Source organism: Finegoldia magna ATCC 53516 (genome assembly GCF_000159695.1).
Taxonomy (GTDB): domain Bacteria; phylum Bacillota; class Clostridia; order Tissierellales; family Peptoniphilaceae; genus Finegoldia; species Finegoldia magna_F.
Genome location: NZ_CM000955.1, coordinates 322,672 through 380,342 on the forward strand (window position 1 = coordinate 322,672; position 57,671 = coordinate 380,342).

The 57,671-nt window shown below is 31.3% G+C and carries 47 protein-coding genes, 1 tRNA gene, 1 pseudogene and 1 riboswitch (2 of these 50 only partly in view); of the genes and pseudogenes, 7 read left to right on the forward strand and 42 right to left on the reverse strand.

Going from position 1 to position 57,671, the window contains the following annotated elements; translation table 11 throughout:
* The 4 genes from HMPREF0391_RS01455 to HMPREF0391_RS01470 form a co-directional block, all read right to left on the reverse strand.
* On the reverse strand, nt 1–3,268 hold the 5' portion of the coding sequence (locus tag HMPREF0391_RS01455) for an acyl-CoA dehydratase activase-related protein (RefSeq protein WP_002835049.1). The gene continues 938 nt to the left of window position 1, outside the view; 3,268 of the gene's 4,206 nt are visible here — the first part of the coding sequence; it begins with the start codon at nt 3,266–3,268; its stop codon lies beyond the left edge, outside the window.
* Nucleotides 3,269–3,339: 71 nt separating this feature from the next.
* Entirely contained in the window at nt 3,340–4,221 is an 882-nt protein-coding gene (locus HMPREF0391_RS01460) for a TIGR01212 family radical SAM protein (RefSeq protein WP_002835050.1), read from the reverse strand.
* Nucleotides 4,199–4,666 (reverse strand): tRNA adenosine(34) deaminase TadA, encoded by a 468-nt coding sequence (gene tadA, locus HMPREF0391_RS01465; RefSeq protein WP_002835051.1) that lies wholly within the window; start codon nt 4,664–4,666, stop codon nt 4,199–4,201. The genes HMPREF0391_RS01460 and tadA overlap by 23 nt, the downstream gene beginning before the upstream one ends.
* Nucleotides 4,667–4,888: 222 nt before the next feature.
* Nucleotides 4,889–6,064 (reverse strand): IS110 family transposase, encoded by a 1,176-nt coding sequence (locus HMPREF0391_RS01470; protein ID WP_002835052.1) that lies wholly within the window; start codon nt 6,062–6,064, stop codon nt 4,889–4,891.
* A 272-nt stretch (nt 6,065–6,336) separates the two neighbouring features.
* Between HMPREF0391_RS01470 and HMPREF0391_RS01475 the strand changes: the two genes are divergently transcribed.
* A complete protein-coding gene (locus HMPREF0391_RS01475) occupies nt 6,337–7,443 on the forward strand; it encodes a ribose-phosphate pyrophosphokinase (protein WP_002835053.1) in 1,107 nt (368 codons plus the stop codon).
* 10 nt (nt 7,444–7,453) lie between these two features.
* The gene (locus tag HMPREF0391_RS01480; protein WP_002835054.1) at nt 7,454–8,530 is read left to right on the forward strand and encodes a pyridoxal phosphate-dependent aminotransferase; all 1,077 of its coding nucleotides are present in this window, start codon (nt 7,454–7,456) and stop codon (nt 8,528–8,530) included.
* A gap of 148 nt (nt 8,531–8,678) precedes the next feature.
* Here the strand turns inward: HMPREF0391_RS01480 and fdhF are convergent.
* From fdhF to HMPREF0391_RS01510, 5 genes and pseudogenes are all read right to left on the reverse strand, one after another.
* Nucleotides 8,679–11,369 (reverse strand): annotated as a pseudogene (gene fdhF, locus HMPREF0391_RS09270) (formate dehydrogenase subunit alpha); the annotation flags it as partial.
* A 7-nt stretch (nt 11,370–11,376) separates the two neighbouring features.
* Entirely contained in the window at nt 11,377–11,832 is a 456-nt protein-coding gene (locus tag HMPREF0391_RS01495) for a ferritin-like domain-containing protein (protein ID WP_002835060.1), read from the reverse strand.
* 32 nt (nt 11,833–11,864) lie between these two features.
* Nucleotides 11,865–12,788: a 2Fe-2S iron-sulfur cluster-binding protein gene (locus HMPREF0391_RS01500; RefSeq protein WP_002835061.1), complete on the reverse strand. Its 924-nt coding sequence runs from the start codon at nt 12,786–12,788 to the stop codon at nt 11,865–11,867.
* 5 nt (nt 12,789–12,793) lie between these two features.
* Nucleotides 12,794–14,674 (reverse strand): NADH-quinone oxidoreductase subunit NuoF, encoded by a 1,881-nt coding sequence (locus HMPREF0391_RS01505; RefSeq protein ID WP_002835063.1) that lies wholly within the window; start codon nt 14,672–14,674, stop codon nt 12,794–12,796.
* A gap of 17 nt (nt 14,675–14,691) precedes the next feature.
* Entirely contained in the window at nt 14,692–15,177 is a 486-nt protein-coding gene (locus HMPREF0391_RS01510) for a complex I 24 kDa subunit family protein (protein ID WP_002835065.1), read from the reverse strand.
* Between the two features lie 366 nt (nt 15,178–15,543).
* On the opposite strand from HMPREF0391_RS01510, the gene selB reads away from it, so the two are divergent.
* Together selB and HMPREF0391_RS09400 are read left to right on the forward strand one after the other, a co-directional pair.
* A complete protein-coding gene (gene selB / locus HMPREF0391_RS01515; protein ID WP_002835067.1) occupies nt 15,544–17,421 on the forward strand; it encodes a selenocysteine-specific translation elongation factor in 1,878 nt (625 codons plus the stop codon).
* 117 nt (nt 17,422–17,538) lie between these two features.
* Nucleotides 17,539–17,635: transfer RNA gene (locus HMPREF0391_RS09400), tRNA-Sec, on the forward strand.
* A gap of 111 nt (nt 17,636–17,746) precedes the next feature.
* Here HMPREF0391_RS09400 and metK read toward each other — a convergent pair.
* The 18 genes from metK to HMPREF0391_RS01605 all read right to left on the reverse strand — a co-directional run bounded on the left by metK (nt 17,747) and on the right by HMPREF0391_RS01605 (nt 35,416).
* Nucleotides 17,747–18,925: a methionine adenosyltransferase gene (gene metK / locus HMPREF0391_RS01520; RefSeq protein ID WP_002835069.1), complete on the reverse strand. Its 1,179-nt coding sequence runs from the start codon at nt 18,923–18,925 to the stop codon at nt 17,747–17,749.
* Between the two features lie 46 nt (nt 18,926–18,971).
* Nucleotides 18,972–19,067, reverse strand: a riboswitch (SAM riboswitch).
* A gap of 57 nt (nt 19,068–19,124) precedes the next feature.
* Nucleotides 19,125–20,333 carry an ABC transporter permease gene (locus HMPREF0391_RS01525; protein WP_002835071.1) on the reverse strand — a complete coding sequence of 403 codons (1,209 nt, stop codon included), beginning with the start codon at nt 20,331–20,333 and terminating at the stop codon, nt 19,125–19,127.
* Nucleotides 20,333–21,247, reverse strand: a complete 915-nt coding sequence (locus HMPREF0391_RS01530) for an ABC transporter ATP-binding protein (protein ID WP_002835073.1) — start codon at nt 21,245–21,247, stop codon at nt 20,333–20,335. Before HMPREF0391_RS01530 ends, HMPREF0391_RS01525 begins: the two co-directional genes overlap by 1 nt.
* Nucleotide 21,248: 1 nt before the next feature.
* Entirely contained in the window at nt 21,249–21,620 is a 372-nt protein-coding gene (locus HMPREF0391_RS01535) for a VOC family protein (protein WP_002835075.1), read from the reverse strand.
* A gap of 11 nt (nt 21,621–21,631) precedes the next feature.
* A complete protein-coding gene (gene pepF, locus HMPREF0391_RS01540) occupies nt 21,632–23,368 on the reverse strand; it encodes an oligoendopeptidase F (RefSeq protein WP_035109087.1) in 1,737 nt (578 codons plus the stop codon).
* 81 nt (nt 23,369–23,449) lie between these two features.
* Complete coding sequence (locus HMPREF0391_RS01545; RefSeq protein WP_035109088.1) at nt 23,450–23,803, reverse strand: hypothetical protein; 354 nt, start codon at nt 23,801–23,803, stop codon at nt 23,450–23,452.
* Nucleotides 23,804–23,889: 86 nt separating this feature from the next.
* Nucleotides 23,890–24,507: a V-type ATP synthase subunit D gene (locus HMPREF0391_RS01550; protein ID WP_002835078.1), complete on the reverse strand. Its 618-nt coding sequence runs from the start codon at nt 24,505–24,507 to the stop codon at nt 23,890–23,892.
* 4 nt (nt 24,508–24,511) lie between these two features.
* Nucleotides 24,512–25,888 carry a V-type ATP synthase subunit B gene (locus HMPREF0391_RS01555; protein ID WP_002835079.1) on the reverse strand — a complete coding sequence of 459 codons (1,377 nt, stop codon included), beginning with the start codon at nt 25,886–25,888 and terminating at the stop codon, nt 24,512–24,514.
* 8 nt (nt 25,889–25,896) lie between these two features.
* Nucleotides 25,897–27,663 (reverse strand): V-type ATP synthase subunit A, encoded by a 1,767-nt coding sequence (locus HMPREF0391_RS01560; protein WP_002835081.1) that lies wholly within the window; start codon nt 27,661–27,663, stop codon nt 25,897–25,899.
* Nucleotides 27,656–28,264 carry a V-type ATP synthase subunit E gene (locus HMPREF0391_RS01565; RefSeq protein ID WP_002835082.1) on the reverse strand — a complete coding sequence of 203 codons (609 nt, stop codon included), beginning with the start codon at nt 28,262–28,264 and terminating at the stop codon, nt 27,656–27,658. The genes HMPREF0391_RS01560 and HMPREF0391_RS01565 overlap by 8 nt, the downstream gene beginning before the upstream one ends.
* Before the next feature lie 8 nt (nt 28,265–28,272).
* A complete protein-coding gene (locus HMPREF0391_RS01570; RefSeq protein ID WP_002835083.1) occupies nt 28,273–28,581 on the reverse strand; it encodes a V-type ATP synthase subunit F in 309 nt (102 codons plus the stop codon).
* A 2-nt stretch (nt 28,582–28,583) separates the two neighbouring features.
* The gene (locus HMPREF0391_RS01575; RefSeq protein ID WP_002835084.1) at nt 28,584–29,003 is read right to left on the reverse strand and encodes an ATP synthase subunit C; all 420 of its coding nucleotides are present in this window, start codon (nt 29,001–29,003) and stop codon (nt 28,584–28,586) included.
* A 13-nt stretch (nt 29,004–29,016) separates the two neighbouring features.
* Nucleotides 29,017–30,948 carry a V-type ATP synthase subunit I gene (locus HMPREF0391_RS01580; RefSeq protein WP_002835085.1) on the reverse strand — a complete coding sequence of 644 codons (1,932 nt, stop codon included), beginning with the start codon at nt 30,946–30,948 and terminating at the stop codon, nt 29,017–29,019.
* A gap of 12 nt (nt 30,949–30,960) precedes the next feature.
* Nucleotides 30,961–31,977: a V-type ATPase subunit gene (locus tag HMPREF0391_RS01585; protein ID WP_002835086.1), complete on the reverse strand. Its 1,017-nt coding sequence runs from the start codon at nt 31,975–31,977 to the stop codon at nt 30,961–30,963.
* Nucleotides 31,978–31,979: 2 nt separating this feature from the next.
* A complete protein-coding gene (locus tag HMPREF0391_RS01590; protein ID WP_002835087.1) occupies nt 31,980–32,288 on the reverse strand; it encodes a hypothetical protein in 309 nt (102 codons plus the stop codon).
* 274 nt (nt 32,289–32,562) lie between these two features.
* Complete coding sequence (locus HMPREF0391_RS01595; protein ID WP_002835088.1) at nt 32,563–33,549, reverse strand: IS30 family transposase; 987 nt, start codon at nt 33,547–33,549, stop codon at nt 32,563–32,565.
* Between the two features lie 148 nt (nt 33,550–33,697).
* Nucleotides 33,698–34,408 carry a hypothetical protein gene (locus HMPREF0391_RS01600; RefSeq protein ID WP_002835089.1) on the reverse strand — a complete coding sequence of 237 codons (711 nt, stop codon included), beginning with the start codon at nt 34,406–34,408 and terminating at the stop codon, nt 33,698–33,700.
* A gap of 195 nt (nt 34,409–34,603) precedes the next feature.
* Complete coding sequence (locus HMPREF0391_RS01605; RefSeq protein ID WP_002835090.1) at nt 34,604–35,416, reverse strand: J domain-containing protein; 813 nt, start codon at nt 35,414–35,416, stop codon at nt 34,604–34,606.
* Nucleotides 35,417–35,496: 80 nt separating this feature from the next.
* Between HMPREF0391_RS01605 and HMPREF0391_RS01610 the strand changes: the two genes are divergently transcribed.
* Together HMPREF0391_RS01610 and HMPREF0391_RS01615 are read left to right on the forward strand one after the other, a co-directional pair.
* Complete coding sequence (locus HMPREF0391_RS01610; RefSeq protein ID WP_002835091.1) at nt 35,497–36,405, forward strand: AAA family ATPase; 909 nt, start codon at nt 35,497–35,499, stop codon at nt 36,403–36,405.
* A gap of 53 nt (nt 36,406–36,458) precedes the next feature.
* Nucleotides 36,459–38,090 carry a hypothetical protein gene (locus HMPREF0391_RS01615; protein WP_230454529.1) on the forward strand — a complete coding sequence of 544 codons (1,632 nt, stop codon included), beginning with the start codon at nt 36,459–36,461 and terminating at the stop codon, nt 38,088–38,090.
* Nucleotides 38,091–38,138: 48 nt separating this feature from the next.
* Here HMPREF0391_RS01615 and nrdG read toward each other — a convergent pair whose 3' ends face one another.
* The 9 genes from nrdG to ftsE all read right to left on the reverse strand — a co-directional run bounded on the left by nrdG (nt 38,139) and on the right by ftsE (nt 49,164).
* Nucleotides 38,139–38,639 (reverse strand): anaerobic ribonucleoside-triphosphate reductase activating protein, encoded by a 501-nt coding sequence (gene nrdG / locus HMPREF0391_RS01620; RefSeq protein ID WP_002835093.1) that lies wholly within the window; start codon nt 38,637–38,639, stop codon nt 38,139–38,141.
* The gene (nrdD, locus tag HMPREF0391_RS01625; protein ID WP_002835094.1) at nt 38,639–40,762 is read right to left on the reverse strand and encodes an anaerobic ribonucleoside-triphosphate reductase; all 2,124 of its coding nucleotides are present in this window, start codon (nt 40,760–40,762) and stop codon (nt 38,639–38,641) included. Before nrdD ends, nrdG begins: the two co-directional genes overlap by 1 nt.
* Before the next feature lie 237 nt (nt 40,763–40,999).
* Nucleotides 41,000–41,959, reverse strand: a complete 960-nt coding sequence (locus HMPREF0391_RS01630; protein ID WP_002835095.1) for a polysaccharide deacetylase family protein — start codon at nt 41,957–41,959, stop codon at nt 41,000–41,002.
* A gap of 8 nt (nt 41,960–41,967) precedes the next feature.
* Entirely contained in the window at nt 41,968–43,143 is a 1,176-nt protein-coding gene (locus HMPREF0391_RS01635) for a S41 family peptidase (RefSeq protein WP_002835096.1), read from the reverse strand.
* A 143-nt stretch (nt 43,144–43,286) separates the two neighbouring features.
* Nucleotides 43,287–44,738, reverse strand: a complete 1,452-nt coding sequence (locus HMPREF0391_RS01640) for a hypothetical protein (RefSeq protein WP_002835098.1) — start codon at nt 44,736–44,738, stop codon at nt 43,287–43,289.
* A gap of 18 nt (nt 44,739–44,756) precedes the next feature.
* Nucleotides 44,757–46,211: a hypothetical protein gene (locus tag HMPREF0391_RS01645; protein ID WP_002835099.1), complete on the reverse strand. Its 1,455-nt coding sequence runs from the start codon at nt 46,209–46,211 to the stop codon at nt 44,757–44,759.
* Nucleotides 46,212–46,366: 155 nt separating this feature from the next.
* Entirely contained in the window at nt 46,367–47,590 is a 1,224-nt protein-coding gene (locus HMPREF0391_RS01650) for a murein hydrolase activator EnvC family protein (RefSeq protein ID WP_002835100.1), read from the reverse strand.
* Between the two features lie 10 nt (nt 47,591–47,600).
* Nucleotides 47,601–48,494, reverse strand: coding sequence for a permease-like cell division protein FtsX (gene ftsX, locus HMPREF0391_RS01655; protein WP_002835101.1), 894 nt, complete (start codon nt 48,492–48,494; stop codon nt 47,601–47,603).
* Nucleotides 48,481–49,164 carry a cell division ATP-binding protein FtsE gene (gene ftsE / locus HMPREF0391_RS01660; protein ID WP_002835102.1) on the reverse strand — a complete coding sequence of 228 codons (684 nt, stop codon included), beginning with the start codon at nt 49,162–49,164 and terminating at the stop codon, nt 48,481–48,483. The genes ftsX and ftsE overlap by 14 nt, the downstream gene beginning before the upstream one ends.
* Before the next feature lie 99 nt (nt 49,165–49,263).
* Here ftsE and HMPREF0391_RS01665 point away from each other — a divergent pair, with 99 nt between their 5' ends.
* The gene (locus HMPREF0391_RS01665) at nt 49,264–49,797 is read left to right on the forward strand and encodes a 5-formyltetrahydrofolate cyclo-ligase (RefSeq protein WP_050760755.1); all 534 of its coding nucleotides are present in this window, start codon (nt 49,264–49,266) and stop codon (nt 49,795–49,797) included.
* Between the two features lie 327 nt (nt 49,798–50,124).
* On the opposite strand, the gene HMPREF0391_RS01670 is transcribed toward HMPREF0391_RS01665, so the two are convergent.
* The 6 genes from HMPREF0391_RS01670 to HMPREF0391_RS01690 all read right to left on the reverse strand — a co-directional run.
* A complete protein-coding gene (locus tag HMPREF0391_RS01670; protein ID WP_196218489.1) occupies nt 50,125–51,294 on the reverse strand; it encodes an IS256 family transposase in 1,170 nt (389 codons plus the stop codon).
* 161 nt (nt 51,295–51,455) lie between these two features.
* Complete coding sequence (locus tag HMPREF0391_RS01675) at nt 51,456–52,946, reverse strand: peptidase S41 (RefSeq protein ID WP_035109091.1); 1,491 nt, start codon at nt 52,944–52,946, stop codon at nt 51,456–51,458.
* Nucleotides 52,936–53,097: a hypothetical protein gene (locus HMPREF0391_RS09405; protein WP_155105096.1), complete on the reverse strand. Its 162-nt coding sequence runs from the start codon at nt 53,095–53,097 to the stop codon at nt 52,936–52,938. The genes HMPREF0391_RS01675 and HMPREF0391_RS09405 overlap by 11 nt, the downstream gene beginning before the upstream one ends.
* Before the next feature lie 28 nt (nt 53,098–53,125).
* Nucleotides 53,126–54,619, reverse strand: coding sequence for a hypothetical protein (locus HMPREF0391_RS01680; RefSeq protein ID WP_002835105.1), 1,494 nt, complete (start codon nt 54,617–54,619; stop codon nt 53,126–53,128).
* 86 nt (nt 54,620–54,705) lie between these two features.
* Nucleotides 54,706–56,055, reverse strand: coding sequence for a S41 family peptidase (locus tag HMPREF0391_RS01685; RefSeq protein WP_155105097.1), 1,350 nt, complete (start codon nt 56,053–56,055; stop codon nt 54,706–54,708).
* A gap of 157 nt (nt 56,056–56,212) precedes the next feature.
* Nucleotides 56,213–57,671 carry the 3' portion of a S41 family peptidase gene (locus tag HMPREF0391_RS01690; RefSeq protein WP_002835107.1) on the reverse strand. 44 nt of this gene lie beyond the right edge of the window, so the window shows 1,459 of its 1,503 coding nt (coding positions 45–1,503); the start codon falls outside the window, past its right edge; its stop codon occupies nt 56,213–56,215.

The following is a 57,671-nucleotide window of genomic DNA, read 5'->3' on the forward strand; positions in this document are numbered from 1 at the left end:
ACGCTCCACCAGTTTGACTCATTAATAAAGCTAGTTTGTCAGTGTCATATCTACCAGAATTTATAGCTTCCATCATTTGTCCAACAACAGTTATAGATGGATAACAAGCGTCGTTATTTACATATTTTAATCCTTCGTCGATTACTTTTGAATTAACATCTTTCAAAAATTCTACCTTGTAGCCATTATCTTTGAATAATGATTCCATTATTTCAAAGTGATCTGGCGCCATTTGTGGTGCTAGAATCGTGTATTCTTCTTTCATTTTCTTAGTGAATTCAACTTTTTCGACGTGATATGATTTTTTCACATTTGGAACGAAGTTTTTCTTTTCAAGCGCTTGTATCAATGATCTTATTCTGATTTTAACAGCGCCTAAGTTACTAATTTCATCGATTTTTAAAACAGTATATATTTTTCCTTTCGCAGACAAAATTTCATTAACTTGGTCTGTAGTTACAGCATCAATTCCGCAACCAAATGAATTTAGTTGAACCATTTCCAAATCTTCACTGTTTCCAACAATTTCAGCTGCTCTGTAAAGTCTTGAGTGATATACCCATTGATCCAATACTCTCAAATCGCTATCTACATCGTCATCGTAATCAATTATAGAATCTTCTGACAAAACTCCAAGACCTAATGAAGTAATAAGCTCAGGGATTCCGTGGTTGATTTCCGAATCGACATGATACGGCCTACCAGCTAACACAATTGCTTTTTTGCCCATTTCACGAATTTTGGACAAAGCTTTCTTTCCTTCAACCTTTACATCTTTTCTGTATTTTTCAAGTTCATCCCATGCTCTATCAACGCTGTTAGAAATATCCTTATCAGAAAGTCCTAGCTCTTTTAATTCGTCGATAAGTCTTGTCTTTAATTTATTTTTATCTTGGAATGATATGAATGGGTTGAAATACTTCGTATTTTTCAATCCATCTACATTATTTTTTATAACTTCCGGATATCCAGTAACTACCGGACAGTTAATGTGATTATTCGCCTTATCATATTCTTGTTTTTCAAAAAATACCGAAGGATAGAATATCATATCGACATTTTTTTCTAATAAATCTTCAATGTGACCGTGAACTAATTTTGCAGGATAACAACATGTTTCACTTGTAATCGAAGAAATTCCTTTTTCATAAATTTCTCTTGATGATTTTGAGGACAATACAACTCTGTATCCTAAATTCGTGAAGAATGTATGCCAGAAAGGATAATTTTCGTACATATTCAACACTCTAGGAATTCCTACAGTCGCTCTTGCTTTATCTTCTGGAATGCTCTTATATCCAAATAATCTTTTGTTTTTATAATCGTACATATTTGGAAGCTTGTCCTTTTTATCCAGACTAATTCCAGCTCCTCTTTCACATCTATTTCCAGTTACAAACTTTTTGCCATTTGCAAATTTGTTGATAGTCAATTTGCAATGGTTAGAACAGTATTTACATTCTGCTTGTTCTTGAGTGTATTCAAATTTTTCAAGTTCGTCTTCAGATAAAATCGTAGAATATCCTGTTGATTTTTCTTTTGCAATCAACGCCATTCCCATAGCTCCCATAAGACCTGAAATATTTGGTCTTGTAGGAACCTTACCTGTGATTTTTTCGAAAGCTCTTAAAATAGCATCACCGTAGAATGTACCACCTTGAACTACAATGTGTTCTCCTAATTTTGATGGATCTCTAAGTTTAATAACTTTTTGGATTGCGTTTTTGATAACTGAATAACACAAACCTGCTGCAATATCGCTTACACTAGCGCCTTCTTTTTGTGCTTGTTTTACTTTTGAATTCATAAAAACTGTACATCTTGAACCTAAATCTACAGGATTTTCTGATTCAAGTGCTTTTTGTTGAAATTCTTGTACAGATAAATTCAAACTGTGAGCAAATGTTTCAATAAATGACCCACAACCAGACGAACATGCTTCGTTTAATTGAATAGAATCAATTATTCCATCATTTACATGCATAGCTTTCATGTCTTGACCGCCAATATCCAAAACAAAATCAACATCTGGATCAAAGTATCTAGCAGCAGTCAAATGTGCTATTGTCTCTACTTCGCCAAAATCTACCGATAAAGCCTGTTTTATAAAATCTTCACCATAACCTGTTATACCACTACTTGCAATTTTTTGATTATCATTTAGTTTAGAATAAATTACAGATAATTGTTCCTTAACTAAATCAAGTGGATTGCCTTGGTTATTTGCATAAAAATCGTAAACAATGTTGCAATCTTCATCAATTACTACAATTTTACTAGTAGTTGAACCCGCATCAATTCCCAAATACAAGTTTCCTTCTACTTCGTCAAGATTTTTGAATTTTACGTTAGATTTTTTGTGGTTTTCGTAAAATTTTTCTTTTTCATTCTCATTTTTAAATAGTGGCTCAAGTATTAATTCATCATCAATTTCTTGCTTTTTGTCATAAGATCTGTTTAACAAATCTTCATACTTCACAACTTCTTCATCCATTGATGCAATAGCCGCTCCCAATGCTACAAATACTTGCGCATTTTCAGGGCTGTAGAATGTATTCACACCGTCATCTAATGTCGTGATGAATCTATTTCTTAATTCTGATAAGAAATAAAGTGGTCCACCCAAAAATACGATGTTCCCTTCAATAGGTCTTCCACAAGCAAGATTTGATATTGTTTGATTGACAACAGATTGGAATACACTCACTGCCATATCTTCTTTTGTTGCGCCTTGGTTAATCAAAGCTTGAATGTCAGTTTTTGCATATACACCGCATCTACTTGCAATCGAAAATATTTTCTTGTAATTTTTGGCTAATTCGTTAAGACCAGAAGCATCTGTCTTTAACAAAGCTGCCATTTGGTCTATAAATGCTCCAGTTCCACCTGCGCAGATGGAGTTCATTCTTTGTTCTACGTTTCCTTTTAAATAAGTTATCTTACTGTCTTCTCCCCCAAGCTCAATGCATACATCGGCATTAGGGATATATTTTTTTATAGCTGTAGTTCCAGCTACAACTTCTTGTATAAATTCGATATTCAAATTATCTTCAACATACATTCCGCCACTTCCAGTGACCATGATTGTACAATCGCTGTTTTTGAACTCTGGATGTGAATCGTATGCTTGTTTAAGAACATTTTTGGTAGTTTCTTCTATGTCAGAACGATGTCTAGTGTATTCTTGAAATAAAATTTCGTAGTTTTCATTTATAATGACAAGTTTGACAGTTGTTGAACCTACATCTAAACCCATGTGGATTTTCATTGTGTTAATCCCTCCATATTCCTATACTAAGTAAGTATATTTCAAAAGCACAAAAACTTCAATAAATTTTTTTATGTATTGTATGTTTTAATTTTACTATTTATCTCAGAAATTACCTTTAATTTATCACAAGACCATTTAGGCAGATAAAGTTTTGGCTTGTATGCATCTCCAGTCATTCTATGCACAACAGTATCCTCATTTAGAATTTTGAAACTATCTACCACCCAATCAGTGTATTCATCCATCGTCAAAATTTTGAATTTGTTTTGTTGATAATAATCGTACAATCTTGAATCTGTTTGTATATATAATGAATGAATTTTGATTCCCCAAATATCGTGTTTTTGTGTTTGGTACACACTTTCCAAGAAATCATCTTCACTTTCATAAGGAAGTCCAGCAATTACATGTGATATTACTTTTATTCCATTATCCATTAATTTTTTTGCCATATCAAAATAAACTTCATTGCTATAAGCACGATTGATTAAATCTATTGTTGAATTTTTTGTAGATTGAAGCCCCATTTCAACCCAAACATCAACCTTTTTGTTGATTTCGCTCAATAATTTTATCTTCTCATCATCCAAGCAGTCTCCTCTTGTTGCGATATCAAGTACCAGCACATTTTTGTTTTCTATAGCATCTGAGTAAATTTTCCTAAGTTCATTTACAGGCTTATAAGTATTGGTGAACGATTGAAAATACGCAATAAATTTGTCAGCTTTTTTCTTTTCGGATAATCTTTTAATTTGCAATTCAACTTGATCTTTGATTGAATACTCATTAAAAGTAAATTCACCAGAACCACTTTCAGAACAAAAAATACAACCGTTAGAATTTTTTCTATTAGGACAACTGAATCCACCATCTAACGGTAGTTTATAAACTTTCGTGCCGTATGTTTTTTTCAAATAATCACTTAATCTATTTATTTCTATTTTTTTCACGAATCCTCCTGAAAAAACTCTGCATCAATTCAACACACTCTTTTTCCATAATACTTTTTACTTCTATTTTATGATTGAGTCCTTCGTAATCATTTAATGAAATCAAAGACCCACAAGCTCCTCTTTTTTTATCAAAAGCTCCGAACACAACTTTTGGTATTCTTGAATACACCAAAGCTCCCGTGCACATCACACAAGGCTCCAGTGTCACATACATTATACAATCGTCAAGCCTAAAATTTCCGATAAATTCTGTCGCTTGATTGATAGCTTTTAGTTCTGCATGCATTGTCGCATTTTTGTCTTTTTCCACACTGTTATAAGCCTGAGCAATTATTTCTCCATCTTTAACAATGACACAACCTACAGGAACTTCATCCATATCATAAGCAATTTTAGCTTGTTCTATAGCTTTCATCATGAATTTTTCATCATTATTTTCCATAAATTATAAAACACCTTTCCTATCCGATTATATCAAATAGTTTGTATTATTTAAATTTGAATACGTAAATTGTTTGTGATATTCTTTATATATAATGTAGTATTTAAGACCAGCTATCAAATGTCAAGAGAAAATAAAAAATAATTTATCTTGAAATTTAAGGCATGTCAAACAAGCCTAAAAAATTAGGCTTAGAAAAATTTAATAAGAATTACACAACAACTAAATATTAGGTATGTAAGCTTTGTTATCCCTCAAAACAGCAAAAATAATGTTAGTAAGTTTTCTAGCAACAGCACCAATAGCTGTACCATGAGCTTTACCTCTTTGTCTAAGTTTTTGATAATACACAGACAAAGCAGGATCTTTAAAAGCAGCAACACAAGCAGCAAGCCAAATAGCACGTCTAAGATAAGGAGAACCACGTTTAGAAATCTTAGTATCAGTAGCATTAAAATTACCAGATTGCTTAACAGCAACATCTAAACCAGCATAAGCAACCAACTGATTAGCTCTCTCAAATCGTGAAATATCACCGATTTCTGAGAAAATAGCAGCACCTAAGACATCACCAATACCGGTAATAGAAGTAATAACAGGGCATAAAGAATTAATCATAGAAGAAATTTCATCTTCAATCTCAAAAATCTGATCTTCAAGAAAAGAAATTTGAGCAATAATTTGTTTGATTTGAAAAGAAAAAGACTTCAAAGCAAACTTAACACCAAAGGAATTAGAAGCTTTCTCTTGGATTTCTTTAGCCTTATCAATACCAAAGCGACCCTTACTACACTTAGACAACATCTTAGCAAGCTCATCAGCAGGAATAGAAATCATATCCTCAGGCAAAGGATACTTACTCAAAAGCTCCTTAGAAGCCACACCATAAATATTAGAAAAAAGCGAAGAATACTCAGGGAAAACCTGATCTAAAATACAAACAAGCTTTCTCTTCCAATCAGAAGCTTCATCAACAAGAGCAAACCTGAACCTAGAAAGATTTCTTAAAGCAAAAGTATCCTCATCAGAAAAATGAGAAACAGAAAACTCGCCAAACCTAAGAATTTGAGCGATAACAAAAGAATCCACAGAATCATTTTTAGTCTGTCTAATATACATCTTTCTAAAAGCATCAGACTGAATAGGATTAATAACAATACAAGAAAATCCTAAATCAATCAAGAAAGAATAAAGAGACAGCCAATAATGACCTGTAGCTTCCATACCAATAATACAATTGTTAAAATCAATCGAAAAAGAGGAAATAAATTTCTGAAACTTCTCTAATCCTCTAATAGAATTAGAAAAAGAAAAAGACTCAGAAACAAGTTTACCATTAGAATCAATTATTGAGGCTTCGTGGTTATTCTTTGCAATATCAACACCAATGTAAAACATAAAATCACCTAGCTTTAATATAAATTTAGATAGAGAAAGAACCCTCAAGAACTTTACGACAATCAAACCTCGTTAGACATACAGCAACGAAATGTGCTATCCAGCTCATACTGATAAGGACGTAAAGTAGAGGCGTAACCCTTAAATAGGAAGACTAGCTTCAAGGAGGGAGACTACGACCTCTATCTATACAATTATTATCCCATAAGAAAGTGGGATTGAGAATAAAATGTAGTATTTATTACTACAACTATATTATACGAGGAGGACTTATGTCAGAATCAAAATTTGAAGAGTTTCCATATGGAGAACTTGGAATCATAGCAATGAAGAACATTGAAGGTTTGGCAAAAGAAGTTGACGAACTTTTAGTGAAAAAAAACGGTGCAACAGAAAGTTATTTATTAAAGATAACAGAATCCAGATTTAGTAACGGTGAAGGAAAAGTTACAATCGATGAATCAGTTAGAGGTCGTGATATTTTAATCATCTCAGACGTTGGAAATTATGGATTAAAGTACAATATGTTCGGTGAACAAACTATAATCGGTCCAGATGAACACTTCCAAGATATCAAAAGAGTTATCTCCGCAATTAATGGAAAGGCTTCACGTATCAATGTAATGATGCCTCTTTTATATGCATCACGTCAACACAGACGTAAATCCAGAGAATCACTTGACTGTGCAATGGCACTTCAAGAATTAGAAGACATGGGAGTAGATGGAATTTACACATTTGATGTACACGATCCAAACGTACAAAACGCAATCCCATTGATGACATTTGAAAACATCTATCCTACAGCAGAAATAGTTACTCACTTCTTAGAAAAAGAAAATATAACTACTGATGAATTAGACAAGAAAAATATGATCATTATTTCACCAGATACTGGTGCAATGGATAGAGCAATTTACTACTCAAATATTTTAAAACAAGACATAGGATTATTCTACAAAAGACGTGATTACACTAAAGTAGTCGACGGTAAGAATCCTATTATTGAACACAAATACATCGGACGTGAAGTAGAAGGCAAAGACATATTAATCGTAGACGATATGATTGCTTCAGGCGGATCTGTTATCGATATTGCAAAACAATTGAAAAAACAAAATGCAAACAGAATATTCTGCGCAGTAAGTTTTGCTTTGTTTACTGAAGGTCCTGATAAATTCGACCAAATGAATAAAGAAGGCTACATCGACGGAGTTTATTCAACAAACTTAACATATGTACCAGAATCAATCAAAAACAAAGAATGGTTCCACGCTGTAGATATGAGCGAATTGATGAGTGAATTTATTCACCACTTCAACAGAGAAGAATCCATCTCAATTTTGTTAGATAAAACAAGAGGTATTAATATTTTATAAGGAGAAAATAATGAAATCATCTCATGGAGCAAATCTTTTTGAAATTCAAAAAGAATACGGATTTAATATAGATGAAATCAAGGATTTCAGTTCAAACGTCAATCCTTTAGGTCCAAGTCCTAAAGCGATGACTAAGCTTGAAAAAAACCTTAATAAAGTCGGAGTGTACCCTGATCCAAATTACGATCATTTACTATCATCTATTGAAAAATACACCAATGTATCAAGAGACAAAATCTTGCTTACATCTGGTAGCACTAATTTGATTTCATCATTTATATCTCTAATCAATCCAAAAAACGCAATAATATTCAACCCTAGTTATTCGGAGTATGAAAGAGAACTCAACAAAATCAACTCCAATATAATTTCTTACGATTTGGACAAATCAAATGATTTTGCGATAGATTGTGAGAAATTATCGAGAATGATAAAAGAAAACGAAGTAAGTCTTGTAATATTAACCAATCCTAATAATCCAACAGGATATGCTATCGAAAACAGAAAACTTGAAGAACTTATCAAATCAAGCAATTGCTATTTTATGATAGATGAAACTTATGTTGAGTTTTCAGATGTAGACATGTATTCTGCAGTTAATTTAACTGAAACATGTGATAACCTACTTGTTATACGATCTACATCAAAGTTTTTCGCAGCTGCCGGAATAAGATTGGGTTACGGAATAACTGGAAATAAAAAACTTTACGATGATATAAATAAACACACTAATTTGTGGAACATAAATATTTTTGCCGACATTCTTGGAGGCGAGATGTTCACAGATATCGAATACCACACAAAAGTGTTCAAATTTATCAATCGTGAAAAAGAAAAAATGATATCTACTTTAGAAAAAATTGATTGCTTGAAAGTTTATCCTTCAAAATCGAATTTCGTATTATGCGAAATATTGGATAAAAAAATAACTGCACACGAATTAAGAGAAAAATTAATTCCTCATGCTCTTATCATAAGAGACTGTGCATCGTTTAATAATTTGAATGAATACTTTTTTAGATTTTGTATTTTGGATGAGCAATCAAACGACAAATTGTTAAAATTGATTGAAGATATTTTAAAATAATCGCAATTTAAAAGATCCCAGATTTTAAAATCTGAGATCTTTTTTTGTTTGTTTATATTACTTTTTTATCTTTTTTGTGTTCATCTGATAATAAAGTTGCCATGTTAACAAATCTTTGAATTGTATCCTCATGATCTGGATGCAAATCAACTTTTTCAACATGAATTGCACACACTTTATACTCACCAGTTCCTGTGATTGGATCATAATGATTTGATGTCACTTCGTTTACTGGAGATTCTCTGTAGTGGAATGTCATGAATATCATATTAGGTAATACTCTGTCAGTTACTACAACACGAGTTACGATACTTCCCCTTCTGGATGTAACTCTGATAGTATCCAAATCTTTTACTCCCAATCTTTCTGCATCCACTGGATTGATTTCTGCAAGTTCGTAAGGACTTACTCCATCCAAATCTTTTGAGTATCTTGTAGTTATATTGTAATGATACAACATTCTTCCTGTACTTAGAATCATTGGATAATCATCATCTGGCAATTCTTCTGATGGTCTGTATTCTATTTCCATCATTTGACCTTGACCTCTTGCAAATATTCCTTTGTGCAAGTATTTTGTACCAGGATGAGATGTTGTAGGACATGGCCATTGTAAACCAACATCGTCGATTCTTTCATAAGTCATTCCTCTGTAACTTGGCATAGTTACTCTCATTTCTTCAAATACATCTTCACTTGTTTCATAACCAAAGAATACATTTGGATTGATGATTTTACTTACATCACACAAAATTGACCAGTCATTTCTAGCTTGTCCCGGAGGAGCTACAGCTTTTCTAACTCTTTGAACTCTTCTTTCAGTATTTGTAAATGTTCCGTCCTTTTCTGCGTAGCAAGTTGCTGGGAATACCACATCTGCAAGCTTTGCTGTGTCAGACATAAAGATATCTTGAACTACTAACAAATCTAAATTATTCAAAGCTCTCTTAACGTGATTTGCATCTGGATCTGATAAAACAGGATCTTCACCCATTATATACATTGCTTTAAGATTTCCCTTAACTGCTTGATTAAACATTTCGGGAATTTGGTATCCAAGATTTGGACTCAATGGAGTCTTCCATACGCTTTCGAAAAATTCACGAGCTTTTGGATCTGTAACTTTTGCATAAGCAGGATATGTGTTAGGCAAAGCACCTAAGTCACAAGCTCCTTGTACGTTGTTTTGACCTCTGATAGGGTTTATTCCTCCAGATTCAATACCAACATGACCAGTTAACATTCCTAGATTTGCCAAGCTCATTACATTTTCCGTTCCATGAGTGTGTTCTGTAATACCAAGTGTATAGAATATACCAGCTTTTTCAGTCTTTGCATACAACAAAGCTGCTTGTCTGATTAATTCTTTGTCCACACCTGTAACTTTTTCAGCTTCTTCCAAATCGTATTTCATAACTGTTTTCTTCAAGCCTTCAAAGTTTTCAACACGTGATTCAATATAATCTTTGGCTTCTAATCCTTCTTCTATGATAACTTTCATCATAGCATTTAATAAGAATACATCCGTACCCGGATTTAATCTCAACCAAATATCCGCTTCTTCTGCCAAGCCAGTTTTTCTTGGATCTACAACGATAAGTTTAGTTCCTTTTTTAACAGCTTGTTTCATCTTATTACCAATAATAGGATGAGCTTCTGTAGCATTAGAACCTATAACAAACAACAATTCTGCACCCAGAATTTCTTCTATAGAGTTTGTCATAGCTCCACTTCCTAATGTAGCTGCAAGACCTGCAACTGTTGGAGCGTGTCAGGTTCTCGCGCAGTGATCGACGTTGTTTGTTCCAATCGCTGCTCTCATCATTTTTTGGAATACAAAGTTATCTTCGTTAGTACATCTAGCAGAACTTAGACCAGCTATTGAATCTGGACCAAATTCCATCTTGATATCTCTTAACTTATTTCCAACATAACCTATGGCTTCATCCCAGCTACATTCAACCAATTCTCCATTTTTTCTAATCAATGGAGTAGTCAATCTTTCGTCTGAGTGAATCATATCTGTATGGAAACGCCCTTTGATACAAAGTGCGTTTTGATTTACATAACCATCACATGGTTCAACACCTTGAACTTTTCCATTTTTTACAATTAAGTTGAATTGACATCCTGTTCCACAGAAAGGACAAGTTGTCTTAACTTTTTCAACTTCCCAAGGTCTTGTATCTTTTAATTGTTTATTGATTAATGCACCTGTTGGACACACGCTTATGCATTGTCCACACATACGGCAGTTTTCCTTGGACAAAGGAAGATCAAAAGCTGTAGAAATATAAGAGTCAAATCCTCTATTCTTAAAATCTATTGTATGTGTACATTGAACTTCTTCACAAACTCTGACGCATTTTCCGCACAAAATACATTTGTTTTGATCTCTGAAAATCAATGGATTGCTATCGTCAACTTCGTGATTTTGAACTTCTATGTCATAATTACCATATTTGCCTAATACTTCTGGGTTTTTAACACCATATCTGTAGCACAAATCTTGTAATCTACAATTACCAACTTTTGAACAAGTCAAGCAATCTTTAGGGTGATTCATCATCAAAAGTTTAAGTATATTTTGTCTAGTTTTTACTAAACGATCAGTTTCTGTCTTAACTACCATACCGTCTTTGACCATAGTAGAACATGATGTTTGAAGTTTTCTTGATCCTTCAATCTCAACTAAACACATTCTACAACCGCCAAATTCGCTCAGATATTTATCGTGGCACAATGTCGGGATATCAATCCCAACTTTATGCGCAGCTTCTAATACAGTGGTATTTTCTTCAACTTGAACATCAATACCATCAATATTTATATTTAACATATTACACCTACCAAACTTCGTTAAATCCTACATTCAAAAATATTTCTTCTAGTTCAGTTTTATGCAATTTTTCCATTTTAGATAATCCAGCAAAAATATCTTGTTCAGCTTTATCTAAGCAAGAATTTGCAATATCAGCGTACAATTGCATAGCTTCTTCTTCTCTTTTGATAGCTAATTTGATAGCATCTCTAAAGTCCATTTCTGTAGTCATTCTTGGTCTATCAATGTCTTGTGATAAATTATAATCTTCGCTATCATCAATTTTGATAGTTTCAGCCTTAGTTTCTAAGAATTTTTGTAAGTAATCTTTGTGTTTCAATTCTTCTTTGCTGAGTCTTTCGAAAATACTTTTAGTTTGTGGATCTTCGGCTTTTTCAGCTGCATCTTTGTAAAATGTATATGAATCGTCTTCTCTATTTACAGCATCATCAATAATTGATATTAATTGTTCTCTATTCATTATTTCACCTATTCATTCTCTATATTTATATATTAATTATCTATTTTTTCGATTTTGTCTAAAATCTTGTCCAAACCTAATACATTATTCCAGCTAGCTTCGACAAATTCTCCACCAATCTTTTTGTAAGGTTGTTTTGGATTATCCACATTCAACAATTCTGTAGTTAATCTACCCTTTAAGCAAAGTGGTCTTCCATTTTCTGGACTTAATGCTCTCAATGCAATATTCTTGCCATTTTTTCTCAAAACTTCGAATTCACATCCGTATTCGCAAACTTTGCATTGAACTTTCTTAGTTTCTAACTCCCATTTTCTACCTAAATTCATAGCTCTCTTATCCATCAATGCACCTACTGGACAAGCTACTACGCATCTATTGCAAGAAATACAATAAGAAGATTCAAATGTATCGTTAATATCTAAGTTAATTCTTGTTTCGTAACCTCTATTTGAGAAATTAAGGATTTTTCTATCATCCATAACATTACAAGTTCTTACGCACTTGCCACAAAGTATACACTTGCTATCATCTCTAATGATGTATGGAGAAGAATCGTCAACTAATTTTTCTCTTTTTGCCCCGTCATGTTCTCTGAATTTTACTCCGTATTCATAAGAATACTTTTGCAATTGACATTCACCGGATTTTTGACAAGTCAAGCAATCATTTGGATGAGAATCCAACAACATTTGAAGAATTCTTTGTCTGTGTTTAATTAATCTATCAGTTTTTGTGTGAACGACCATGTTATCTTTTGCCAAAGTAGAACAAGCTGTCATTAATTTCTTGCTTCCTTCAACTTCAACTAGACAAAGTCTACAAGCGCTCACTACATCCAAATTTTTATCGTAACATAAGTTTGGAATATCAATTCCATTTTCTCTTGCTAGATCGATTATGAATTTAGGCTTATCAGTTTGAATTACTTTTCCATCAATAGTTACAGTAATCATACTATCTATCTCCTAACTACTGCGTGAACAGGACATACAGTTTCGCAATTACCACATTTGATACATTGAGATTTGTCGATAACGTGTTGTTTCTTAACTTCTCCTTCTATACAACTTACAGGGCAATTTTTAGCACATTTTGTACAACCTATACACTTGTCTGTTATTTCGTATGATAAAAGTGCCTTACATGCATGAGCAGGACATTTCTTATCGTAAATGTGAGCTTCATATTCATTTCTGAAGTATTTTAATGTTGAGATAACTGGATTTGGAGCTGTTTGTCCAAGACCACAAAGTGATGCAGAAGTAATAGTGTCACACAAATCTTCTAATGCTTCGATATCTCCATCTTCACCTTTTCCTGAAGTGATTTTTTCTAAGATTTCTAGCATTCTCTTAGTACCTTCACGACATGGAACACACTTACCGCAAGATTCATCTACAGTGAATTCAAGGAAGAATCTGGCGATATCAACCATACAGTCGTCTTCATCCATAACAATCATTCCGCCTGATCCCATGATTGAACCGATTTTTGCCAATGATTCAAAATCAACCGGAGTATCCAAGAATTCTTCTGGAATACATCCACCAGATGGTCCACCTGTTTGAACAGCTTTGAACTTCTTGCCGTCTTTAATTCCACCACCGATATCAAATATGATTTCTCTTAGAGTAGATCCCATTGGAACTTCCACCAAGCCAGTGTTTACAACTTTACCACCTAAAGCGAATACTTTAGTTCCTGGAGAACCTTCTGTACCATAACTTGTAAACCAATCTGCTCCTTTGTACATAATTGCTGGAACGTTAGCAAATGTTTCAACATTGTTGATAATAGTTGGCTTATCCCACAATCCTCTCTCAGCAGTTCTGAATATTTTAGTACGAGGCATTCCACGTCTTCCTTCGATAGATTCCATCAACGCAGTACCTTCACCACATACGAAAGCTCCAGAACCCAATCTCAATTCGATATCAAATGAGAAATCAGAACCAAAAATGTTGTTTCCTAAAAGATTCATTTCTTTTGCTTGTTGAATTGCAATTCTCAATCTCTTAACTGCAATTGGATACTCTGCTCTTACATAGATAAAACCTTGATTAGCACCTATAGCTCTACCACAAATAGCCATACCTTCTAATACTGAATGAGGGTCTCCTTCTAGGATTGCTCTGTCCATAAACGCACCAGGGTCTCCTTCGTCTGCGTTACAGATAACATATTTTTGATTATTTTCTACTTTATAAGCTGATTCCCATTTTCTTCCTGTAGGGAAACCTGCTCCTCCACGACCTCTCAATCCTGATTTCTTCATTTCTTCAATTATTTCTTTTTGGTCTAAATCAAAAATGGCTTTATGTAAAGCTTGATAACCATCTGCACCAATATATTCGTTCAAAGATTCTAATTGAATTTTTTCTACATTTCTTAAAGCTATCTTAAATTGTTTATCGTAGAAATCAACTGAATTGTATTTCAAAATCTTATCATCTTGTTTTGCATTTTCATAAACAACATCTTCATCAACATCATCATTTACAATTGATTTGTCGACAATGCTCTTAACATCTGATAATTTAACTCTTGTGTAGAAAATTCCTTCAGGATATACAACAACGTTAGGACCAGTTTCGCAAAGTCCGATACATCCTACTGGAACAACCACTACGTTTTCAATTTTTTCTTCTTCTATATATTTGTTAAACTCATCAATCAAAGATTTAGCGCCTGTAGCTTCACAACCAGCTCCACCACACACAACTATTTGTTTTTCTTTTGGATTAGTATGTTCAACATAAATTTTATCCTTTACGAGTTCACGCATCTTTATATTTTTTGCATACTCGTCTCTTATCTCATTAAGTTTTTCAATATTCATAACAAATCCCCTAATAACTAATTATATTTACTAATAATTGATTCTAATTCATTAACAGCTACCTTACCGTACACATCGCCGTTAATAACAATAACTGGAGCTAATGCGCACAAACCAACACATCTACATGGTGTGATGGAAAATTTTTGATCTTCGGTAGTACTACCTGCAGGAATCTTCAAAATCTCTTGTAGTTTTTCAGAAACTCTTTGAGCTCCTTTTACATAACAAGCAGTTCCTTCGCAAACTTGAATATCATATTTTCCTTTTGGAATCAAAGAAAATTGTGCATAAAAAGTTATAACACCGTAAATTTCTGACAAAGGAATGTCTAATATTTTAGAAATCATTGTAATAATTTCCTTAGGCAAATAACCAAATTCATCTTGTGCACGTTGTAGAACGGGCATCAAAGGACCTTTAATATCCTTTTTGCTTCTTACAAATTCTCGAAATTCTTCGACTTGAGAAGCATGTTCTTTTAAGTCAAATGTAAAACTCATTAAAATCCTCCTAAAAAATTGTTTTCCTTGTGTTATCGAAATTATTTTTCTTTTATATTTTTAATTATACCACTTATATTGTCTAAAGTAAATTAGTATTATGTTGAAAAACCTCATTAATATTCATTATCATTTTAAATATTATCATATTTACGCACTTTTGTTGAATATATATTCCTTATAATGTATTATACGGATAATTAACTTTATTATATTGATAAAGTAATTGATATATTTAAATTGTTATTACTTCATTTAATTAAATTAAACTGTTTACGCAAAAATTTATGAAAATAATTTCCTTATGTTTTATAAAAGATAACGAAATATGGTATAATATACATTAATAAATTAATTGGAGGTTATATGGATTTTATTATAGGTACATCTGGCCATATTGATCATGGAAAAACTACATTAATAAAAGCTTTAACCGGAAATAGCACTGATAGACTACCGGAAGAAAAAAAGAGAGGAATTTCTATCGATTTAGGTTTTAGCTATTTTGATCTTCCAAGTGGTCAACGAGCTGGAATAATTGACGTGCCAGGTCACGAAAAATTCGTAAAAAATATGATGACCGGTACTTTTGGAATGGATATGATTCTTTTATGTATCGACTGTAAGGAAGGTGTAATGCCACAAACTGTTGAACATTTGGATATACTTAGGTTTTTGAATAAAACTGAAGGAATCGTAGTTTTAACCAAAAGAGACTTGGCAACTGATGAAGAAACTGAAAAAACAATCGAACAAGTTAAAGAATTAGTAAAAGGAACTTTCCTTGAAAATTGTCCTATTTGCGAAGTAGATTCTATTTCGAAAAGAGGAATAGATAATTTGATTCAAATGATTGATTCTGAATCCAAGAATTTGAAGCAAAAACACGCCGAAAGAGATTACAGAATGAATATCGACAGAAAATTCAACGTAAAAGGAATTGGAACAGTTGTAACAGGAACTTTATTAGACGGTGATATTCACAAGGGAGAATCTTTTATTTATCCAATAGAAAAAGATATCAACATTAAAAATATTCAAGTTCACAATAAGAATGTAAACGTCGCTCACCCATCCCAAAGGGTTGCTTTGAATATAAATCTTAATTTGGATGAAATAGACAGAGGTTACGTAATAGCTAAGAAAAACTCATTAAAAGCTTTCAATATGATAGATGTTAGACTTACGCTACTTGAAAGCGCCTCTCCTCTTAACCACTGGGACAGAGTTAGATTATTCCACGGAACAAAAGAAATTTTCGGAAGAGTTGTTCCTCTTGATAAACAAGTAATACAACCAGGTTCTCAAGCTTTGGTTCAAATAAGACTTGAAGAAAAAATCTATGCAAAAACATCTGATCCATTTATTTTAAGACAATTCTCACCACAAGTTACAATCGGTGGCGGAATTATAATAGATGGTTCTGTAAGAAAACATAAGTTATTTGATGAAGAAATCATTGAAAATCTTAAAATCAAAGAAGAAGGCAAAATCAAAGATATCATCCTAAATTATCTACAAGACGAAACTTTCCCTACTAAAATAGATGACTTGGTATTCTATTCTTCTGAATCTAAGGACAAAGTTTTAAAAGAGTTGGATGAACTAAAACAAGAAGATAAAGTTGTAATTAGAAATGATAAAGTTTTAGAAAAAGAAGCTTATTTAAAATTATTAGGTAAATTAAAAATGTTTGTGATTTCATTCCACAAAACAAATCCTTTGTTACCTGGAATTAACAAAGAAGAACTTCTTAAAAAATTGCAACTAGACGATGACAGACCTTTCTTCAATTACATGATTAAAGATTTAATCGACCAAGAAGTTTTGATGGAAGAAAGTGGTATAATATCATCTAAATGTCACAAAGTTCAGTTAAGTGATGAAGATGAAAAAATCAGAAAGAAAATGCTTCAAGATATTTGCCAAAACCAATTCGACAAATTATTGAAGATAGACAATGTTGTTCACAACCAAAAGGACAAGACTATTTTGGGAATTTTATTGCAAAAAGATGTCGTAATTTTAAGAGATAACTTCTTGATTTCTAAAAAATGCTACGACAAATTTATCAAAACTGTCGATGATCACTTCAATAAGAACAAAACTTTGAATGTGAAAGAACTCAAAGATATGCTTAATATGTCAAGAAAAAGTGCAATTACACTTCTAGAAACTTTGGACATTAAAGGCTATACTAAGAGAATTGAAAATGACAGAGTTAAAGTAAAAGATTTTAAATAATAGAATTGGGCTTTGCTTATGCATTGCCCTAATCTATTATATTTATTACAGTTTTGTGAATTGAATGTAAAATAATTTGTAAATTAACTGTAGTTTTGGTATAATATTAAAGTATTTGGGAATTGATGGGTGCTGGTGTGCCCTGCGGTCTTCAAAACCGTCTCAGGTAGTTAGGAGCTGCCCGGGTAGGTTCGATTCCTACCATTTCCCGCCATACATACTCTAGATAGCTAAATTTAGCTATCTATTTTTTTTGGAGTACTAAAAAAGTACTAAAAAAAATCAGTGAGTGTTGAAATATTTTAACATTCACTGATTTTTTGTTTTATAGATATTTCTTCAAAGCTTCTGCTTTATCACATTTTTCCCATGATAAATCCAAATCATTACGTCCGAAATGTCCGTAGCTTGCAACATCTCTATAAATTGGTCTTTGTAAATCCAATTTGTCGATGATTGCTTTTGGTCTTGCATCAAAGTTTTCATTTATTGCTTGAATAATTTTTCCTTCTTCGATTTTATTTGTTCCAAATGTGTTAATGAACATACTGATTGGTTTTGCAACTCCGATTGCATAAGAGAAACCTACTTCACATTTGTCGCAAAGTCCAGCTGCTACGACATTTTTTGCGATATATCTTGCAAAATATGCTGCTGATCTATCAGTTTTTGTAGGGTCTTTGCCACTGAATGCTCCACCACCGTGATTACAGAATCCACCGTAAGTATCTACGATGATTTTTCTTCCTGTAAGTCCAGCATCTCCCATTGGTCCGCCGATTACGAATTTTCCTGTTGGGTTGATGAAGAATTTTGTGTTTTCGTCAATCATAGATTCATCTACGATTTTCAAGATAACTTCTCTTTTGATGTCTTCCTTTAATTGTTCATAATCAACGTCTGGATCGTGTTGTGTTGAAACTACGATAGCTTCAATTCTTTTTGGTGCGTCGTTTTCGTATTCAACAGTTACTTGTGTCTTGCCATCTGGTCTCAAATAATTTAAGATTTTTTCTTTTCTAACAGTTGCAAGTCTTCTTGCTAATTTGTGTGATAATTCCAATGGCAATGGCAATCCTGATTCTGTTTCATTAGTTGCATAACCGAATACCATTCCTTGGTCTCCTGCACCGTATCTATCGTATTCGTCTGATTTATTGCCCTTGTATTCTTCAGATTCATCAACACCTTGTGCGATGTCTGTAGATTGTTCTTCTAATGAAGTAATGATTGCGCAAGTTCCTGCATCAATACCATAATCAGCATTATCATATCCGATTTCTTCCAAAGTTTTTCTGACGATCGATCTGATGTCCACATAACTTGTTGTAGTGATTTCACCCATTACCATAACAAGTCCTGTTGTTGAACAAGTTTCACAAGCAACCCTTGCATCCTTGTCTTCTTTAATTATTGCATCTAATATTGCATCAGAAATTTGGTCACAAACCTTGTCTGGGTGACCTTCAGTAACTGATTCAGATGTTAAAAATATGTTTTTCATAATACCTCCATAAAAAAATCCTCACCTGAAAAGGTAAGGATGTGTAAACTTATCTTTCAGGATTTCCTGTGGGATTTAGCACCTAATTTAATAGGTTGCTGAGTTTCATAGGGCCCATTCCCTCCACTGCTCTTAATAAGATAATTATCTAATTGTTACAATATAACACTAACACTATTATAAGATTCTGTCAAGTGCTTTAATCGATATTTTCCATTGCGCTTTTGCGATACATTTTTATTGCTCTTACTAGCAACAAAACTATCACAACAAGCATCAATCCAAATGATATTCCGATTTCCAATAGTTTTACATCATTCAATAAAAATCTAACAGGCATCAAAGTTGCCGATGAAAATGGCACAAACGATAATATTTTAATCAAAAGATCGCTGTCTTTTCCCAATGAATTTATTATCACGAAGAACAATCCTACCAATACCAAAAATATTGGAACTATTAGGAAGTTAACTTCTTCCGCTCTTTTTACAGCAAGTCCAAGAATTTGGAACAAAATCAAATACAAAACAAATCCAAACACTACAAATAAAAGTATAGTCAACAAGAATTTTATACTCAAAGTATTTGTGAAAAACGTCCATATTCCTTCTGGATAGTAGTTTTTATTGACAAATATTCCGATTATTCCCGCAAAAATAAATATAAAATATTGGATTAATCCTAAAACTGCTGAACTCAAAAGTTTACCAAACACAAATACACTTGGCTTTGCAGATGATAAAAGCACCTCAATTGTCTTATCCTTTTTTTCCCTTGAAATATTGTTACTCATAACGCTTCCGTAAAAAAGTATCATCAAATCAAAAAGAATGACAAAAACTATGGAAAATACAAATGAATGCGACCTGTCTTTATTCAAAACTTTTTCCGTAAAATCTATCTTTGCCTTAGAATTTTTTTCAATTATTCCAGGATCTACCCCATTATTTATCAAGCTTTTATCGTAATTATATTTTTCCAAAGCTCTCGTGAATCTTTCGGAATGATCGTCCATAAATTCTTTGTTTTTGATATAAGAATTGAACTTAGTTGGAGTTTCTACTACAAATCCTATATTGTATTCACCATTTTCTACAGCTTTTTTTACATCAGCCTCAGAAGTAAGCACATCTTTACTTTCAAGTCCCATGATAGTCTTTAAATATTCAACGTCAATATCCTTATTTGACGAATAAATGCAAGTGTTTTTGAATGTGAGCGCATTAATATCAACGGTTGCGTTTTTGTTTGCACCTGCATTGGTGTTGTTGAAAATAGATGGCATAAACCTTGGCAAGAAAGACAAAGCAAACACCAATACTGTAATCACCAATGTAGCAATCAAATACGAATTGTGTCTGATTATGGAGTTAAATTCAAAATTAAATACTCTGCTGAATTTTTTCATTATTCTCTAACACCAACCTTTGACACGAAAACATCTTGAAGACTTGGTTCATATTGGCTGAAACAATTGATGTCGATTTGATTAAGCATCATAAATTCCAATATGTCTTCTTTCGTTACATTCTCAGTAAGTCTAACCAACAGCTTGAATTCTCTGACAACAGCATCTGGATAAATCAAGTTTTCTGCTTCTAACAATTCTTTCAATTCCCAAATTCCCATGTTGTTTGCATTAAGTAGCATCTTCTTCTCAGCCATAGAAGCTTTGATTTCATTCAAGTCGCCATTCAAAATAATTCTTCCCTCTTCGATGACACAAACATCCCTGCAGAATTCTTCTACATAGCTCATTAAATGGCTGGAAAATATAACAATTTTTTGATTTTGTATAAATTCTCCCACAGCTAGTTTAAGTTCATGAGCATTGATTGGATCAAGTCCAGAAAACGGCTCATCAAGAACCAAAATATCCGGATCATTTAAAAGAGCCGAAATTATTTGAACTTTTTGTCTCAAACCTTTTGATAAAGTGGACAATTTTCTGTTCTTGTATTTTGCAAGGTCAAATCTGTCAAGCCAATATCTGACATTTTGAAGCGCACTTCTCCTATCGGTGCCTTTGAGTCTGGCAAAATAATACAACTGTGTGAACACTTTTTCATTAGAATACAATCCTCTTTCTTCAGGAAGATATCCGATATTAACTTCATCATGGTTAATGGGAGAGCCGTTAACCAAAACTTGCCCACTATCAGCACTCAAAACATCCGTAATGATTCTCATAGTTGTAGTTTTTCCGGCTCCATTTCTACCCAAAAACCCAAAAGCACGTCCGCTTTCAACTTTAAATGAAATATCGGTTAAAACTTTGTTATCTCCAAAAGATTTGTTCACATGTTTTAACTCAAGATTCATACTATTTACCGATTATTTCGATGTTGAATCCATCTGGATCCTTCATGAAATAAAACTTTGCAACTCCTTCAAGTCCGCCTAATTCATCAACTTCATAACCTAAAGATTTGTGATATTCGTGCGATTTTTTCAAATCTTCAACTTCAAAAGCCATGTGACCGTAGAAATCACCATGAGTATAATCTGTTTTTCCGTAGTTGTAAGTCAATTCTATTTCGTAATCGTGATCACTTGTCATATACACAAGTGTGAATTCATCTTCTGGGAAATCTTTTGTTTTTGTAACTTCCATTCCCAATGCTTTTTCATAAAATTCGATTGATTTTTCCAAGTTAGTTACTCTTATACATGTGTGTAATGATTTGTATTTCATGATTATCTCCTTTATTTATTGACAATTTCTTCAAATTCTAATACTTTTTCTTTAAAAACTTCAAAAGCAGTTCTCAAAACTTCTTTATCTTTGATGTTTGCTCCAGCGTTTTTAAGTTGTACTAGAGGATAGTTTTTGTTACCATCTTTCAAGAAATTCTTGTAGTTTTCCAAATCTTGCTCATTTCCCGATAAAATCTTTTGTGACAAGATTGATGATGAACTAAGACCTGTAGCATACTTATACACATAGAAGTTAGTGTAGAAATGAGGAATTCTTGACCATTCGTACTTAATCAAATCATCTGATACAACACTATCTCCAAAGTATTTTTTGTTTAAGTTAAGGTAGATTTCGTTGAAATCTTCTCCAGTTAATGCCTTTTCTTCTTCAACTAATTTGTGAGTTTCTCGTTCAAATTCTGCAAACATAGTTTGTCTGAAAATTGTTGATTTGAATGAGTTGATGTGATGATCTAACAAGTATAGTTTTTCATCGTCATTCTTAGCGTTTTTAATCATATAATCCAACAACAACATTTCGTTACAAGTACTTGCAACTTCCGCAACAAATATAGTATAACCTGCATATTTGAACTCATTGTTAGCTCTTGAATAATATGAATGAATCGAATGACCCAATTCGTGAATCAAAGTGAACACAGAATCCACATCATTTGTGTAGTTTAATAAAATATATGGATAAGAGTCGTAAGATCCCCAACTATAAGCGCCTGGTTTCTTGCCATCTTTTGGATATACATCAATCCAATTTTCTTCAAAAGCCTTCTTCATGATAGATTGATATTCTTCTCCCATTGGTTTTACAGCTTCAATCACCATTTTCTTAGCTTCTTCAAATGGGATTTCACGGTCAAAACCTTTTGTAGATGGAACATAAACATCGTACATGTGGTGCTCATCTAATCCTAACAATTTTGTTCTTGCCTTATAGTATTTGTACATGTATGGCAAATATTCGTGCACAATGTCGATCAAATTATCGTACACAACTTCTTCAACATCGTCGTTGAACAATTCCATTTGTCTTGCACTGTCGTATTTTTTGATTTTAGATAGTATAACCAAGTTTTTGATATTTGCATACAAAGTAGAGCCAAATGTATTGTTGTATTTAGCTAATTCATCGTAATATTTTTCAAAAACTTCTTTTCTTTGTTCACGTGGAAGCTTAGATAATAGTGGAACAAAATTTGCATTTGTAAGCTTTTCATCGATTGATTCTACATAAGGAAATTCCATATCTGTGTTTTGCAAACTATAGAAATCATTGTGAGGGCTTGACATAGCTTCACTCATAAGAGAAATAATGTTTTCTTCTTCTGCAGATAAAGTGTGTTCCTTAAATCTCAAAATCTTTTTGAAAAATATTTCATAACTTGGATTTTCTTTGATAAGTTTGTCTTGTTCATCTTCTTTTAATGATAAAACAAATGGTTCAACAAAAGAAAATCTAGATTGTAGCTTGTTGTACAATGATGATAATTCCAATTCCAATTTTACACTATCTGAAACCTTGCTGTTTTCATCCTTTTTCATTGAAGCGTAAGTGTACAAATTATCCATTACTCTGTCAGTTTCGAAAAGTAAATCCAATATTTTTACGAAATTATCCTTTTCATTTTTCTTCAACTCATCAATTTTATTAATATTTTCGTTAACTAATTTAATATCTTTTTCGATTGCATTTTTGTCCTTATACATCTTGGACAAATCCCAATTACACATAAAATCACCTCTCTTTATATAATACCCCAAACACACATCAATCACAAACAAAAAAAGAATTCGTTTTAGAATTCCCTAAAATTATTTTTCAGTTTTTTTCAAAATATTTTCTTTATTAAAAGCCAAAAAGAATAAGCCGATTAAAGAAATCGGCCAACCCAAAACCCAAAATCCCCAAGAAAAAAGAGGTTTATCCTCAGAAATCTCAAGCAAGTATGACCTGATAGCTCCGAAAGTCAACAAAGATAACACTACATAAACAGATAAGATTACATAAACAACTTTATTTAAGCTGAAATTTGTCAAATACATTATCAACAACCAGCTGATAAATAATTCCAATGCCATATACAATATTCTTATAATATTTTCAGAAATTTTCTCAGGTTTTCTAATATCTTGCCACCAAATACATTGTGCTATGAATTTTAACATACTCTTATCTCCTCCTTTTAATTGATTTGTTATATCTATACTATAACAAAAAAATCGGTCAGGCAAACCATCTGCCCAACCGAAATTTATTTCTTTTTCTTTTTGACCATCTTCAATCTGAAGAATTCTTCTCTTTCTTTTTCAGCTAAGATATCTTCAGTATCTTTGATGGATTGTTCGTATTTTGGAATTTGTATTTTATCCAACGCATTGGCACGTTTTTGAGTTTTTTTGATTTCCTTACCCAATTTGTACACTGCATTTTCCATTTCTGCTAACTCGTAGATAGTCTCTCTAATTTTGTTGAATGCAAGAACAGCTCTATCGAACGAAGCATTAGTTCTGAAGAAACCATATTGCGCTTCGGCTTTTGATTTTGGATATACAATGTTTGGAACTTCAACTCCCATTACTGATTTGTAAATTATATCGAATTCTTTTTCGTGACTAATCGAACGGGAAATTTCTTCAAGTCTATCAGTTCCAACTGTTATTGATGCTTCCGTTAAAAGAGCGTAAGCTTCTTCAAACTCTTTTTCGATGGAATCTTGAAGAGTTTGTGCTTTTTTCATTAGCCCCATCATTTCTTTGATGAGGACAGTTCTTTTTTTATCCAAAAGATTGTAACCTTTTTTGGAAAAATCCAATGTCTTTTTAGCTTTTATTAAATTCCCCTTTGTAGGAGTCATCTTATAAACTGCCATATAATCACCTGTTCATATGTTGTTTTATCATTTCTGGTGATAATCTGTCCAATTCGTTTTCTGGTAAAATCTTCAATAAATCCCACGCAAGATCCAATGTTTCTTCGATTTCTCTGTTTTCATAATAATCTTGTCTTACAAATCTATTTTCAAATTCGTCTCCAAATTTCAAATATTTTTGATCTGCTTCACTCAAATCATCTGCGCCGATAATTTGTGCCAAATCTCTAACTTCTTGAACGTGAGAATAACTTGAAAATAATTGGCTACTTACATCTGGATGATCTTCTCTAGTATATCCTTCACCAATACCATCTTTCATAAGTCTGGATAATGATGGAAGAACATTGATTGGTGGATAAATGTCTTTTTGCATCAAACTTCTTTCCAAAACAATTTGTCCTTCAGTGATATATCCTGTTAAGTCTGGAATAGGATGTGTGATGTCGTCGTTTGGCATTGTCAAAATTGGAATCAAAGTTACAGAACCTTCTGCATCTTTTATCATACCTGCTCTTTCATACAATGATGCCAAATCAGAATACAAATATCCTGGATAGCCCTTTCTGGAAGGAACTTCTTCTCTTTTTGATGAAACTTCACGAAGAGCTTCTGCATAACTTGTCAAATCAGTTATGATTACCAAAACGTGATAATTTTTTTCGAAAGCCAAGTATTCTGCTGCAGTCAAAGCTGCTCTTGGAGTTATAATTCTTTCCATTATTGAATCGTCAGCGTAATTTACAAACATACACACATTATTCAATACACCAGATTGTCTGAAAGTATCTTCGAAAAATCTTGCTTCGTCATGTTTTACACCAATCGCTCCGAATACAATTGCAAAGTTATCTTCGTTTGCACCTTTGATTTTCGCTTGACGAACGATTTGTGCAGCCAATCTATTGTGACTCATTCCAGATCCAGAAAATACCGGAAGTTTTTGTCCTCTGATTAAAGTCATCAAGCAATCTATTGAACTGATTCCTGTTTGTATAAAATCTCTTGGGTAAACTCTGGAAACTGGGTTGATGGCACGACCATTTACGTTGTAGCGTTTTGCGGCGTAAATATCTCCCCCATCATCAATTGGTTGACCAATTCCGTTGAATTTTCTTCCCAAAATATCTTCTGACAAAGCTATTTCGAATGGTCTTTGTGTAAATCTAACCTTAGTATTTTGTGTACTCATTCCTGTACTGTCACCAAATACTTGAATAGTAACAGTATCGTCGTTAATGTTTACAACTTTACCAACCATTGATTTATCTGATGCAGATGATTTTACTTCGACAACTTCACCAAAAGATGCTTCATTTACATTTTCAACTTCTATAATTGAACTTTCAACTTTTTTTAGTTTAATGTATTCTTTTATCATAAAATCACCTACTTTTCGTATTTGCTAATCAAATCGCTATAAAATTCTTTGATTTCGTCATTTAAATCTTTGATTCCACTTAAATCTTCGTTGGAAATTGTGTTTTTCATGGCGATAACTTTTGAATACAAATCTGCATTTTTAACTTGAGAAATAGGAATTTGTTCTTTGATCGCTTTGCGACCTTCTTCGTATAATAATTTGATAGTTTTAAGCATTTCAACTTGCTTTTTAAGAGGAACATAAGTGTCCACCTTACTGAAAGCATTTTGTTGCAAAAATCCTAGCTTCATTACATTTGAAATATCTAAAATCAATCTTTGATCATCTGGAAGAACATCTTCACCAACAAGCATTACTATTTCCTTTAATTTGTCTTCTTCGTATAACAATTTAAGCATTTGATTTCTCAAATCTACAACATCTTCGCCAAGTTTAGATTCGTAATAATCTCTTAATTTTTCTACATAAGAAGAATAACTGCTCATCCAGTTAATTGCTGGATAGTGTCTTGAATATGCCAAGTCCTTATCCAAACCCAAGAACACATTTACGAATCTCTTTGTGTTTTCTGTAACTGGTTCACTGAAATCCCCACCAGCTGGAGAAACTGCTCCGATAATTGTAACTGATCCTTCGTTGTCGTTCAAAGTTTTTACAATCCCTGCTCTTTCGTAGAATTGTGCAATTCTTGATGGAAGATATGCAGGATATCCTTCTTCTGCAGGCATTTCTTCAAGTCTTCCTGAAATTTCACGAAGAGCTTCTGCCCAACGAGAAGTGGAGTCTGCCATTATTGCGACATCATATCCCATATCTCTAAAATATTCTGCCATTGTAATTCCAGTGTAGATACTTGCTTCTCTGGCTGCTACTGGCATGTTGGAAGTATTTGCAATCAACACAGTTCTTTCCATAAGTGGCTTTCCGTTGTTTGGATCGATAAGTTTAGGAAAATCTTCCAATACTTCTGTCATTTCGTTACCGCGTTCACCACAACCAATGTAAATAATAATATCTGCGTCGGCGTATTTTGCCAATTGGTGTTGTGTCATTGTTTTTCCTGTACCAAATCCACCCGGAATTGCTACAGTACCACCTTTTGCAAGTGGGAAAAACACATCCAAAATTCTTTGACCAGTTTCCAATAAACGATCGACATCTAGTCTTTCTTTGGAAGGTCTTGGAATTCTGATTGGCCAGTCTTGGTATAATTTTATATCTGTTACATTCCCAAAATCATCTTCAACTTGCATAATAGTAGTTTCAATATTGTACTTGCCATTTTCAAGCACGTTTTTGACAGTACCATTAACTCCAACTGGAATCATAATTTTGTGAACGATAGCTTCTGTTTCTGGAACTTCTGCTATGATTTGTCCTTGAGTAACAGTGTCACCATTTTTAACTTTTATAGTGACATCCCATAATTTTTCTTCATCAATTGAAATAAGTCCAATACCTTCTGGGATAAAAGTTGAAAATTTGTCTCTGATTTCTTTTAATGGTCTTTCAATACCATCAAACATATTCTTCAACAAACCAGGTCCCAATTTTAATGAAAGTGGTTTGTTAGTATGATAAATCTCATCGTCTTTTTTCAATCCTTCAGTTTCTTCATAAACTTGGATAACCGCAATATCATCTTCAAGACTGATAACTTCTCCGATTAATTTCTTTTCACCGATTAACACCATTTCCTTGGCTGTAAAATCGGTCATATTTCTTCCTTTTATTACAGGACCATTAATAGAAAAAATCTTACCATTATTCATTGATATCACCGCCTGTCATTAGATTATGAATATCTTCACCCATTTCATGTTTGCAATCTTGCATTTTTGACAAATAAGTGTAATCAAAATTCACTGTTTCTTCTACATCTTGAATCATAAATCCTCCCAAGTAATTGTTAGGAATGGATTTGATTTCTTCGACTTTTTCTGAACTGAAATTCTTAGTTACATAATCATAATCGTTTTGTAAAACCAACAACACTACCTTATAATCCAAATCAGCCAAGTTTTCTTCAATGTTCCTGATTAATTTTTCTTTGTACTCATCGGTCTTCACAAAATCCAATATTTTTTTAGTAACATTATCAAACAATTTTTGCAATACATTTTCTTTTAAAACCAAAAGCTCTCTTCTGCTTTCTTGTTCAGCAGTTCTCAATTTTTCGATAGATTTTTGTTCAGCTTTTCTGGTTCTTTTTTTCAAATTTAAATTGTATTCATCAATTAATTTTTGTTCGTATTCTTTTAGCTCATTTTGATTAGAGTTTTTTACCTCAAGAAGTTTCTTTTCATAATCTTTTTTCTTATTCGCATAGATTATTTTGTTAAAAATATCTAATTTCTTTTCTAATAAAATCATTTCTACCTCTAATCTACCTTAATTCCTATAGACCCCTTAATGTATTTCATCAAGAAATCTTTGTCTTCAAGTCCATTTCTTCCGGGTATTGTTACAACCAATGGCTTCTTACCCTTGTCTTTGTGTTTTGTCACTTCATCTTTTATAGTATTGAATACTTCCTCAGTGATAATGACAACACCCAAAGTGTCATCAATAGTTGCAGCCTTGAAAGCTCTCTTCATTTCAGCTTCGTTATTCGCAACTAAACCTGTGATTCCAGCAAGGCGCATACCAAGATTTGTAACATTATCCGCACTTATAATTACGGATTTCATAATTATAATTGTTGCAAAATAAGAATTGAAATAACCAATCCGTAAATTGCAATACCTTCTGCTAATCCTACATAAATTAATGATTTACCTAATAATGATGGATCTTCACTAACAGCTCCCAATGCTGATGAACCTACAACACCTACTGCATAACCAGTACCAATTGTTGCAAGACCTGTTGATAAAGCTGCTGCTAAAAGACCAAGACCATTAGATGCACCAGCTGCAGATTCTGCAAATGCTGAGTTTGGCATTAAAAATACAAATGCCATTACAAGACATGGAATTATAGCAAAAAGATTAGTTCTTAAAGCTTTTTTTAATTTTGTTTTTGATGAATCAGTGTTGTTATATAACAAATAAACACCTGAACCTATAGTTAATAAAACTATTATTGCTGTTGAAATTAAAATAAAATACATAAATTTATCTCCTTTAAATTCTCTTTATAGTTGGTTGGAATAAAATTCCGTCACCTTTAAAATACTTACTAAACAATTCATAATATTCAAGTCTCAACGATTGAATAAACACAATCAAACCTTCAAGACCCAAAATCACGATATTACCTACAATTATCATAGCTACATTCCCTGCATTTGTTCCTATCATCTTACCGATAGATGTGAATGCCAAGAACAAACCAACGTGGTTGATAGCAAATGCTCCTACTCTTATAAATGATACCGTTGAAGAAAACATCGAAATCAAAGTTTCAATAATTGAAAATGAACTTTCGACATAATAACCTGTAACATCTAATCCATTGTGAAGAGGTCTTCTCTTGTACAAAAGTTGTGTCAATGGAACCTTGAAAATCATAACGAAAATCACAATCAACATACAAGCTGCTATTACTCCAACAGGCACAATGTGTAATTCTAATGCTACAGTTGCAGCTAATAACAAGAACAACAAGAACAACAAAAATCCTGCCAAACCTTCTTGTCCGAAAAGTCCTTCTTGCACATCTTTAAAAATATAATTATTGCATAATCCTAAAACATAAGCCATCAATAAAAGTACAATTCCAAGGCCTATAGCTATAATCAAAACCTTGTTGATATTTTCAAATGGTTTTAAAAATAACGCTGGAATAACTCCTTCTAATCCGAAGAAAGAACCGTAAAAAATCCCAAAAATCATGGAACTTGCACCAATTCTTTCAAGAAGTCCACCCATCATTTTGTCCTTGAACTTAGCTAACAAAACACCTGCTACAAACATCACAGCGCCTTGTCCCAAATCTCCAAACATAGCCCCGAACAACAACATATAAGTCAACCCAAAAAATACAGTAGGGTCGATTTCCTTGTAATTTGGAGTTCCATACATGTTTACTAAAAGCTCAAACGGTTTAAAAAATTTGTTGTTTTTGAGCTTGGTGGGAGGAGTTAGTCCACTGTCATCTGCATCCAAGAAATTAATGAACATATCATCGTATGCAGATAATTTTTCTTGAACAACACTCTTAGCTGATTCAGGAACCCAACCTGCCAAGTAAAAGTAGTTTTCACTTCTTCCAAGTAAACTCTTCACATCTTCTAATTGAATCAACAAATTAGCAGAAATCACCATATCAATGATTTTGCTTTTGTTATCTCTGTAAATCTCATTCAAACTTTGATTTAATTCTGAGATTTGGGCTCCCAAGTTTTCATTTTCCAATTCAATTTTGGAAATTATTTCTTTTGGAATATCTTTTCTATTCTTGTTAATATTAATATCAGTCCAATTCAAAGACCTTAGAATTCTGTCTGTTTCAATGGACACATCTTTTGGATAAATAGCTACATAAACTTCCTTTTTGTTCTTACTTGCCAAATGAAGTACACTTGCCATGATATTATCGTAGTTTTTCTTCAACTTTAATCTATTTTCCTTAGACAAATAGCCAAAGCGATAATCGAAATACTTCATATCACACAAGCTTTCAATAGAAACATCCAAATCTTCTATCAAATACAAATCTTCTAACTCTTTTTTATTTTCATCAATTTGGTTTTCACAATCGTAGATCTTGTCCACCTTAGATTTAATAGAACCGTAGAAGTCTTTGATTTCATCTTCGTTGTACTCTCTTTTTAATCTCTCATCTTTCAAATCAATTTTGAAAATATCCTTCAAATTATCAGCAATAGAATTCAATTCCTTAACATCCCTGTTTTCAAAACCAGTAACATTATTAAACTCCATAGTTTTTTCGATATTTTCACTATTGATATTAACGATAAAAGTATTGTTTTCGATTTGGCTCAAACTATCAGTAAGTTCGACACTTCCAATATCCAACAAATCTTTTATAGTGGATTCAAGATACTTCAGATTTCCAACTACATTCATCATGTACATTTTTTCTGCTCTCAATTTACCACTTCCTTAAACTCTTCTAATCAGATAAGACTTGGACTTTTCAAAATCCAAATTAAATCTCTTAGATTCCACACTTTTTTCAATATCAAATTTTTCAAACTCAAGTAATTCGCCAATCGCAATAAGTTTCGAAATATTGTACTTATTAGTATGTAGCAAATCCATAGCCTTGAAATAAAGATATCTGTAAACTCTCCTATCCATGTACAAATCAATATCATTGTCGGTATTAACCAAGAAAGAATACTTGCTTTCGGAAATAAACTTCATCAACTCATCAAAATCCATATACGAAATCTTCTTCAAATCGTCCAATTGGAACAATTTACCGCCCAAAATCGTAAAGTTGAAAATAATCTCGCTATTGATTTCATAATATTTGTTAGCTCTATAAATCCATTCCAAATTCAATAAGTCGATTTTTTCACCATAATAATCTTGGACAATCTTAGAATCTTGTTTCGATAAACCTTGACTCATCTTGATAATGTTTGAATAATAATTTCTATCCAAGTTCATCTCAATAAAAAACAAAATTCTGTGACGATTTTCTTCCTTGTACCTATCGACAATAGATTTGTATGGCTCATCTAACATATCCACAAAATCTTGAATCGTAGTCGACGAAGAAATTCGAGAAAATTTTGTATCCCTGAGAACTATAAGATTATCATTCAACCTATCGGTGTATTCCCTTCTAACGATAACACGCGCCAAAGTTTTAATATCTTCAACGACATAATACTCCAACAAAGAATTATAAAAATCCTTGTACCTGCCGTTCATATAGTATTTCAACTTTTCTTCAGTTTTAATCATCTTATCATTAAGACTGTTTTCAAACTGACTCACGCCCTCGTTTGCGTATTCACCCTCAATCTTTCCCAATTTCAAAAGATAATCATATTGATCCTTATTAGTATCAGCTTCTAATAATTTCTTAAAATCTTCATCAGACAAAAGCTCTGAGCTAATCTTAGAAATCTTAGTATTAAGCGCACTATATAATCTTGCAGATCCCATAATTACTCCGTAATAATGTTGAAGAATTTATCCACCAATCTATCCTCGTTCTTATCGAAGATTTCCTTCAAGTGATTTTTCTTTTCTTCAATACTCTTCTTTTGATTTTCGATATTATTGTTTTGGCTATTAATAATATCTTCATGGACAGAATTAAGTTTAGTTACAGATTCTGATTGATATTTGTCTTCAAGCTGTCTTATAGCTTCTTTTTGCTTTTTTTGTTCAGTCACAAGATCATTTTGAAAAGATTCATCCAAATCCTGTGCTTTTTTATCAATCTCAATTATTTTATTGATTATATCTTTCATAAACTCACTTCCTCACATCTACCTATTATAACCCATATAAATTTTTAAATCGAAATAGAATTTAGATATATTGTTGAATTTTTTATAAAAATTGCTATATGTATAAATGAAAACATTTTTATTATAATTTTTTGATTGCTGTAACTTTGATATTTTTAATTTACATTCTTTTAAATGAAAAATAAATTTTTAAAAATTTAGACAAAGTTTTGATTTTCGTGATTAAATTTTTATATTTTTTTCAATAGACTAATTGTCAAATCAAATGCAACACCTATGGTAAGAAACCAAAAAGTTCTTCTTTAGGTGTTTTATATTGTATACATTTTCTAGGTCTATTATTCATTAAACTTAAGTTATAATTTAAATCATTAATATTTACTTCCGATAAATCCATACCCTTAGGATAAAACTCCCTTAAAAGTCCATTACTATTTTCATTTGTACCCTTTTGCCATGCACAGTAGGGGTCACAAAAATAAGTTTTACATCCTAACTCTTTTTCTATTTTCTCAAATTCTGAAAATTCTTTACCTCTATCAAAAGTTATTGTTTTCACTAATTCTTTGGTAAAATCTTTTAGTGCATTGATTATTGCAGGTGTTACATTTTCTGATTTTCTATTTTCAACTAGAATTGCTATATAGTATCTAGATTTTCTTTCTGCTAAAGTTACGAAACAGTATCCACTTTTTCTTTTATGATCGAACCTGCCTGATTCTACTGTATCTGCTTCCCAGTGACCTAGCTCTTGCCTTTTGTATATTTCTTTAGGTCTTTTCTTAATAGTTCTGCCTTTATCGTTAAATTTTCCTCTTTTTTCTGCTGGTCTTTTAAATCTTCCTTTTCTTCTCAAATTTTCCATACTGGTTTTTGGCAGTTTTTTTGCGTGTATAAGCCTATATATAGTTGATGTAGATGGTATATGATTAATAGAATTTGTATTTCTATTTGATATTTGTTCAGGTGACCAATGTTCATTAATTTTTATAGTTAAATACTCAATAACATCTTTAGAAAACTTGGTTTTCCTATGACAATCTTTCCTTCTATGACGATATTTGTCATTTGCCTTTATTGGGAAGTATTTAGTGTAACTTCCTCTACTGGATTTTATTTTAGAAGAATTTCTTTTAATTTCTCGAGATATTGTACTAGGTGACCTTTTAAGTGCTTGTGCAATTTTTCTTATACTCATTCCTAAATTTAAAAATTGATAGATACAAGATCTCTCTTCTATGGTAAGATGGTTATAGCTCATAGTTAATCGCTCCTTTTAATATGTTTTGTTTGGTCACTTACATATTAACACAGCTGATTAGCTATGAGTTATTTTATGTTGCACTTGTTATGATAAATTATCAATAAAAAATACTGCACAATTTTACATTGTGCAGCACCTAAATATTTTATTTCATTGAATTTACTATTTGTTTCATATTGTCAACAGTTGTTTTACCTGTCAATGTATATCTAATTCCATCCGCTACAAAAACAGCTATCTTTTTAGATACGAAATTTTGTGGTTGATTACCGTCATTTTTTGTTTCAATTAAATTAACTTTATATCCTTGTTCCGAAACAAATTGCTCTACGAAACCATACATTCCCAAATAATCAGTAGTCCATACATTGTTAAGCTGAGTTTCACTTAAAATTATATCCGCTTGTATTGATATTGGAGATTTGTACAAGTTTCCTTCATCATAACTATAAAATCCATCTTCTTCATTGTAAGAGTAGTTTGATGTATCTCCAAGAATATAATTGTCACATTTGATTATAGCATAATCTTTATTATCAGTTTCAACATCTGAAATCATGTACTTATCGTCTTTTGACAATTCACTATTTAAAAGGGAAACACCCAATTGTTCTTGTATTTGTTTGTAATTTTCTCTAGAAGTAGATTGTGATTTTATAGTTTTTCCTCTATTTTTAATTTGTTTTGTTATTTTCATAGAATCTAATTCAGGCAATTCTAATTCATTAACTTTGGATTGTTCATTAACTAATTTAACCGCATAAACTTTTGAACTAAACACAATTGCAAAAATAACCATACATAAAGCTATAGTTAATTTTTTTGTTGATTTCTTCCTACCATTATTGTTTTTCATTTTAATTTCCTTTCATTTTCTCATTTACATTGTTAATTAATATAACAATGTTGAACATTTTGTTTTTTCTTAAACTTCATTGTAGATTATATTATTTATGTTGTATTTACTTTAATCTATACCATTTCTCGTAATGTGTCAAGATTTTTTCTAATTTTTCAATAAAAAACTGGGAGATATTCTCCCAGCGGTAAACTATTTTTTGTTTTTGATTCTGTTGTATCTTTCTATATTTTGTTCATTGGACAAAAAGTCGTATGCATTGTTAACTTCTTGGAACTTCGCAGTTGCATCTGCTGCTTTGTTTATATCAGGGTGATATTTCTTGGCAAGTTTTCTGTAATTCAATTTGATTTCGTACTTGTCTGCATTGTATCCAACTCCCAACGTGTCGCAATGTTGTTCGTAAGTTCTAACGAAATCGTCCACTGGATTTTGGTATTGGTTTTGATATCCATATCCTTGTTGACCATAACCTTGGTTGTACCTACCGTATTGACCTTGTTGTTGGTAATATCCAAAATCATCGAAGCCAAATCCGTTTTGATTGAACCATTCCTCAAATCTTCTAGTCCATTCTTCTTGTTCACGTCTTTGTCGTTCTTCACGCGCTTTTCTTTCTTCTTCTTGTTTGTTGAAGATGTATTTCTTCTTGTAATCAGAATAAGAAGTGTATTTTGTTTGTGAATTATTGAGATAATAATCCCCGTATCCACGTAAGAATTCAACCATAGAATATTTTACATATTTTAGATAATTGACGAATCCTTTACCCAAAATAGGAAATATCGTTATGAACAAAACCGTAAATGTAACCCATTTGTATTTGAAAAATATATAAGGAAAGAACAAAATAAATATACAACCGAAGGATAGTATGGATCCTAGTACATACCTAAATCCTACAGTTAAATTAACCAATGTTTCTATAAATGCTATTAAAAATCCGAAAAATCCATCCAAAAATTTCGCAAATCCTTTTACGAAACCTCCCCATGCTTTCTTCATTTATTCACCTACTTCCAATTTCTTTTAATTTATTATATCATACTAATGTCACAAATTAGATAGTTTATGAAAGAGGTAATATGAATAATTTACTTGAATCACAAAATATAAATAAAAATTTAATAAAAGATGTAGAAAAATTTTTGAAGAATAATGAAGTAGATGACAAATTCAAATCCAGAATTCCAAAACCACGATTTAATTATTATGGAAAAGAAGTTTTGGAAATGGCTATAACAAGCATTTTGGAAGCGAACAATTTGTTATTGGTTGGTCCCAAAGCTACCGGCAAGAATATATTATGTGATAATTTGGCGTATATTTTCCAAAGACCACAATGGAATATTTCTTTCCATGTAAATACAGATTCTGAAAGTTTGATTGGGATGGATACTTTGAAAAACGATGAGGTTATTTTCAAGGCAGGTCCAGTGTTGGAATCTTCACTAAACGGGGGGTTCTGTGTGTTTGATGAGATTAATATGGCGAAGAACGATTCTGTTGCTATTATGCACTCCGTCTTGGATTATCGTCGAATTATAGATATACCTGGTTTTGAAAAAGTAGATATTCACGATAAAACAAGATTCTTGGCTACAATGAATTACGGATACGCTGGTACGCGTGAAATCAATGAAGCGTTGTTGTCCAGATTTTTCGTAATAGATATGCCAAAAACAGACGAAAAAACTTTGAACAAGATTCTTTCAGAAGAATTTTCTTTGACAGACACTGCTCAAAAAATGTTCGTCAGATTCTTCATGGATTTACAAGAAAAAAGTTTGAATTCTGAAATTTCTGGAAGATGTATCGACTTGCGTGGTTTGTTATCTTCAATCCACGCTATGAAAAGAGGTTTGAGCGTAAAATCCAGCTTAAAACTTGGAATTGTTAATAAAACATTCGATGAATTTGAAAAAACAATCGTGCAAGATATTATCGACACTATATTCAAGGACGATTTGAAACCGGAAGAGATATTTGAATAATGGAAGATTCAAGGTCCAAAAATCTATTTTGGCTGTTGAGTGAAGATTATAACATGAACCCCAATTTAGATTTTATTACTAAAGATAATATCTATGCCGAGATTTTTCAGACTGCGCTTTTTGGATTTGCTTACAGATTCTACGATATGAATTCGGTTATGAAAATAATTGATAATGTGTCAAATAAAACGGATATCTCCACGATTTTAATGATAATCTTAGACAACAATTTAAAAGATAAAATGATAAATGAAAGAAATGGACTTGAAGATTTTGATAGATTGCAGAAATTATACTATTCTGACAAATATTATAAGTCCAATCCTAGAAACATTTCTGAAGAATTAGAGAAATATCACTACACTGATAAGCCTTGGACAACTACCAAGTCCATACGAGAAATCTTGATGTTAACTAAAACAAAGTGTGACGATAGCTTGTCTTTGATAGATTTGATGATTAAGATTGTAAATAAATATTTCTACTCATACAAGACAATTTCTCAAAATGATAATTTTGAAAAGATAAAAAAAGAAGTCAAACCAGTTACCCAGAAAACAAGTCAGAAAATTATAACAAAACAAGAAAATGTATCTCAACTTGAAAAATATTCCATAGGATCACAAGAGTTTACTGAAGATTTGTACAAATTATTGGAAGATGAGGATGTCGACAGCGACTCCTCCACTCAAAAAACTTCACGAACTAAGGATGTTCATCAAAATATTGAAAGATTGTACGGAAAAAGTATCGTTGATCAGTCTATCTTGAATTCTTTGAAAAACAAACTGTCCACAGATATTCATTCTGACGTGAATTTCCACATTGTCAACGCCAATTCTACTAGAATTGAAAATTACAGAACGAATCTTTTGGTGGAATCTTACAATGAGAATGTTAAACATTTTGAGAAGAATATCCTAATATACAATCGTCAAGTCAATGTTTTAAGTGAAATGTTAAAACTTGCTCTTCTCAAAAATGAAGATGACGATGTCAGAAGATCAACGTTCGGAACTATCGATATTAAAAGAGCATGGCGTCACACAAAACTAAACGACAATAAAATTTTTAATAAAATATACAAAAACGAAAACAGTCCAATGTCTGTTGATTTGTTATTGGATATGTCTGCAAGTCAAAGTGAGAAGAAGGAAATTATAGCGGCACAAGCTTATGTAATCGCCAAAGCACTGAGTGATTTGTCGATTAAAGTTCGTGTACTTGGTTTTCAGGATATGTACGATTATCTGATAATTACAAAATTCAAAGACTACGATGAACAAAACTGCAAAAATATTTTTCATTATCATCCAGAAGGCTCCAACAGAGACGGTTTGGCACTCAAATTTATGAGAAATATTATGACGGAACAAATGGAGTCCAAACTTTTGATAATGTTAACAGACGGTAAGCCCAACAACATTGTAAATCTCAATTTTGTCGGCAAAACCAGATTTAAAGCGGAAGATTACGTCGGAGAATTGGCAGTCAAAGACACTGCAAAAGAAGTCTTCTTGACTAGAATGCAAAAAATAAAATTACTAGGAGTGTTCACTGGAGCACAAGATGATTTGACTTTTGAGAAGGAAATCTTCACTAATGATTTCTGCTACATTAAATCACCTGAAATGTTCAGCAAAACAGTCGGCTCATTCATCAAAAATATAATATCTAATATGTAATTCATTGCAAAACGAAACCGTTAGAACCAGATGATTCTAACGGTTTATTTATAATTTATTTTCATCAACTAGTATGATGTTATCTATTGTTGTTCTGTTCAAATCAATCAATCTTTGATTTGAAGATCCACGAAACTTCAATCTTAAATCTTTTAATTCTTCAAAAAATCTTCCATCAACAAGTACATCGCACATGTCCAATAACTTTTTGCAGTTTTGTTTTTGAGAAAGTATTTCGTAAGTGTACCCCGAAAAAATCCATATACTTTTGTTCGTGCTTTCTTTGATTTTTCCCACAATTTCAATCAAATCATCGCATGATTCAAATGGTTCTCCACCTAAAATTGTAAGTCCATCAATTTCTTCTTGGTTTAAATAATTTATTACTTGATTTGTTTGTGTATCGGTCCATTTGTCTCCAAAATTTGGATCTTGGTATTCTTTGTTAAAACAATTCTTGCAGTTGAGGCTACATCCTGTTACAAAAAATGTGCATCTAATTCCAGGACCGTTTGCCACATCGTATTGTCTGATTTGTGCGTAGTTCATTAAATGTGCAATACCCTATCTTTGATTTCTTTTGTTCTTCCTTCGTTCCAGAAGTTTTCTCCAAGATATCCACAAGTTCTTCTGACAACATTCATCGTAGCATGGTCTTTGTTTCCACATTGTGGGCATTGCCAATCACCATCTTCGTTAATTGTAATTTCTCCATCGAAGCCGCAGTTTTGACAATAGTCGCTTTTTGTGTTGAACTCTGCATATTGAATATTATCGTAAATGTATTTTACAAGAGTTTCCAAAGCTTTCAAATTCTTACTCATGTTTGGAATTTCTACATAAGAAATGCATCCACCTGATGATTTGTCTTGGAATTTCGATTCAAATGAAAACTTTTCAAAGGCAGATATTTCTTCTCTTACATCGACGTGGAATGAGTTTGTGTAGTAACCTTTATCTGTGATGTTTTCGATTACTCCGAATCTTTCCCTGTCGATACTATTAAATCTGTGAGTTAAACTTTCTGCTGGAGTTCCATACAATGCAAACCCTAGATTAGTTTCCTTCTTCCATTGTTTTATTTTTTCATTCATGATATCCATTATTTTCATTGCAAATTCTTTGCCTTTTGGAGTTGTGTGGCTTTCACCGATAGTCAACAACGTTGCTTCGTAAATTCCAATGTAACCCAAAGTCACAGTCGCATATCCACCTATCAACAAATCTTTGATTGGTGTATGTGGTTTAAGTCTCGCAATAGCTCCGTGTTTCCAATGAATTGGAGAAGAATCACTGGTTACATCTTTTAGTAAATCGTAACGCAACACTCCTGCACGTTTGCACATTTCTAATCTTTTGTCTAATATTTCGAAGAATTTGTCTTCATCTCCATCTGCCAAAATTCCAATTTGTGGTAAATTAATCGTAACAACTCCGATATTAAATCTACCTTCAAATTGATAGTTTCCACGTTCATCCTTCCATGGAGATAAGAATGCTCTGCATCCCATTGGACTGAACACATTTCCTTCGTAGTTTTCTCTCATTTTCTTAGCCGAAATGTAATCAGGATACATTCTCTTAGCAGTACAACGAATTGCAAGTGAAGTCAAATGATAAAATTCGCTGTCCTTGTGAATGTTGTTTTCATCCAAAACGTAAATTAATTTAGGGAATGCTGGTGTAACATACACTCCTGCTTCATTTTTAATTCCTTGAATTCTTTGCTTCAAAATCTCTTCGATTATCTTAGCAGTTTCTTCCTTGTATTCATCGTGATCTTCAATAAACATAAACAAAGTCACAAATGGAGCTTGTCCATTGGACGTCATCAATGTATTGATTTGATATTGGATTGTTTGAATTCCCGATTCCAAATCTTTTTGAGTCATCTTATCTGCCATTTTTTCAGCCATGTCGATGTCTCCAAGAGTTTCGATACACAAATTCAAATTCTTTTCGTAAGATTTTCTCAAATATTTTGACAAACATCTAATGTCTATACTTTGACCACCGTATTGATTACTTGCTATTTGTGCGATTATTTGAGTCATTACATTACAAGCAACTTGGAATGATTTTGGTGATTCGATTAATTTGCCATTTACAACAGTTCCTTTGTCAAGCATATCTTTCATATTTACAAGACAACAGTTAAACATAGGTTGAATTATGTAATCCATATCGTGAAGGTGAATTGCTCCTTCATCGTGAGCTTGAAGCAAATCTTGTGGAATAAGCTTTCTTCTGGCAATATCCTTGCTAACTTCACCAGCGATTAAATCTCTTTGAGTAGAAGCTATCACAGCGTTTTTGTTAGAGTTTTCTTCTAACAAGTCCTTGTTACTTTCTTCCAACAATCCGATTATACTTTCATCAGTAGTATTAGTTTCTCTCTTATATTTTTGTACGGCTTTGTAATTTTCGTACGCTCTTGCCGTAGCGGGATTGTTGTACTGAATTAACTTATAATAAACTTGGTCTTCAATATCAGTAATACTCAAAACTTTTCCAATTGTTTTTGCGTATCCTTCAATTTCGTTGGCGATTTTTTCAGCCAAATTCGGTTCGTAAATTCCTGTACTACTATTCATAGCTTTTTCTATCGCAACGACAATTTTTTTTGCGTCAAATTCAACTTGTCGTCCGTCTCTTTTTTCTACAGTTAGCATTTGCAATCCCTCTTCTCTTTCCTTTTTTTATATGATTAAAATCTTTTTTACTTGATTTTTACTACTGCTATATTATATCAAATACTACAGATAGTATCAATATGTGGGTTTTTGATTTTTATTCATACTATATATAGTTAGTAGGATTTAAAACATTAAAAAAGCACCTTATCAAAAAGGTGCTCTGCATAATAATTTAATTGTGGCAAATTTAAGCTAATATTTATAATTTTAAAATTATTTTAAAATTCCAAATTCATATCCCTTATCTTTAAAATTTTTAATAATTGCTGAAAGTGAATCAACAGTTAGTTGTTTTCCTGGTGCATCGTGACACAAAACTACAACTAAATCTTGCTCAGCTTGATAAGTTAATGAAGTATTTGCAAATTCAACCATGCCTTCCACTGTCGTTGGTCTTCTGCTTTTTGGTTCTGCATCTCCAACCAAACTGTTCCAGTCAATCCAGTGAATTCCCAAAGATTCTAACGCATCATCGCCTGGCTTTAATTGTTGCCAACTCATGTGTCCACCTGGATATCTCCACACGCTCGTTTTAAAATCAGGGCCAAGAACATCTTGCAATGCTTTTTGTGCCATTTCTGCTTCTTTTTTAATTCTATCAGCATTTGCAACTCTACCTGGATATAATTTTGAATAATCGTGTTCAAAAGAGTGAAGAGCAATTGCGTGACCTTCATTTAATTGGCGTTCCAAAATATCTTTTGTGTCTTGAGTAATATGTTTACCAACTACAAAAAATGTAGCAGGAACATTTTCTTTCTTCAATACATCCAAAACTTGTGGAGTTATGCTGTGATTAGGGCCATCGTCAAAAGTCAAGAAACAGATTTTTTTGTTGTCTGTGTTTTTGACATATCCTTCAGATTTTGTTGGTCTAATGAATTGACTAATAGTTTTTGCATCATAAGCATACGAATCTGCTTTTAAAATATGATTTGAACCCTTCATTAATTTATTAGGATCTGGTTTTTGTTCTTCTTTTTTCTCAACAGTTTTTTTGTTCGATTTCTTAGAAGAACTCTCAGCTACTTTTGGATTAAGACTTTGTTCGCTGTTGGCTACTTTTACTGCAACAAAACTTCCCACAGCCAATACAAAAACCAAAAGAACTATTGAGTTGATTATTTTTTTTCTTCTCTTGCGTTTTCTTCTCGCTTCTCTTTCTTCTCTCATAATTTCTCCTATTTCTTATTTAAAATCTCTAAAGCTTTTTGAAGTTGATTGTCTTCTTTCATAAACTCAACTCCGATACCCTTAGCCTTTTCGTCCAACTTGATAACAACATCTGGAGTGACACCTTGTTTGTGGATTTTGTTGCCATTTGGTGAAAAATACTCACTAATAGTAAGCTTCAATCCTTCGCCCTTATCCATCGGAATAATCGTTTGAACGATACCTTTTCCGAAAGTTTTCTCACCGACAATCGTGGCTTTCTTGTAATCCTTCAAAGCCCCCGTCAAAATTTCAGATGCAGAAGCACTTGAACCATTCACAAGAACAACCATTGGTAGATTCTGTTCTGAAGCGTCACTTTTTTGAATATCTTCTTTTTTATTTTTATCTACAGTTTTAACGATAACTCCTTTTGGAAGCAAATAATCTGCTATTTTAACTGTAGAATCCAACAAGCCACCAGGGTTGTTACGCAAATCCAAAACAATTGACTTCACATTTTGCTTTTTCAAATTTTCGTATTGTTCGATAAATTCCTTATCAGTTTTCCTATCAAATTGAGTAATATTGATATATCCAATGTCTCCAATTTTTTGAGAATTAACAGTAGTCAAACTAATCATACGACGTGTTATATTTACATCAAAAATCTTGCTAGTTTTGTTTTCCATTCTGGCAATAGTAAGCTTAACATCTGTATTAGGCTTACCTTTCATCACGTTCACCGCATCATTCATTTGGGATGCATTGTAATCCTTGCCGTTAATTTTAAGTATAATATCATCTTTTTTGATGCCTTTTTCAAAAGCTGGACTGCCTTTGATTGCACTAACAACAGTTATCGCACCAGTTTCAGAAGGAGTAACCACAATTCCAACACCTGCATATTCTCCCTCAGTTTGTTGGTTCAAACTATCCATCTCTTCCTTAGTCAAAAACTCAGAATAAGGATCTCCCAAAGCTTTTACATAGCCTTCCACAGCTCCTTCTTGTTGCTTGTTCTTGTCTATATCAAAAAGATAATATTGGTCAATCAAGTTTTCTATCTTATTGATCTTCGCTAATGGAATACCATTTTCATTGGCAATCGCTGTTCTTTTTCCCGTAGCATTTCCTATAGAAAAACTTAGATACACCAATAAGCAAAGTCCCAATCCAATAAAAACTTTTTTAAATGTTTTCATAAATCACCTCTAACTAATATATAGTATAACAGATTAACGATTTTTTGTATTAAAATTGAGTTACAATTTGTCTAAGATTATTGTGCTTTTAATAAAAAAAATATCCTCTTTTAATAAATAAAAGAAGATATTAATTAAATTATTTAATTGTTAATAGCGTAATTCATAACCCTATCATTGCCAATGGCGTAATCTTGGATTTGGGTTTCAATAAACATATCAGGATACCATGTTAATCCATCTCTCTTATTAAGATCGGAACAGTGTATCACATCATTAAAGTTATAGTCAAATCTAAATAAATAATTTGATACAGATGAAGTAAATAGGTGACTATTTCCAAAATACAACATAGAACCAGATGATGAAGTTGTCCAATCAGATGGTCCTCCTGTAAAATTACCTACTATAGTAACATTATTTAACCCCTTCTTAATATCATCGATTAAAAATGTCGCTGCTGAATAAGAATTGTAATCTGTCAAAACTCTGAATTCAAGTTGTGGATTTGATATTTGATATGTTTGTAATTTTCTAGATAGCTCTCTAAAATGTGTCGTTTCTCCTCCATTATTGTATCTAAGGTCTAATATGATCTTGTTCGTATTATTTTTCTTGATAATACTATCCATATTTTTTTCTAGATTTTTTAAACTAATCTCATCACTTTTATCAGCTGCCTGATTATATTTTACAATGAGGCTTCCTTCTCTTTCGTAACAATAAAATGCTTCGTCATCGGTAAATCTTTCCTTATTATTTTGCACGAATTTTTTACCTATTTTATCATTAATATCATAAACAAATCTTTTTGATTCACTACCTTCAAAATATTGTTTGAAGATTTTAGTAGGTTCCATTTTTATAGCTTCTATATCGACTTTTTGAATCTTGCCATCATTTTCAAGTTCTAGTGATAACCTGTTATTCTTACTTATATTTTCTTTATTATATATATCAATATAACTCAAGTAATATGATTCAAGTTTAGCTTTCTTAAAATATTCATTTTCTCCTGAAACGTATTTATAAAACTTATCAAACAAACTTTTTGCAGACTCTCCATTGATGCTAATAATTTTACTATACAGTAAATTCTTGTAATTTTCTGTAGTATTAATTATGTAAATATCGTCATCAATAATTTTCATTTTTATCGGTAAATAAGCACTACCTACATAAATCATGCCAAGAGCATGACCATCATTAGTCATAGCGATAATTTTATCCATATCAAACTTCAAATCAGCAACCGTTCGCCCTGTTTTGTTTTGGATAATTTTATTTAATTCTTTTTTCATTTCATCTTCTGTTGTATACCCAAGATAAGACTGAGATTGATTAAAATAATGAAGAAAATTAGATAAATCTGTATTATATTCCTTATCAGTTAAAGTCTTATTAAAATCTATGTTTTGTACAACAGTCGTCTTAAGCTTACTGTAGTCTACATTTTCATCTTCAAACATAGAATTTAGGTCTATTGTTAATACTTCAACATCATCTAATTCACTATCTGCAAAACTGTTTGTATTTGTTAATAACAGACTTATTATTAACACAGACACCAAAGTTATTGTTTTAATTTTTTTCATAAATTTCCCCCAATATATTTATTGTTTTTGCAATGCATAATTCATAACCCTGTCATTGCCAATGGCGTAATCTTGTATTTGATTTTCAATAAACATATCAGGATACCAGGTCAATCCATCTCTTTTATTAAGATTGGAACAGTGTACTACGTCTTCTAATGTATAATCGTATCTTCTAACTCCACTAGATTTTTTGACAAATAATTTACTATTTCCTAAATACATAATTGTTGACACTTCTGTCGTCCAACCAGAAGGTCCTCCAGTATTTTCCCCAATTATCTGAAGATTATCAAAATTCCTCTTGACTCCATCTACGAACAAGGATCCAGCAGAGTAATTTTTTGATCCAGTTAATAATTTTATTTCCAATTTTGGATTCAATAGTTGATATCTTTTCAGTGCCAATTCAAGTTCTCTTGCATGTGCTGGCCAACCACCTGTATTGTATCTGACATCTACAATTATTTTTTCTACATTATTTTGTGAAACATCTTTATCCATTTTTTCTATCATCTTTTCCAAGATGTTATCTTTATCAGTATTATAACAATTGTTGTATTGGATGATTAAGTTATTATCATTTATATAATAATGAAATGGTTTCATTTGCATGTATCTCATCTTGTCATTTTTTGTAAATTTATTTTTTGCGATATCTGTCATATCGTATATGATTTGAGAAAAATCCGTATTTTCATAACTATATTTGTTTATTTTAACATCTGGCAGATCTATCATTTTGATTGTTTTATTAAGCTTTTTGCCATCAGTTTCTATCTGTAATTTTAATTCTCCATTTTTAATTATATTTTCTTTTTCTAGTGCATCTCCATAATATAGATAGAAATCTTTTATTATCGTATTTTTGAAATATTTATTTTCTGCTGAAGTGTATTTGTATAATCTTTTTGTTATGTCCTTGGTATCAATATCATCAAATTTTATTATCTTAGAGTATAATAAATCTTCGTATTCAGGTGTTGTATTAATTATGTAATAATCTCCATTAATAATTCTAATCTTAATTGGCATACAGCTTTTCCCTATTTCATACATAGCTGAGGTATGTCCATCATTAGTGTTTGCAATTATTTTTGCAAAATCCAAGTTTAAATCAGAAACCGTTTTATTGTATGATGTTTTCAACAGTTCTTCCCCAAGTTTTTCTAATTCTTCTCTTGTAGAATTTCCTAAATAAGCTTGCCATTCCAAGTAATAATTTATAAAATTCTTCATATCTTTTTCATACTCAGATTTCGTAAGTACTCTGTTTAATTCAATTTTTCCCAATTGTTTAACTCTTAAATCATCGGGATTGTAATTTCCTAATTTCAAATTATCTTCTATTGGAAATGTAAGAATTTCATTATCCAATTCATTCTGTGCAAATCCTTGTGATTGCATATTTAATGCAAGAATGCACGTTAATACAAATAAAAATATTTTTGGAATTCTCTTAGTTTTTTTCATTTTATTTCCTCTTAAATATTGTCAATCGTTTTCTATAACTCCATCTTACAAATAAAACACTTAATTGTCAAACATTTGGTTATATATTTCTCCAAATATTTTCTGGTGATTTATTGCATTAAAAAAACTAAGTTATTGCTAACTTAGTTTCATAATTATCTTAAATAGTTTAATGGATCAGTGTGTTGACCATTGAATCTAACTTCAAAATGAAGATGAGGTCCTGTTGAATATCCAGTTGATCCCATATATGCAATTAGTTGTCCACGTTTTACTCTTTGACCTACGCTACAATTGAATCCACTCAAGTGTCCATAATATGTCAATGCTCCATTATCGTGTTGAACTTTTACAAGATTTCCGTAGCCACCGCTCCATCCAACATGAACTACAACTCCATCTTCTGCAGATACAATTTGTGTTCCCAATGGTGCTGCAATATCAAGTCCTGTGTGGAATCCTGAACCATGTCCAAATGGATCACTTCTCCATCCGTAAAAAGAAGTCATTCTGTGAGATGATGGTACTGGCCATTGTAAGTATGCTCCGTCATTATTGATGACTGGTGCTGAAATATTAGTATTGAATGCCTTGTTTCTTTGCAACATTTCACGTCTTCTTTTTTCAGCTTGAGCTCTTTGTGCTGCAAGTAATTTCGCTTGTAATATCGCCTTTTTTTCTTGGTCGATTTTGCCGTCAATTTTTTCAAGTTCTTTAATTAATGAGGATATTTCTGATTCAGTCATGCTGACATTTTTTGAAATATCGTCTATTAACTTTTGTTGTTCTGCCAATGTATCATTTAATGCTACGACTTTTAATTCCAAATTCTTTTTTACAATTTCCATTGTTTGCATCTTAGATTTTAGTTCGTCTTGTTTGTAATCTAATGAGATTTTTTCGTGTTTCAAATCATTCAATAGATTTTTGTCAAATCTAGCAATGTAATTCATCAAACTTACGTTGTTCAATAAATCATTCAAATTTCCAGATCCGAAAAGCACATCGACCTTTGCGCCGTCTTTTGATATGTACATTCCTTTTAATCTTTTTTGAAATTCTTTTGTTTTTTGGCTGATACTAGATTTGTAATTTTCGATTTCTTTTTTAGTGTCATCTATTGATTTGTTAATTTTTGCCAATTCTTGTTGCTGAATAGCAAGTTCTGACTGAGTTTGAGTTAATTTTAAATTGATATTCTTTAACTTTTCCAACTCAGCGTCTTTATCATCTTTTAATTTATTTAGGTTGGATTTAGATTCGTTTAAATCCGAAGTTTTTGCTTTTTTTTCGTTATTTAATTCGGTTAATTTGTCTGCATACACTGCATTAGTCATAAGCATCATGCACAAGGCTAATGCGACAATTTTCTTCTTCATAATTCCTTCCTTATATTTTGAGATATTTTTTGCTACTTAATACGGAACCGAATGCTCCAATTCCGATACCTAGACTGATAAAAATCTTCAATAAATCCCACCTAATCATCACTGGTGGAACCAAATAAGTTGATATCAATCCATACACAGTCTTATTATACCTCAAATATCCATATCTGTACAAGTAATAACAAGCCAAAAACGCAACCACAGCGCCGATTATCCCGAAAAATATTCCCTCAACAACAAGCGGTGCAGATATTACCAAATTCGATGCACCAATATTTTTCTTAATGGCAATTTCTTTTCTTCTGGCATACACAGTTAATCTAATCGTATTTGAAATATTTATTATTGAAATCATCACTAATATTGCAACTACGATTGATCCAGCGTATTTTACAATTCTAGATGCATTTGAAATTTTCGCAATTAAATCTTTGTAAAAACTTACCTTTTCAACGCCATCTATTTTTTGAAATTCTCTGACGTATTGTTCAGCATCGTTTACATTCTTCAGTGTAATTTCAAATGATGCAGGAAAAGCTGATTCCATTCCTTCAATCAAAGTTTTATCATCTAAAGACTTGGAGAAATTCTCCATAGCTTGTTTGTTGGAAACATACTTCAAATCCTTAATTCCATCTTTTTGTTTGATAATTTGTTCAATCTTTTTCGTCTTGTCCTCTTGAATTCCATTTTCCAAGTACACATTGACAAGATTAACTTTTCCTTCTATGTCTTTTACAGCTTGATTCATCGTCAACATAGATATAATTACAGATCCCAAAATCAAAAGCGCCAGAGATATCGTCGTCAAAGATGCAAGTCCCATCGATCTGTTTTTCCAAATACCTACAAATCCTTCCTTCAAAGTGGATATCATAACTCTAATTCTTCTCATACATTCCACCTTCTTCATCTCTAACAATAATTCCTTTGTCCAATTGAATTACTCTTTTTTGTAATTTGTTAACAATATCCTTCTCGTGAGTTATCATCAAAACAGTCGTGCCACGTTCATTAATTCTAACCAAAGCATTGGCTATGTCCATGCTTGTGACTGGGTCCAAATTCCCCGTAGGTTCGTCTGCAATAAGTAGTTTAGGTTTATTAACCATTGAACGTGCAATGCACACTCTTTGCATTTCCCCACCGGATAATTCGTGTGGATATGCATTCTTTTTGTCTTTCAAATTTACCAAATCAAGCACAGTATCAATCGTAGATTTTATCTCTGAAGAGCTTTTCCCCAAAATTTGCATAACGTATTTTATGTTTTGGTACACAGTTTTATTCTCCAATAATTTAAAATCTTGAAACACCATTCCTATACTTTGTCTTAATTTAGGAACCTTTCGTGCTTTTAATCTGGTTATGTCTTCACCGTAAAGGTAAATCTTACCCCTATCTGGATTTATTTCTTTAAGTATAAGTTTAGTAATAGTTGATTTGCCCGCACCGCTTGGCCCAATCAAAAAAACAAATTCACCTTGTTCAATTTTAAAATTGCAATCGTTTAGTGCGCACACTTTATTTTTATATGTCTTATCGACATGAACGAATTCTAACATTTTTCACCTCGTAAACCTAATTATATCACAGACTTTTTAAATTTTTAAACAACTGGATATTTAAATCTTTTTAGGGTATATATATTTTAGGTGATGAAAATGAACAAAAAAGAAATTAGAAAACAAATGTTAAAACAAAGAGACTCCATCTCCGACAAACAAAAAGTCGACGATGAACTTTTAAAAGAATTGGAAAACTTAGAAGAATTCAAAAAATCCGAAAACTTTTTTGTGTATGTGAGCTTTGGTTCTGAATTTAATACTCACCAACTCATAAAAGATTTGTTGGAACAAGGAAAAAAAGTATACGTTCCCTATGTAAAATCAAAAGGACACATGATTGCAGTACAAATCAAAAGCATGGACGATTTGGCTCCTGGAGCTTACGGAATCTTAGAACCTAAAAATCCAGTTGAATCAGACGTTACATTTGATTTCATGCTAGTACCTGGACTATGCTTTGACAAAAACAAATACAGAATTGGCTACGGCGGAGGATTCTACGACAGATTCATCGACAAAATCGGCGAAGATTCGTATAAAGTATCCATAGTCTATGATTTTCAATTAGTAGATGATTTGCATCCCGAAGAGTTTGACAGACCAGTAGATAAATTAATAATTCAAAAATAATTATCAACAAGCAAAAAGACCACAAAATTGAATTTGGGTATGTGAAAAGTTTTGTGTATCAGCTCCTCCTGATAGGTTGTGAGCTGATATTTTTTTGATTTTTAAAAAATATACTTTTATTACTAAAATCTGAAAGTTCAGATATTTGTAACCTAATTTTGGCACAATTAAACTAAAAGGTCAAGATTTTTCTAAAAATCTCCCTTTTTGCCTAATTGTATTTCTTAAAAATTTGAAGATTTCTGTCAAGAGCTGGTCGTCAGACCAGGGCTATACCTTTACTCTTGATTGAATGATTCAAATTTTTTATTATCTTTATGGCAAAATTTAGATTCTGCCTTCAAAAAATATTGATAGTTGTGACAATATTTGATCCCATCCTCTTATTCTACTCGTCCATTTACTTGAAGCATCTACCATCGCTAGATACAAGCTTTTTTGTAGGGCGTAGTCACTTGGAAATATTGTTTTGTTTTTTGTTACTTTTCTAAGTTGTCTATTAAAGTTTTCTATGCTATTTGTTGTATATATTAGTTTTCTTATTCCTTCTGGATATTTGAAATATGTTGATAATTCAGCCCAGTTATTTCTCCATGAATTTACACACATTGGGTATTTTTTGCCCCATTTTTCTTCAAATATATCTAGATTACTTAGTGCTAGTTCTTCTGTTGATGCTTTGTATACTGTTTTTAAGTCTTTCATTAGCTCTTTTATATCTCTATATGATACGAATTTTGTTGAATTTCTTATTTGATGAATTATGCATTTTTGAATTTCTGTTTTTGGATATACACTTTCTATTGCTTGGCTAAATCCTGATAAATTATCTGTTGAGACTATTAATATATCTTCTAATCCTCGTTCTTTTAATTGATTTAATACCAATAGCCAGTATTTACTTGATTCATTTTCTCCTACCCACATTCCAAGTATTTCTTTGTATCCTTCTGTATTGTATCCTAGTGCTATATATACTGCTTTTTTTACTACTATGTTATTTTCTCTTACATGATAGTGTATTGCATCTAAAAATACAAATGGATATACTTTTTCTAATGGTCTATTTTGCCATTCTTCAATAGTTGGTAGTATTTTATTTGTTATTTTGCTTACCATGGATTCTGATATTCCAAATCCATAGATTTCTTTTATGTGTGTTGATATGTCTCTTGTTGTCATTCCTTTTGCATACATAGATATTATTTGGTTTTCTATGTTTGATATGTCTTTTTGATATTTTTTCAATGCTTGTGGCTCAAAGGATCCTTCTCTGTCTCGTGGGATGTTTAGGTCTATGTTTCCGTATGATGATTTAACTGTTTTTTTACTTGATCCATTTCTTGTGTTTAATGACAGTGGTTTTTCACCATATTCATAATCTAGATGTTCATCTAACTCTGCTTTTAACATTTGTTCCATTGTGTCTCCTAGAAGATCTTTCAAAGCTTCTTGTAAATCTTGTACTGTTTCTGGTTGATATTCTTCAATTAACATCTTGGATATTTTGTTGAGTCTAGTTTCTGGTCTTTTTCTTGGCATTTTAAAATCCTCCTGATTACTATTATATCAGGAGGATTCTATACACAAACTATTTCACAGTCTCTTGAATTTCAATTCATGTGGTCTTTGAAGCTTCTCATATTTCCTAGAAATATCTAATTAAATATTCCCTTTATTCTATCAAACAAAGAATTGTTTCCTTCATCTCTCAGCACATAATTCATAACCTTGTCATTGCCAACTGCGTAATCTTCGATTTGGTTTTCAATAAACATATCAGGATACCAGGTTGATCCATCACCTTTATTTAAATTCGAAGAGTGTATAACATCTTTGTAAGTATAATCATATCTTCTCATTCTATCCGATGTATGTATGAATAGTTTACTCTTCCCAAGAAAGATGAGGTTTCCTGCATAATTAACAAAATTGGAAGCTCCCCCAGTATTTTTTCCAATTAATTTTACATTTTCTAAGTTCCTTTTTACACTATCTATCATTTTTGTAGCTGCTGAAAAAGTTTCCTCACTGGTTAACACTTTAATATTGATTTTTGGATTTAATAATTGATATTGCTTTATGGCAAATTCTAATTCTCTTGTATGTAATTCACTACCACCACCATTATATCTGATGTCTAATATGATGTTGTCAATATCTTTTGCTTGTATTTCATTTTGCATTTTAGTTATCATATCTTTTAATACGTTATCTTTATTCATATCGTAAGAATAATTATATTTAATTACTAAATTTCTGTTTGATTTATAGAAGTAAAATGGTTTATTTTCTGTGAATTGTTCTTTTCCCCAATTTGTATATGCATCCCATTTTAATTCACTAGTATCATACAATATTTGATTGTAGCTTTCATTATCATAGTAATTTTTGTATATCCCAACATTATCAGTTTTTATAGTATCTACAGTTTTATCAACGATTTTTCCATTTTGCAAAATTTGTAAATGTACTTTATCTCCTTTTATTATATTTTCTTTTTTAAGTAAATCTGTGTATAACATGTAACCATAATGTAAAAGATTTTTCCTTACAGTTTCATTCTCTGCAGAAATGTATTTACTCACTATTTTCAATATTTCAGATGATTTTACACCTTCAATGCTTACAATTTTTGAATACAATAAGTCCTTGCATTTTTCCGTTGTATTTATGATGTAGAATTCGTCGCCAATTATTTTTATTATGAACGGGAATTGCTCTTTTCCCAAAAAATACATAGCAGTTGTATGTCCATCATTCATATTAGATATTATTTTACTAAGCTGTAAATTCAAATCACCAACGGTATTTCCTTTAGGATTTTGTAGTAATTTATCAATATCCGAATCTAGTTGTTCTTTTGTATATCCTCCAAGATAGCCTTGTTCATGAATGTAAAAGCTTTTAAAATTATTAACATCTTTGATGTAATCTTCTTTTGATAAAATTCTATTTAATTCAATCTCTCCAAGTTTTTTGTGTTTTTCCTTGTTTGTGTCCAAGTCTCCCTTGTGGTATATGTTGTTTTTAGAAAATGTAAGAACTTCTATATCTTCTAATTCATTTTCAGCGTAAGATGTATTAGAAAAAGCTACTGCTATAACTATGATTATAGCAGCGCTCATTTTTTTGATCTTATTTATCATTTTTGATTTGTATCCCTTTTTTGTACTGATTAACACATGGATATGGTACATCTATACAGCTTCCACCTCCGTCCAATACTATACAAGCTGAACTTGAATTTGGTTTTATTTGAATTAAGTTTCTACTGTTTCTTTCTTTAATGATTTTCATAAAATACTCCTTTCAATGTTTCCTGATATTATTTTTTCAAATTTTTTATTCTATCAATCAAGGAATTGTCTCCCTCATCTCTCAATGCATAATTCATCGCAGGATCATTTCCTATCATATAATCTGCAAAAGACTGCTCAGCGTGGAAGTCTGGTGTAAGCATGTTCTCAATAAAGTCATAATTTTTGTAATTATTATTGTATATATCTTCAATGGTATAATCAGATCTGATTAAAGTATCACCGTAACTGCAAATGCTTTTAATGCTACTTATATAAAACACATTATTTATTCCAAATGTATTATTTATTGTACTGCTTGAATCAGTTCCTATTATTTCTATATTATCAATGTTTCTCATCGTCTTGATGCAAGCTTCTCCTCCAGCAGAATATGTCAAATTACCAATCATTAATTTGATTTTTGTTCTTGGATTTTGTAATTTATATAACGTAATTTCTTTTAATATCGGACTAAAAACATAAGAGTATCCTCCCGTATTAAATCTTACATCTATAATGATTTTCGAAGGTCTATAAGTTTTTAAATTATCATTTAACTCTTTTTCAAATTTATTTATACTGTACTGATCATTTTCAGTGCATGAGTTAAAATGTATTATCAAATTATCATTTTTATTTTGAAGATAAAACAGTTTTTCTCTGATATGTATCTTATCTAATGGATTAATACTAATATTGCTTAATTGTTTGACTTTATAAGTATTTTCAAATCCTTTATCCTTATATATTTCGTTAAAATCTGATCTTATTTTTTTAAACTTCCACTTTCCTGTTTTTATCGGTGTGATTTCTTTATAATATATTTTGCCATTGTTTTCTAATTTAAATCTGACTTTTTCACCATTTACTATGTTTTCTTTTTTTAGATAATCATAGTACATTATCCCACGTATTGAGTTTGTTTCAGTGAAGATTTTATTTTCCCCATAAAAATACTTTGAAACTTTTTCTATTACACTTTTTATAGGTACTCCATTAATATCTAAAATTTTAGCAGCTACTATATCTCTATTATCATCAGAATAGTATATGTAATATCCATCTTTGAATTTCATAAATCTTATTGGTAGAATTGTTGTGTAATAATCAGTAATTATTCCAAAATGTCCTTGTCTTAAACTAGATAACAACTTTTTACATTCCATTTGTGTATCAATAATTGTATGAGCTTTCTTTTTTTGTATTGCTTTTTTACATTCTTTCGAAAAGTCTTGTCTAGAAATGCTATCAAATAATATGTGATTATCTAACACAAATTTTTCGATTCCTTCTATGGTATTCTTATATTCTTCTTGGGATATTTTATCTTTAAGATTAACTAATTTTGTTTCACTAAATTCTCCATTTATTGAGTACATTTTATCTAGCATATAATCTGGAACTTTTTGCACACTAGTCTCATAATTAAAACTTGTGGTCAATATTACAAAAAATAGTAAGCTTACAATGAAAATAATATTATTTTTGATTAACATTTTCCTTCGAACTTTCACTACCATAATACTCCTCACATAAAATTTAGAATTATATTTGCATTTTTTAGTACTATTATCTAAAAATTTCCTTTATCTTATCTGTCTGTAAATTATCTCTCATCTCTCAATGCATAATTCATCGCTGGATCATTTCCTATCATGTAATCTGAAAATGATTGTTCTGCATAGAAATCTGGTGTCATCATGTTTTCAGAATAGTTATAATTCTTGTAATTATGTTTAAAGACATCTATAATTCCGTAATCAAATTCGTATATATCTTGACAATATTTTATAAATGAATATATACCTCCAACATAACAAAGCTTATAATTTCCTGACGTTCTATTAACTGGAAAACCCGATCCTTTACCTATAATCTCAACATTATTTAATTTTTTAATTGTCAAATTTGCTGCATCTCCTCCTGATGAATAAGTCGACTGCCCAATTAATAATTTAATGCTTGTATTAGAATGAATCATTTGATAAAATTTTATCTTTTTTAATATGCCTAGATATAATGCATTATTACCTCCACCATTAATTCTTAAATCAATGATTATGTTCTTTGGTTTATAAGAATACATAAAGTTAGAAATTTGATTAGCAAATTTTTCTATATCATATTTGTCGTTTTCACTACATGAATTATATCTTATTACTAAAGAATCTTTTTTTCTTTCAATATAATATAATTTTTCATAATCATATATTGAATTAAGCGGGTATAAAATTTCATTATAAATTTCATTAATATTTTTTTGTAATTCTGTATTATCTTTAATTGTAAAATATTTATCGTATACTTTTATATCAGAAAGCAAAATACTCTTATTATCTATTATTTCAATATTTTTTTGAATTATTCTTCCGTTATTATTTAATTTTAACTTTACTTTATTGCCACTAGCCATGCCCTCTCTTAAAAGCAAATCATAACAATTTATAAATCTACAAGTAATATATTCTGAAAAGTTTTTATTTTCACCATAAATATATTTTTGTAATACATTTATAACTTTATCTATTTTAATATCATTAATTTCTAATATTTCATTTCCCAATAATTCCTTGTTTTCTCTTTCGCATGCTAATATATAATACTTACTATCTATTTTCTCTATATAAATCGGCAAAATTTTTGTAAAAAATATATCGTCAATTCCAACATGTCCCTGTTTTAAACTAGTTAACAAAAGTCTACAATCCAATTGTGTATCTATAATATTATGTTGTACGTTAGCTTTGATTAATTTATCACATTTTTTCCGAAAATCTTTTCTATTTAATTCATCAAAAAAAATATGATTTTCAAGCATAAAATCTCTTATATTGATAATAATATTTTGGTAATCTTTTTTTGAGATAAGTTGATTTGGATTTATTTTTTTATTTTTTAAAATTTCAAAATTCCCATTTTCAATATCAAACTCTGTTACTTCATCTAATTTTTGCACACTAGTCTCATAATTAAAACTTGTGGTCAATATTACAAAAAATAGTAAGCTTACAATGAAAATAATATTATTTTTGATTAACATTTTCCTTCTAACTTTCACTACCATAATACTCCTCACATAAAATTCAAAATTGTATTCACATTTTTTAGTCCTATTATCTAAAAATTTCCTTTATCTTATCAATCAATGAATTATTTCCCTCATCTCTAAGTGCATAGTTCATTATCTTGTCATTTCCAACAGCATAATCTTGTATTTGATTTTCGATAAATATATCTGGTATCCATGTTGTTCCATCGCCTTTGTTTAAGTTAGAACAATGTAACACGTCTTTGTAGTTATAATCATATCTATACATCCAATCGGAACTATAAATAAAAAGCTTGCTTTTACCTAAAAAAATCATATCTCTATTAGCCGATGTCGTCCATGTAGAAGGTCCTCCTGTATATTCTCCAATAATTTCAACATTTTTAAAATTACGCTTTATCTCATCTATTATCATAGTGCCCGCAGAAAATGATGCATTTCCTGTTAATATCTTAATGTTTAATTCAGGATTGGTTATCTCCCATCTTAATAATGCATATTCAAGATTTCTAATATGATTAACTTGACCACCAGAATTATATCTTAAATCAATTACTATGTTTTTTAGCTTATTAATATTTAAGGTATTGTTAATACTTGTTAACATTTCATTTAATTTGTTATTATTATCGTCATACGAAGAATTATATTTTATTATCAAATTATCATTAATTTTGTAAAAATAAAACGGTAAGTTTTTCGTAAATTTAAGATTGTGACTATTAGTAAAACTGTTTTTAATAATATCACTTTTTCCTGTAGAAATTTGTGAAAAACTTGTTCCTTCGTAATAATATTTATATATGCTTATATCTGGCAACTTTATCAAATCTACTGTCTCTTCAACTTTTTTATTATTGATTTCTAATGTCAACCTAATTTTATTATCTTTTATTATGTTTTCTCTTAAAAGTATATCTGAAAAAAGCAATAAATTATCTTCCATTATGTGAGTTTTAAAGTAATTGTTTTCTGCTGATATGTAATTTCGTAGTTTTTTTGTGATTTTTTCAGTTGTAGTATTTCCTATTTTTGTAACTTTTGAATATAATAATTTTTCGTATTCTTTAGTAGTGTTTATTATATAATAGTCTCCATTTATGATTTTAATTTTAATGGGCAAAAAATTTTCTCCTATTCCTAGTAATGTCGACGTATGTCCGTCATTAGTGTGAGCAATAATTTTTGATATATCCAAATTCAAATCAGAAACTGTTTTATTTTCTGGTTTTTCTAATAATTTTTCTGCTTCTTTTTCTATTTGTTCTCTGGTTGAGTTTCCGAAATAAGCTTGCTCATCTAAATAAAAACTTAGGAAATTTCTTATATCTTTTTCATACTCCTTTATTGTAAGACCTTTATTAAGTTGAATATTTCCTAATAATTCTTTCTTTAACTCTTTGTTTCTTAAATATTCACTTCCTTGTAACCCATCTTGATTAATGGTCAATACCTCTACATTATCTAATTCACTACTTGATTTAGACAATGTTGAGTTTATATGTAGAACCATAATAACTGAT

Coding starts and splice junctions, on each gene's coding strand:
- tadA (WP_002835051.1), bottom strand. CDS start 4,666: ATGGAAAATAATGATGAAAAATTCATGATGAAAGCTATAGAACAAGCT.
- HMPREF0391_RS01470 (WP_002835052.1), bottom strand. CDS start 6,064: ATGTTTTACATTGGTGTTGATATTGCAAAGAATAACCACGAAGCCTCA.
- HMPREF0391_RS01475 (WP_002835053.1), top strand. CDS start 6,337: ATGTCAGAATCAAAATTTGAAGAGTTTCCATATGGAGAACTTGGAATC.
- HMPREF0391_RS01480 (WP_002835054.1), top strand. CDS start 7,454: ATGAAATCATCTCATGGAGCAAATCTTTTTGAAATTCAAAAAGAATAC.
- HMPREF0391_RS01495 (WP_002835060.1), bottom strand. CDS start 11,832: ATGAATAGAGAACAATTAATATCAATTATTGATGATGCTGTAAATAGA.
- HMPREF0391_RS01500 (WP_002835061.1), bottom strand. CDS start 12,788: ATGATTACTGTAACTATTGATGGAAAAGTAATTCAAACTGATAAGCCT.
- HMPREF0391_RS01505 (WP_002835063.1), bottom strand. CDS start 14,674: ATGAATATTGAAAAACTTAATGAGATAAGAGACGAGTATGCAAAAAAT.
- HMPREF0391_RS01510 (WP_002835065.1), bottom strand. CDS start 15,177: ATGAGTTTTACATTTGACTTAAAAGAACATGCTTCTCAAGTCGAAGAA.
- selB (WP_002835067.1), top strand. CDS start 15,544: ATGGATTTTATTATAGGTACATCTGGCCATATTGATCATGGAAAAACT.
- metK (WP_002835069.1), bottom strand. CDS start 18,925: ATGAAAAACATATTTTTAACATCTGAATCAGTTACTGAAGGTCACCCA.
- HMPREF0391_RS01525 (WP_002835071.1), bottom strand. CDS start 20,333: ATGAAAAAATTCAGCAGAGTATTTAATTTTGAATTTAACTCCATAATC.
- HMPREF0391_RS01530 (WP_002835073.1), bottom strand. CDS start 21,247: ATGAATCTTGAGTTAAAACATGTGAACAAATCTTTTGGAGATAACAAA.
- HMPREF0391_RS01535 (WP_002835075.1), bottom strand. CDS start 21,620: ATGAAATACAAATCATTACACACATGTATAAGAGTAACTAACTTGGAA.
- pepF (WP_035109087.1), bottom strand. CDS start 23,368: ATGTGTAATTGGGATTTGTCCAAGATGTATAAGGACAAAAATGCAATC.
- HMPREF0391_RS01545 (WP_035109088.1), bottom strand. CDS start 23,803: ATGTTAAAATTCATAGCACAATGTATTTGGTGGCAAGATATTAGAAAA.
- HMPREF0391_RS01550 (WP_002835078.1), bottom strand. CDS start 24,507: ATGGCAGTTTATAAGATGACTCCTACAAAGGGGAATTTAATAAAAGCT.
- HMPREF0391_RS01555 (WP_002835079.1), bottom strand. CDS start 25,888: ATGATAAAAGAATACATTAAACTAAAAAAAGTTGAAAGTTCAATTATA.
- HMPREF0391_RS01560 (WP_002835081.1), bottom strand. CDS start 27,663: ATGAATAATGGTAAGATTTTTTCTATTAATGGTCCTGTAATAAAAGGA.
- HMPREF0391_RS01565 (WP_002835082.1), bottom strand. CDS start 28,264: ATGATTTTATTAGAAAAGAAATTAGATATTTTTAACAAAATAATCTAT.
- HMPREF0391_RS01570 (WP_002835083.1), bottom strand. CDS start 28,581: ATGAAATCCGTAATTATAAGTGCGGATAATGTTACAAATCTTGGTATG.
- HMPREF0391_RS01575 (WP_002835084.1), bottom strand. CDS start 29,003: ATGTATTTTATTTTAATTTCAACAGCAATAATAGTTTTATTAACTATA.
- HMPREF0391_RS01585 (WP_002835086.1), bottom strand. CDS start 31,977: ATGGGATCTGCAAGATTATATAGTGCGCTTAATACTAAGATTTCTAAG.
- HMPREF0391_RS01590 (WP_002835087.1), bottom strand. CDS start 32,288: ATGAAAGATATAATCAATAAAATAATTGAGATTGATAAAAAAGCACAG.
- HMPREF0391_RS01595 (WP_002835088.1), bottom strand. CDS start 33,549: ATGAGCTATAACCATCTTACCATAGAAGAGAGATCTTGTATCTATCAA.
- HMPREF0391_RS01600 (WP_002835089.1), bottom strand. CDS start 34,408: ATGAAAAACAATAATGGTAGGAAGAAATCAACAAAAAAATTAACTATA.
- HMPREF0391_RS01605 (WP_002835090.1), bottom strand. CDS start 35,416: ATGAAGAAAGCATGGGGAGGTTTCGTAAAAGGATTTGCGAAATTTTTG.
- HMPREF0391_RS01610 (WP_002835091.1), top strand. CDS start 35,497: ATGAATAATTTACTTGAATCACAAAATATAAATAAAAATTTAATAAAA.
- HMPREF0391_RS01615 (WP_230454529.1), top strand. CDS start 36,459: ATGAACCCCAATTTAGATTTTATTACTAAAGATAATATCTATGCCGAG.
- nrdG (WP_002835093.1), bottom strand. CDS start 38,639: ATGAACTACGCACAAATCAGACAATACGATGTGGCAAACGGTCCTGGA.
- nrdD (WP_002835094.1), bottom strand. CDS start 40,762: ATGCTAACTGTAGAAAAAAGAGACGGACGACAAGTTGAATTTGACGCA.
- HMPREF0391_RS01630 (WP_002835095.1), bottom strand. CDS start 41,959: ATGAGAGAAGAAAGAGAAGCGAGAAGAAAACGCAAGAGAAGAAAAAAA.
- HMPREF0391_RS01635 (WP_002835096.1), bottom strand. CDS start 43,143: ATGAAAACATTTAAAAAAGTTTTTATTGGATTGGGACTTTGCTTATTG.
- HMPREF0391_RS01640 (WP_002835098.1), bottom strand. CDS start 44,738: ATGAAAAAAATTAAAACAATAACTTTGGTGTCTGTGTTAATAATAAGT.
- HMPREF0391_RS01645 (WP_002835099.1), bottom strand. CDS start 46,211: ATGAAAAAAACTAAGAGAATTCCAAAAATATTTTTATTTGTATTAACG.
- HMPREF0391_RS01650 (WP_002835100.1), bottom strand. CDS start 47,590: ATGAAGAAGAAAATTGTCGCATTAGCCTTGTGCATGATGCTTATGACT.
- ftsX (WP_002835101.1), bottom strand. CDS start 48,494: ATGAGAAGAATTAGAGTTATGATATCCACTTTGAAGGAAGGATTTGTA.
- ftsE (WP_002835102.1), bottom strand. CDS start 49,164: ATGTTAGAATTCGTTCATGTCGATAAGACATATAAAAATAAAGTGTGC.
- HMPREF0391_RS01665 (WP_050760755.1), top strand. CDS start 49,264: ATGAACAAAAAAGAAATTAGAAAACAAATGTTAAAACAAAGAGACTCC.
- HMPREF0391_RS01670 (WP_196218489.1), bottom strand. CDS start 51,294: ATGTTAATTGAAGAATATCAACCAGAAACAGTACAAGATTTACAAGAA.
- HMPREF0391_RS01675 (WP_035109091.1), bottom strand. CDS start 52,946: ATGATAAATAAGATCAAAAAAATGAGCGCTGCTATAATCATAGTTATA.
- HMPREF0391_RS09405 (WP_155105096.1), bottom strand. CDS start 53,097: ATGAAAATCATTAAAGAAAGAAACAGTAGAAACTTAATTCAAATAAAA.
- HMPREF0391_RS01680 (WP_002835105.1), bottom strand. CDS start 54,619: ATGGTAGTGAAAGTTCGAAGGAAAATGTTAATCAAAAATAATATTATT.